A 55,451-nucleotide genomic window follows, 5' to 3' on the forward strand; every position below is an offset into this window, starting at 1 on the left:
TTCTGGCGGTGGTCGCCCATCACCCAGATGTAGCCCTCGGGCACCTCGACCTTGAACTGGCCGCCCTGGTCGTCGTTGCTGCACGGCGTGTTGCCGGGGTAGACGTAGGGCTCGTCGAGCGCCTTGCCGTTGACCTTCAGCGGGCCGGTGTTCCGGCATTCGACGGTGTCGCCGCCGACGCCGATGACCCGCTTGATCAGGTCCTTCTCCTCCGCGGACGGCATCAGGCCGATCCAGCTCAGGAAGGTCTGGAAGGCGTTCGGGTCGGCCACGGGCTCGCCCGCGAGCCAGTTGTCCGGGTCGTGGAAGACGACGACCTCGCCGCGCTCCGGCTCGGAGCCGAACCACGGGGTCAGTTTGTCGACCAGGACCCGGTCGCCCTTCTGGAGGGCGTTCTGCATCGAGTCGGAGGGGATCGAGAACGCCTGCACCAGAAACGTCTTGATCAGCAGCGCGAGCACCAGGGCGATGCCGACCAGGATCGGCAGCTCCTTCCAGAAGGAGCGCTGCGTCCTCCCCTCGGACGCGCCGCCGTCAGGGCCGTCGGGCCCGTCCGGCGTGTGGTCCTCGGGGCCGCTCTGTTCGTCCGTCACCGTGCCGTCCTCGACTGACTGGGGGGCTGCTTCCACGGAACGTCCGCGGGGCTCCTCGCCGTCGTGTCCGGACCGTGCGCCTACCGCCACATCCCCCACGCCAACTCCTTACTCCGTGCCGCTGCCTGCCCCAGACGCGGCGCAGGCCCACCACTCCCATAACGAGCGGGAGTTCCGCAGGGGTCGGGAGCCGGATCGTTCCGTTCGGATCGTCGGGGGCAACCCTATGCGACGGCTGCGGCGCGGCGGTCGTCCCGGATGCCGAGTCGGACAGGGAAGCGAAGGTTTTCGGTTCTTCCAGGGTGGTCCAGTGGTCGAACGGCCAGGCGATCACGACGGCCCGGCCCACCACCTCGTCCACGGAGACGGTGCCGCCGTAGTCGGACTTCTGGTGGTAGCGGGAGTCCGCGGAGTTGGCCCGGTGGTCGCCCATCACCCACAGCCGGCCCCGGGGGACGGTGACGTCGAACTCCGTCGCGGACGGCTCGTTGCCCGGGTACAGGTAGTCCTCGACCAGGGGGACGCCGTTGACGGTGACCCGCCCCTGCTCGTCGCAGCACCGCACCCGGTCGCCGCCGACGCCGACCACCCGCTTGATCAGGTCCTGCTCGTTGTCGGAGGGCAGCAGGCCGATGAAGGTCAGGCCCTCCTTGACCTGCTTGACGACGACCGGGTCGTCCTTCTTCTGGGCGGGCTGTTCGTCCTTGAGCCAGCCGCCGGGGTCCTTGAAGACGACGACGTCGCCGCGCTCCGGCTCGGAGCCGAACCACGGGGTCAGCTTGTCGACCAGGACCCGGTCGCCGATCCGGATCGTCTGCTCCATGGAGCCCGAGGGGATCACGAAGGCCTGGACGAGGAACGTCTTCAGCACGAGCGCGATGAGCACGGCCACGCCGACCAGGAGCGGTATCTCCTTGATCGCCGAACGGCGCCGGCGCCGCTTGACCTTGCGCTGGAGCTTGCGACGCTCCGCGCGCGTGCGCCCTCCGGGCGGGCCGGAGGCGCGGCGGGTGCCGGTGGGCAGCAGATTCTCCGCGGGACCGCTGGGCGCGCCGCGCGGCTTGCCGCGGTTACCCATGGCCGCCGTCCGCCGCGGGCACGCGCGCGTAGGCGCCGGGACGGTCGAGCCGGCCGACGCGGCCGAAGGGCCAGGCGATCCAGTCCGCGCGGCCGATGACACCGGTGACCGGAATCATGCCGCCGCCGGGCGAGCCCAGGTGGTCGCGGGAGTCGCTGGAGGCGCTGCGGTGGTCGCCGAGGACGAACAGCGACCCGTCGGGCACCACGACGTCGAAGGGCACGGCGGACGCGCTGTCACCGGGGTACAGGAACGCCGACTCGTCGACGGACCGGCCGTTCACCCGAAGCCTCCCCTCCGTGTCGCAGCACACCACGCGGTCTCCCCCCACACCCACGACGCGTTTGACGTAGTCGGCGTTCCCGAAGTAGCCGGTGCCGTCGAACACGACGACGTCCCCGCGCCGCGGCTCGGCCCCGAAACGGTACGCCAGCTTATTTACGAGAACCCGGTCGCCGATCCTCAATCCGCGCTCCATCGACCCGCTGGGGATCTCGAACGGCTGCACGACGAACATGTTGAGCAGCAGCAGGAACAGCAGGCCGGTCAGCGCGGTCAGGGTGAGTCGCCCGGCCGGCAGCAGGTCGGCGAGCCGGGCCGCCAACGCGAAACGCGACCGGTCCTCCCGGCCCGCTGTGTCCGAGGTCTCCTCGGTGTCGTCGGGCCGGAAGGAGCGGTCGCGCTCCGTCGGCTGTGCTTCGGTGTCCATCGGGGCCAGATGTTATCCGGCCCCCCTGTGGACCCCGGGAGGCGCTCAGTTGTCGCGCTTCTCCTTGATCTTCGCGGCCTTGCCGCGCAGCTCGCGCAGGTAGTACAGCTTCGCGCGACGGACGTCACCGCGAGTGACGAGCTCGATCTTCTCCACGATCGGGGTGTGCACCGGGAAGGTGCGCTCGACGCCGACGGAGAAGGAGACCTTGCGGACCGTGAAGGTCTCGCGCACGCCGGAACCCTGGCGGCGGATCACGACGCCCTTGAACTGCTGCACACGGGAGCGGTTGCCCTCGATGACGCGGACGTGGACGTTGACCGTGTCGCCCGGGCGGAAGGCGGGGACGTCGCTGCGCAGCGACGCGGCGTCGACGGTGTCGAGCAGGTGGGACATTTCGTCTGCTTTCTTCGCTGATGCCACAGGTCATCAACGGCATCTAGGTGTTCGGATCGGTGGTGTGCGGGTCGGGGCGGGCGTCGTGTCCCCCTGTGGCAGGGGCGCACGCCGGACGGGCGCACAACAGCGGCCTATTCTTCCACGCCGCCGGTCCTGCGCCAAAATCGGCCGTACGGCTCCCCCTGCGGGTCCGGCTCCCAGCCCAGGATGGACAGCATCTCGCGGTCCTTCTTGTCGAACGCCTTCGGGTCGCAGCGCTCGATCAGGTCGGGCCGGTTGGCGGTGGTGCGCCGCAGCGCCTCGTCGCGCCGCCAGCGGGCGATCTTCCCGTGGTGGCCGCTGAGGAGGACGTCGGGGATGTCCCGGCCGCGCCACAGGGGCGGCTTGGTGTAGACGGGGCCTTCCAGGAGGTTGGCCATGGCGCCGGGCGCGAAGGAGTCGTCGCGGTGGGACTCGGCGTTGCCGAGGACGCCGGGCAGCAGCCGGGCGACGGCCTCCGTGACGACCAGGACGGCCGCCTCGCCGCCGGCCAGCACGTAGTCGCCGATGGAGACCTCGTACACCGGTATCCGGGTGGCGTACTCGTCGACGACCCGCCGGTCGATGCCCTCGTAGCGGGCCGGCGTGAAGATCAGCCAGGGCCTCTCGGCCAGTTCGACGGCGAGTTCCTGGGTGAAGGGCCGGCCGCTGGGGGTGGGCACGATCAGGGCGGGCGCGCGGGAGCCGGTCTCGTAGCCGTCGGCGAGGACGGTGTCGAGGGCGTCGCCCCAGGGCTCGGTCTTCATCACCATGCCGGGGCCGCCGCCGTAGGGCGTGTCGTCCACCGTGTTGTGCCGGTCGTACGTCCACTCCCGCAGGTCGTGCACGTGCACGTCGAGCTGCCCACGCGCGCGCGCCTTGCCGACGAGGGAGACGTTCAGCGGTTCGAGGTACTCGGGGAAGATCGTGACGACGTCGAGTCTCATGCCTCGTCGTCCCTCGACGAGGCGATCTCCGCGCGGTCGTCGATCAGTCCCGGCGGCGGATCGACGACCGCCCGCTGCTCCTCCAGGTCGATCTCGGTGACGATCTCCTGGACGAACGGGATCAGCGCCTCGGTGCCGTCGGGACGCTCGACCACGAACAGGTCCTGCGAGGCCAGGTGGGAGATCTCGGTGATGCGGCCCACCTCGACGCCGTCGACGGTCACCACGTCGAGGTCGATCAGCTGGTGGTCGTAGTACTCGTCCTCGCCCTCGGGCAGTTCCTCGGGATCGACCTCGGCGATCAGGAGGGTGTTGCGCAGCGCCTCGGCGGCGGTGCGGTCGCGCACGCCTTCGAAGCGCAGCAGGAGCCGGCCGCTGTGCACGCGGCCCGTCTCGATGGTGAGCGGCCCGACCGAGGCGGGGTCGGTGGCCAGGACGGCGCCGGGGGCGAGCCGCAACTCCGGCTCGTCGGTGCGTACCTCGACGGTGACCTCGCCCTTGATGCCGTGGGCGCGGCCGATGCGAGCGACTACCAGCTGCACTTGTTCAGATCTCCTGTCATACGACCGCGGGCCGGGGACGGCCCAGTGGCCCTCCCCGGCCCGAGCCGGTGCTGCGTTTGCGTCAGCGGACGTCGTCCACGTCGACGAGGTCGACCCGGATGCCGCGGCCGCCGATGGCGCCCACGACGGTGCGCAGAGCGCGTGCGGTGCGGCCGTTGCGGCCGATCACCTTGCCGAGGTCGTCCGGGTGGACCCGGACCTCGAGCACACGTCCGCGGCGCAGGTTGCGCGAGGCGACCTGCACATCGTCGGGGTTGTCGACGATGCCCTTCACGAGGTGCTCGAGAGCCTCCTCGAGCATGCTCAGGCCTCGGCCGACTCGGACTCGGCCGGAGCCTCGTCCTTCTTCTCCGCCTTCTTCTTCTGGGTGATGGCCTCACCCTTGCCCTCGTCGTCACCGCCGAGAGCCTCGAACGACGGGCGCGTGGCCTTCGGCTCGGCGACGAGCAGCGGCGCCGGGGCGGGCTCGCCCTTGAACTTCTGCCAGTCGCCGGTCTTCTTCAGGATGGCGAGCACGGGCTCGGTCGGCTGGGCGCCGACAGAGAGCCAGTACGCCACGCGCTCGCTGTCGACCTCCATCACCGACGGGTTGTACGTCGGGTGGTACTTGCCGATCTCCTCGATGGCCCGGCCGTCACGGCGGGTACGGGAGTCGGCGACGACGATGCGGTAGTGAGGCGAACGGATCTTGCCCAGACGCTTCAGCTTGATCTTGACTGCCACGGGAGTGGGTTCTCCTGGAATTGACGTGGTTGGGCGCGCGGAGATGCCGCGTGGGGTTGCGGTACCCGAGTGCCCGATGGACGCGTCAGCCGGAGGAGAGAGGGGTCCTGTGCGGCTGTCGAGTACAGCTGGCCATTCTGCCACACCCGAAGGGCCGCTTCCGACCCGGGGGTACGGGCGTGCGGGCAGGGCTCAGCCGCACCCGGCGCCGCGGCGGGAAACCGCGGGGGTGCCGAGGGCCCGGCTGCCACGAGCAGCCGGGACCTCACCTGACGGCCGCGCCCACGACCTCCGGGATGCGGAACGGCTTCCCGCAGCCGCCGCAGACGATCGGCGCCTGGGCCAGTACCGACGGGACGACGCGGACGTTGCGCCCGCAGTCGCAGACCGCCTTGACCCGGACGCCCCCGCCGGACGAGCCGTGCCGGGCCGCCGGTCCCCGGAAGGTACGGGAGGTGTCCGCGGACGTGGCGGCCATGTGGGCCTTCAGCGCGCGCTGCAGACGCTCGATGGTCGGACGGTAGCGCCGCTTCGCCTCGGGGTTGAGCGTGACCAGCGAGAAGCCGCTGCTCGGGTGCGGCTCCTCGGGGTGGTCCAGGCCCAGCTCCTCGGCGATCGCGAGGAATCTGCGGTTGTGGTATCGGCCCGCGCGCGAGGTGTCGCGGATCCCGCGGGCGGCGGCGATGCCGTGGACTGCCTCGTGCAACAGCCGTTCGAAGGAGAGTTCGTGACCGCAGGCGGACGACGACTCCCCGATCAGGGACTCCGGCGCGGCAAGGTCCGGCAACTCGGGGTGGTGCCGCTGGATGTCGGCCCACGCCTGCGCCAGCTCTGCGGCGAGAACAGGTGGTGTCTGTGTCGTGCTCACGTAATCACAACGAGCGGAGGTGCCCCTGTGTTCCTATTCCGGGGCATCCCAAATAATTTGCACGTACCCGTCAGTTGCCGCTGATGCGTCCTGACGAGGGCGGGTGCGCTGATCTGCGGAGAAGCGGCACAGCTCCTACCAAGCTGGTACGTAGTCCGACGTACGACCCGGCGCGTATGCCCCGCGCACGCGCCGGGGGCCGTCATGCCCGCGCCGGCGCAAGAGTCGTTTCGGTCGCTCGCGCTGTCCCCCAGTATGCGCGCATCCCCACGGCGACGTTACCGGGTCCGTCCCCACCTCCCGGCACCGGCCCCGCGCACGTTGCCGGAATGTGAATTCTCGCCACTCCCGCGAACACCTCGCAAACAGTCTCCTTGGACCACTGGACGCCGTCGCGGGCGGGGAGTTACCTGACATACGGGGGGAAGAGCGAGCGCATGTCACGGGGGGCCAGGGGGGACAGCTGCAGACTCTCGGCGGATTGGGGCGCTTTCGATGACACCTACGCTCGTGCGGCAGCACCTGCCCCACACGGGACCCGTGTCCCGGGTGGACCCGACTGCACGCGCGCGTGACTGGTCCGAGATCCAGGAGCGGATGCTCGTACCGCTCTACGAGGCCGTCTACGAGCGACTGGAAGTGGGCGCCGGCACGACCGTGCTGGGCCTCGACTGCGGATCCGGACTGGCGCTGCTGCTGGCGGCCGCCCGCGGCGCCGACGTCACCGGCGTCGAGGCCGGCTCCCCCGAACGGCTGGCCATCGCCCGGGAGCGGCTGACTCCCGGAGCGGAAACGAACGGCACACGCGCGCATGCCGTCACCCGACTGGTCGACGGCACGCCCGCCGACCTCGACGACCCCGCGCCGGACGGCGAGTACGGCCTGGTGACGGCCTTCGAACCGATCGGCTGCCGCGAGGGCGACGCGGAGGAGCTGGGCGAGCGGCTCCGCGCCGCGGCACCGCTCGCCGGACGCGGGGCGCCCGTCGTCCTGGCCGGGTGGGGGCCGCCGGAGCGGTGCGCCACCTCGGGCGTGCTGCGGGCGGCCGGCCGGCTCGCGGACCCGCTCCCGGGCGGCGACCGCGCGCGACCGGCCCGGCGCGACGAGCTGGAGCAGGTCGCCGAGCAGGCCGGCCTGGTGCCGGACGGCTCCGGCCGCGTCGCCTGCCCCTTCGGCTACGCCGACCTCGACAGCGCGGTACGCGGACTGCTGTCCACCGGCCTGTTCGACCCGGCGATCACCGCGACCGACGAGGAACAGGTCGACAAGGAACTGCGCGAGGCGCTGCACCCGTACCGCCGCCCGGACCGCACGGTGTGGATGCCCAACGTCTTCCGCTATCTGATCGCCCGCAGGCCGTAGCGGTGGCCGAGGGCGCATGTACGTCGCCGGGGGCGCCCCCGGCGACGTACGGCACGGGCGCCGTCAGCCCATGAACTTCTTGAACTCGTCCGGCAGCTCGAAGTCCTGCGGAACCTGCTGGCCGGGCACGCCGAACGCACCGCCCTGAGCGGCGGCGGCGCGCCGGGCGGCCTCCTCCTGCTCCTGCTGCTTGCGCTTCATCGGGTTGCCGGAGCGCTGCTTGCCCTTGGCCTTCTTCGGCTGCTTCTTGGACCGGCCGGGGCCGCCGCCCATGCCCGGGATCCCCGGCATGCCGGGCATGCCGCCGCCCTGGGCCATGCGGGACATCATCTTGCGGGCCTCGAAGAACCGCTCGACCAGGTTCTTGACCGCGCTGACCTCGACGCCGGAGCCCTTGGCGATACGGGCGCGGCGCGAGCCGTTGATGATCATCGGGTCCTGGCGCTCGGCCGGCGTCATCGACTTGATGATCGCGGCCGTGCGGTCGACGTCCCGCTCGTCCAGGTTCTGGATCTGGTCCTTGATCTGGCCCATGCCGGGCAGCATGCCGAGCAGCTTCGAGATGGAGCCCATCTTGCGGACCTGCTCCATCTGGGCCAGGAAGTCGTCCAGGGTGAAGTCCTGGCCCTTCTTGGACGCCAGCTTGGAGGCCATCTTCTCGGCCTCTTCCTGGCTGAACGTCTTCTCCGCCTGCTCGATCAGGGTGAGCAGGTCACCCATGTCGAGGATGCGGGAGGCCATCCGGTCCGGGTGGAAGGCGTCGAAGTCGTCCAGCTTCTCGCCGTTGGAGGCGAACATGATCGGCTTGCCGGTGATCTGCCGGATCGACAGCGCCGCACCGCCACGGGCGTCGCCGTCGAGCTTGGAGAGCACCACGCCGTCGAAGCCGACGCCGTCGCGGAAGGCCTCGGCGGTGTTGACCGCGTCCTGGCCGATCATGGCGTCGACGACGAAGAGGATCTCGTCGGGCCGGGTCGCGTCGCGGATGTCCGCCGCCTGCTGCATCATCTCCTGGTCGATGCCGAGGCGGCCGGCGGTGTCGACGACGACGACGTCGTGGACCTTGGACTTCGCGTACTCGATGGAGTCCCTGGCGACCTCGACCGGGTCGCCGACGCCGTTGCCCGGCTCGGGCGCGTAGACGGCGACGCCGGCGCGCTCGGCGACGACGCTGAGCTGGTTGACGGCGTTGGGGCGCTGGAGGTCGCAGGCGACCAGCAGCGGGGAGTGGCCCTGGTCCTTGAGCCACTTGCCGAGCTTGCCCGCGAGGGTGGTCTTGCCGGCGCCCTGGAGACCGGCGAGCATGATCACGGTCGGGGGCTGCTTGGCGAAGCGCAGGCGGCGGGTCTCGCCGCCCAGGATCGTCACCAGTTCGTCGTTGACGATCTTGAGGACCTGCTGGGCCGGATTCAGCGCCTTGGAGACCTCGGCTCCGAGGGCGCGCTCCTTGACGTTCTTGATGAACGACCGGACGACCGGCAGGGCGACGTCCGCTTCCAGCAGAGCGATGCGGATCTCACGCGCCGTGGCGTCGATGTCCGCTTCGCTCAGCCGGCCTTTTCCGCGGAGGTTTTTGAAAGTCGCGCTGAGGCGGTCGGAGAGAGTATCGAACACGGCGGCGTCGGTCCTCGAGATCGGGGGCGGTGAGCATCTTCCAGGGTATCCGGCCGTGCGGCGCATTCGTCCCCGCCTGCCGCACCCGGCCGGCGGGGACGTGGGTGTGGGGTCTCACCCCCGCAGCATCTCCTCCAGCTTCCGGGCCACCGACACCGCGTCCTCACCCGGGAGCGGAACACCCTCGGCGGTCGTCGCATAAAAGGCGTCGACCGCGTTGGACCCGAGCGTGCTGACGTGCATGCTGCGCACCCGCACCTGCGCGTCCTCCAGCGCCCGCCCGATGCGGAACAGCAGCCCCGGCGCGTCCTGCGCGCGGACCTCGATCACCGTGGCGAGGCGGGACGCGGCCGGGGCCACGGTCACCCTCGGCGGGGGCGCGACCACGCCGCGGCGGCGCGGGTAGGCGGCGTCGCGCTCGGCGAGACGGCCCGCGATGTCCAGGGAGCCGTCGAGCGCCCGCACCAGGTCGGCGCGGAGACGGGCGGCCTGGGGCAGGGAGCCGTACTCGGCGGCGACCCGCCAGTCCAGCAGCAGCACGGAGCCCTCGACGCCGTCGGGGAGGTCCATGGCCCGCAGCTCGGCGGTGCGGACCGTCAGCCGGTGCATGGCGAGCACCCCGGCGACGGCGGGCAGGACGCCCGGCTGGTCGGGGACGGCGATCTGGAGTTCCACGCCCAGCGGCTCCGGGTCCCCGGAGGGCTCCTGCTCGGCCGGGACCTCGGTCTGCGCCCGCAGCGACAGCACCGGTCCGCCGGTGCGGAAGGCCTCGATGGCGAGACGTTCCTGTTCGGCGGTGGGCGCGGCGGCCTCGGGTTCGTCGGGCATGTCGCCCGCGAGCACGGCGGAGACCCGTTTGACCAGGTCGGCGACGAGGGAGCCGCGCCAGGAGGACCAGGCGGCGGGGCCGGTGGCGAGGGCGTCGGCCTCGGTGAGGGCGTGCAGCAGTTCGAGCGTGCTCTGGGTGCCGACGGCCTCGGCGACGGCGCGCACGGTGGCCGGGTCCTCCAGGTCGCGCCTGGTGGCGGTCTCGATGAGCAGCAGGTGGCGGCGTACGAGGGTGGCGAGGACGGCGGCGTCGGCGCGGTCGAAGCCGATGCGGACGGCGACGTCGCGGGCGATGATCTCGCCGGCCACCGAGTGGTCGCCGGGCCAGCCCTTGCCGATGTCGTGCAGCAGCGCGGCGACCAGCAGCAGGTCGGGGCGGCTGACGCGGCGGGTGAACTCGGAGGCGCGTACGGCGGTCTCGATGAGGTGCCGGTCGACGGTCCAGATGTGCACGGCGTTGCGCTGCGGCCGGCAGCGCACCCGCTCCCAGTCGGGCAGCAGGCCGGTGATCAGGCCCTCCGCCTCCAGGGCCTCCCAGACCTCGACGGTGGGGCGGCCGGAGCCGAGCAGGGTCACGAGCTGTTCGCGGGCCTCGGCGGGCCAGGGCGTGGGCAGAGGGCGCGCGGTGGCGGCCAGACGGCGCACGGCGTGCAGGGAGAGCGGCAGTCCGGCCTGTGCGGCGGCGGCCGCGGCACGCAGGGGGAGCACGGGGTCGCGCTCTGGGCGGGCGGCGCGGGCGAGTACCACCTCGCCGTCCTGCTCCACGACGCCCTCGGCGAGCGGCGACCGTTCGGGGACCGGTTTCCCGCCGAGCATGGCGCGCAGCCGGGGCCGTACGGCGCGCGCCCGCAGCACGCGCCCCACTTCTCGCCAGGTGACGTCGCTGGCGTAGGAGATGACGCGGGCGGCCTCGTAGACCTGGCGGAGCAGGGTGTCGGCGTCGAGGAGGCCGAGTTCGGCGGCGACCTGGTCCTGTTCCTGGAGGGACAGCCGGTCGGTGGCTCGGCCGGTGGCGAGGTGCAGGGCGTCGCGGACGTCGAGCAGCCGGCGCCGGGCGTCGGCGAGGCCCTCGCGGGGGGCGTCGGCGAGCCAGGAGGCGGCGACGGCGCGCAGGGCGGTGGCGTCGCGCAGGCCGCCGCGGGCCTCCTTGAGGTCGGGTTCGAGGAGGTACTGCAGCTCTCCCTGGCGGGCGGCGCGCTCGGCGCACAGCTCCTGCAGTTCGGGGAGGCGTTTGGGTGCCTGGTTGCGCCAGTCGGCGAGGACCGTGGTGCGCAGGGCGGCGGTGAGGCCGAGGTCGCCCGCGAGGTGCCGGGCGTCGAGCAGGCCGAGCTGGACCTTGAGGTCCTCGCCGGCGGTCTTGCGGGCCTCGGCGGGGGTGCGCACGGAGTGGTCCAGGGCCAGGCCGAGGTCCCACACCGGATACCAGATGCGGTCGGCCAGGGCGGCGATCGCGCCGGGTTCGGCGCCGTCGTGCAGCAGGAGCAGGTCGAGGTCGCTGCGGGGCGACAGTTCGCCGCGTCCGTAGCCGCCGACGGCGACCAGGGAGACTCCGCGCAGTCCCGCGGCGCCGGCGTCGAAGAGGCCGGCGAGCCATTGGTCGGTCAGCTCGGCGAGGGCGGCACGGCGCGGCGGCCCGGACCGCGCCCCCTCGGAGAGGAGGCGCAGCCGGGCCGCCGCGTAGCCGCTGGGTCCCGAGTCCTCTGCATCCGCACGTACGTCCGTACTCGTCACCCAGCGACTCCTGTTCTTCGTGATCAGAGCGCGTCGGGACCGCGCTCGCCGGTGCGGACCCGGACGGCCGTGTCGACCGGGAGGGACCAGACCTTCCCGTCGCCGATCTTGCCGGTCCGGGCGGCCTTGACGATGACGTCGATCAGCTGCTCGGCGTCGTCGTCCTCGGCCAGGACCTCGATACGGATCTTGGGGACCAGGTCGACCGTGTACTCGGCGCCGCGGTAGACCTCGGTGTGGCCCCGCTGCCGACCGTAGCCGCTGGCCTCGGTGACCGTGAGTCCGTGGACTCCGAAGGCCTGGAGGGCCTCCTTGATCTCGTCGAGCCGGTGGGGCTTGACGACGGCGGTGATGAGCTTCATGCGTCCACCTTCTTGTTCTCGGCGTCGGCGACCGGGGCGGGGGCGGGGGTCCGGGCGGCGCCGCCGCCGGCGCCGCTGAAGTCGTATGCGGTCTCGGCGTGCTCGGCCTGGTCGATGCCGGCGACCTCGTCGTCCTCGGGGACCCGCATGCCGATGGTCTTGTCGAGGAGGAAGGCGAGGATCGCGGAGACGACCAGCGAGTAGGCGAGGACGCCGAAGACGCCGGCGCACTGCTTCCAGAACTGGTCGAGGCCGCCGCCGTAGAAGAGGCCCTCGACGTCGGACTGGCCCTTGCCGGTGGCGAAGAAGCCGACGAGCAGGGAGCCGAGGATGCCGCCGACGAGGTGGACGCCGACGACGTCGAGGGAGTCGTCGTAGCCGAACCTGTACTTGAGGCCGACCGCCATGGCGCACAGCACACCGGCGATGACGCCGATGGCGATCGCGCCGAGCGGGGAGACCGCGCCGCCGGCCGGAGTGATGGCGACCAGGCCGGCGACCGCGCCGGAGGCGGCGCCCAGCGTGGTGAACGCGCCGTGGCGGATCTTCTCGTAGGCGAGCCAGCCGAGGACTGCGGCGGCGGTGGCGACCTGCGTGTTGACGAACATCAGCGCGCCGACGCCGTCGTCGTTGCCGAGCCACGAGCCGGCGTTGAAGCCGAACCAGCCGAACCACAGCAGACCGGCGCCGAGCATGACCAGCGGGAGGCTGTGCGGGCGCATCGGGTCCTTCTTGAAGCCGACGCGCTTGCCGATGACGAGGATGACGCCGAGCGCCGCGGCGCCCGCGTTGATGTGGACGGCCGTGCCGCCGGCGAAATCGATCACGCCGAGCTCGAAGGCCCAGCCGCCGGCGCCCCACACCCAGTGCGCGACCGGGAAGTAGACCACGGTGGCCCACAGGGCGACGAACAGCGCCCAGGCGGAGAACTTGACGCGGTCCGCGAGGGCGCCGCTGATCAGGGCGGGCGTGAGGACCGCGAACATCAACTGGAAGACCAGGAACACGAACACGGGGATCGTGTAGCCGTCCCACAGCTCGGTCAGGCCGATGTCGCTGAGGCCGACCCAGTCGGAGTTCCAGCCGATGACGGAGCCGGAGTCGGTGCCGAACGCCATGGAGAAGCCGTAGAGCACCCACAGGACGGTGACGATCCCCAGGCTGATGAAGCTCATCATCAGCATGTTGAGGGTGCTCTTGACGCGGACCATGCCTCCGTAGAAGAAGGCCAGGCCCGGGGTCATGAGCATCACCAGGGCGGAACAGATGAGCATGAAGCCTGTGTTGGCGGACGACAGTGTCGGTGCGTCCGCCGCAAGCGTGATGGCTGGTGCCATCGGCGTCTCCTCGTCGTTGGATACGGCCCCGTGCGGGCGAAGCCTTGAGCGGTCATGAGGGGTGGGCCGGTTATGCGCCATGAGATTGGCGCAGCGCGGTTTCGGTGGAGGCCCCTCGTTGTTTCGCGGTGGTGACGAAGGCGTGTGGCGTGTTACGCGTCGATGAACTGCCTGCTGCCGGGCCGCACGATCGTTATCGTGGCGCAACCTTCGGGTCGAGGCTCTCCGCGCACGGCGCGGCGGGCGCCGTCCGGAGCATGGGAAACCGGCCGCGGGCGGCCTTCCGATGACCTGGCATGGGGGGAGCCGAGTCGGGCAGTTCGGGAGGGCCGGCCGCGGCCGGGTCAGGGGGCCTGGAGGGCGTGCCGGGCGGTGCTCAGACCGCTTCGGCGGCCTCCGGCATCTCGGCCGCCAGCTTCTCGGCGAGGTCGACGACCTCTGCGAGATCACCGAAGTCGCGGGCGGCGGTGTCGACGGTCTTTCGGATACGAGTGTTGACCCGCTCGGAGCGGACCTCCTTGGCGACGCGCATGGCCTGTTCCGCGTAGACGGTGCTCTGCTCGGGCTGGCGCTGGAGCAGATGGACGGTGGCCATGCCGATCAGGTTGAGCGCGTACGACCGCTTGTGGTCGTTGTCCTCGGCGAACAGCTCCACGGCCCTCCGCATCAGCGGTTCGGCCATGGAGGCGTAGGTGGGGCTGCGGCCGGCGACGTAGGCGAGGTCCCGGAAGGAGTGGGAGTTCTCGGCGTAGAGCTCCGCCTCGGAGAAGAAGCGGATCCAGTCGGGGTCGGGCTCGTCCCAGTCGTCGGCGTCGGCGAAGGTGTCCTCGGCCATGCGCACCGCGCGCTTGCACTTGCCGGGCTGGCCCATGTTGGCGTAGGCGCGGGCCTCCATCGCATACAGCATGGCCTGGGTGCGGGGGCTCGCGCAGTCCCGGCTGCCGTACTGCGCGAGGTGGATCAGCTCCAGGGCGTCGTCGGGCCGGCCGAGGTGGATCATCTGGCGGCTCATGCTGGAGAGGACGAACGAGCCGAGCGGCCGGTCGCCGGCCTCCTTGGCGGCGTGCAGGGCGAGCACGAAGTACTTCTGGGCGGTGGGCTGGAGGCCCACGTCGTAGCTCATCCACCCGGCCAGTTGCGCCAGTTCGGCGGCGACCTTGAACAGCTTGCGGTTGGTGTCGGCGGGCTGGGGCTCCTGGAGGAGGTCGGTCACCTCGTGCAGCTGGCCGACGACGGCCTTGCGGCGCAGGCCGCCGCCGCACTGGGCGTCCCATTTCCGGAACATCACGGTGGTGGTCTCCAGCAGCTCCAGCTCGGGCCGGGAGAGCCGGCCTCGCGCGCGGCTGGAGGGCACGGCGGAGGGCTCCGGCTGCGGGGAGTGCGGAGCGGGGACGAGCCAGCGCTGCATGGGTTCGATCAGCGCGGGCCCCGCGGACAGGGCGAGCGAGGTGCCGAGGAAGCCGCGGCGCGCCAGCATCAGGTCGCTGCGGGAGAACTCGCCGAGCAGGGCCACCGTCTGCGGGCCCGTCCAGGGGAGGTCGACGCCGGTGGTGGAGGGCGCCTGGCGGGCGGTGCGCAGGCCGAGGTCCTCGATGGAGACGACGCAGCCGAAGCGCTCGGAGAACAGCTCGGAGAGGATCCTCGGGATCGGCTCGCGCGGGTTCTCGCCGTCCAGCCAGCGGCGTACGCGCGAGGTGTCGGTGGAGATGTGGTTGGCGCCCAACTGGCGTGCCCTGCGGTTCACCTGGCGCGCCAGCTCGCCCTTGGACCAGCCGCTGCGCACGAACCACGAGCCCAACAGCTCGTTCGGGCGCTTCTCAGCGTTCGTCCCGCCTCCGCCGCTGCCGCCCACTGGAAACGCCCCCATCCGTAAGCCTGTCGCCGTCGCACCGCTCGCCGCCGCCGCACCGCTGTCGCCGGTGCAGCCGCGTCAAGTGCGCCAAGCCCTATCAGAATGCCCGTGATCCGGGCCATCCGTACGGCAGTTGCCTCTCTTCGAACGGGAATCCGCATTGCCTCCGGCATACCCGTTACGGCACTTGCCCCGAGCTTTGTGCACTCACCGTAACCTCACGATCACCCGTCCAGCCATGGTGAATGCGTAAACGCCACCATTCGCCACCCCTTCGAATGAACTCAGGGTGGCCTTCTCGCGATTCACTTGACACGGAACGGACGGGAGTGGGCGGCCGGGTGCACGCCGGGGCGCGCTCGGCCGGGCGCACCACCAGGAGTGCTTCGGGGCGCTGCCCGTGAAACCGAGCCCGAACGGGAAGGCGGAAACAGAGAGTCACGCTCCGCTTCCGTCTCGTAACCACCGCTGTGTCGGACCCGTTGGAGGGGGTATGGGCTTCACGATCGGCAGCAGTCGGGGGATCCGCGACATCCGGTCCGGTTCGCGGCGCCGCGGCCGCTCGACGGAGTGCACCGCCGTGGCCGAGTACACCGGGCTGTGGGGCTGGGACGTCGCGCCCGGCGCCAGGGCCGCCGCGGGCGTCTGCTCCTGCGGCCTCGCCGGCTGCCGGGCGCCGGGCGCGCATCCGCTGGACTTCGCGCCGGAGGTGCCGGCCGGGGCGACGCTCGACGAGGTCACCGAGGCCTGGGGCGAGGTGCCGGGCGCGGCGGTGCTGCTGCCGGTGGGGCGGGCGTTCGACGTGATCGAGGTGGCCGAGTCGGCGGGGCGGCGGGCGCTGGTCCGGCTGGAGCGGATGGGCCTCCCGCTCGGGCCGGTGACCGCGACGCCGGACGGTCGCGTCCACTTCTTCGTCGCGCCGGGCTCCGCCGCCGAACTGCCCGATTTGCTCTACCGCATGGGCTGGGACGACCCGACGCCGGACCTGCGCGGCCTCGGCCCCGGCGCGTACATCACGGCCCCGCCCTCCGACCGGGCCGGCCTCGGCCCCGTCCGCTGGCTGCGCCCGCCCGACCTGGAGTCGGCCCGCAAGCCCCCGGCGGCCCGCCTGCTCCTGGGCACGCTGGCGTACGTGGCCCACCGCTCACGGGGCTGACCGGGTCGGGCGGGCGCGGGCGACCGCGCGGTCTCCCGTACGACGACCCGCGCGCCCGCCCGCGCGGCACGACGGCACGACGGCACGCCGGCCTCGCCTCACGGCGGCAGACCCCTCCTCGCCGCACGACGGCACGCCGGCCTCGCCTCACGGCGGCAGGCCCCTCCTCGCCGCACGACGACGCGCCGCCGACCACGTCGTACGACGCCTCCCCGCCGCCCCAGCCCTGCGGTCACTCCCGCCACACCCGCAGTAAGGACACCTCGCCCGAACGGCGAAGCGCCGCCCCGTCGTCCTTCCGCTTCGGGGGCGGGCGCTTCGCAGCGCGTGGGGTCCGGTGCGGGGTCACTCCCCGATGAGCGCGTCCACGAACGCCTCCGGCTCGAACGGCGCGAGGTCGTCCGCGCCCTCGCCGAGGCCGATCAGCTTCACCGGAACGCCCAGCTCGCGCTGCACGGCGACGACGATGCCGCCCTTCGCGGTGCCGTCCAGCTTGGTCAGAACGATGCCGGTGATGTCGACGACCTCCGCGAACACCCGGGCCTGGACGAGACCGTTCTGCCCGGTGGTCGCGTCGAGGACGAGCAGCACCTCGTCCAGCGGGGCGTGCTTCTCGACGACGCGCTTGACCTTGCCCAGCTCGTCCATGAGGCCGGTCTTGGTGTGCAGGCGCCCGGCGGTGTCGATGAGGACGACGTCGGCCCCGATCTCCTTGCCCTCCTTGACCGCGTCGAAGGCCACCGAGGCCGGGTCGCCGCCCTCGGGGCCGCGCACGGTGTGGGCGCCGACGCGCTCGCCCCAGGTCTGGAGCTGGTCGGCGGCGGCGGCGCGGAAGGTGTCGGCGGCGCCGAGGACCACGCTGTTGCCGTCGGCGACCAGGACGCGGGCGAGCTTGCCGGTGGTGGTGGTCTTGCCGGTGCCGTTGACGCCGACGACCATCACGATGCCCGGCTTGCGGCCCTCGGGCTCGGTCTTCACGACGCGGTCGAGGTCGGTGCCGACCAGCGTGAGCAGCTCCTCGCGCAGCAGGCCGCGCAGTTCCTGGGGCGTGCGGGTGCCGAGCACCTTCACGCGCTCGCGCAGCCGCTCCACCAGTTCCTGGGTGGGCTGCACGCCGACGTCGGCGGTGAGGAGGGTGTCCTCGATCTCCTCCCAGGTGTCCTCGTCGAGGTGCTCGCGCGACAGCAGCGTGAGCAGGCCCTTGCCGAGTGCGTTCTGGGAGCGGGACAGCCGGGCGCGCAGGCGCACCAGGCGCCCCGCGGTGGGCTCCGGCACCTCGATGACGGGGGCCGGGATTTCTTCGACGGGCGGTTCCTCGACGGCGATCGTCGAGCCGCTGCCCGGGAGGTCCACCTCCTCTATGGTCCGGCGCGGTTCTTCGCGCGGCTTCTCGGCCTCGTCGCCGACGTGCGGCTCGGCCGGAGGGGCGGTGATGTCGGGCGTGGTGGGCGGCGGCGGGGGCAGCGGCTTCCTGCGCCTGCTCCCGACGACGAGCCCGCCGATCGCGCCGAGCACGACCACGGCGATGACTACAGCAAGGATGAGGATGTCCATAACGCGTCCAGTATCGGCCATGCCGCTGTCCCGAACCCCTTTCACGGGGCCGGGCGCTGCCCGCCCGCTCACGCGTACTGCCCCGGCTCAGCCGACGAGCCGGGGCAGTGTGCGTGGAGAACGAGGAGAGGGGCAGCGGGGACTTGGCCCTTCTCCCCGAGCCGTGGGGAGGAGGCGGAGGTCAGCCCATCTCCTCCAGGCGCTTGCCCTTGGTCTCCTTCACGTACCGCAGCACGAACGGGATGGAGAGCGCGGCGAAGGCCGTGTAGATCACGTACGTCACGGACAGGTTCCAGTCGGCCAGCGACGGGAAGCTCGCGGTGATGGCCCAGTTGGCGACCCACTGGGCGGCGGCGGCCACGCCGAGCGCGGCGGCGCGGATCTTGTTCGGGAACATCTCGCCGAGCATGACCCAGACGACCACGCCCCACGACAGGGCGAAGAAGAGGACGAACACGTGCGCGGCGATCAGGGCAACCCAGCCCTGCGTCTCGGGCAGCCGGCCGTCGACCAGGTCGAAGGAGAACGCCCATGCCTCCAGCGCGAGGCCGATCACCATGCCGACCGAACCGATGATGGCGAGCGGGCGGCGGCCGATGCGGTCCACGAAGAGCATGGCGATCACGGTGCCGACGATGTTGATGATCGACGTCGTGAAGGAGTAGAAGAACGAGTCCGCCGGGTCCACGCCGACCGACTGCCACAGCGTGGAGGAGTAGTAGAACGCGACGTTGATGCCGACGAACTGCTGGAAGACGGACAGGCCGATGCCGATCCAGACGATCGGCTTGAAGAAGAAGGAGCCGCCGAGCAGGTCCTTGAAGCGGGACTTGTGCTCGCTCTTCATACCGGTCTCGATCTCGGCGACGCGCGCGTCGAGGTCGATGTCCTGGCCCTCCACCTCGGCGAGGATCTCGCGGGCGCGCTCGTGCTTGCCGACGGAGATCAGAAAGCGCGGGGACTCGGGGATGGCGAAGGAGAGCAGGCCGTAGAGGACGGCCGGGACGACCATGACGCCGAGCATGACCTGCCAGGCCTCCAGGCCCATCAGCTCACCGCGCTGGTCGCCGTCGGCGGCGTTGAGCAGGCCCCAGTTGACCAGCTGCGACACGGCGATGCCGACGACGATCGCGGCCTGCTGGAAGGAGCCGAGGCGGCCGCGGTACGCGGGCGGGGCGACCTCGGCGATGTAGGCGGGGCCGATGACGGAGGCCATGCCGATGGCGAAGCCGCCGACGACGCGCCAGAAAGCGAGGTCGTAGAGCGAGAAGGGGAGCGCCGAGCCGACGGCGCTGACGGTGAAGAGGGCGGCGGCGATCTGCATGCACCGGATGCGGCCGATGCGGTCGGCTATCCGGCCCGCGGTGGCGGCGCCGACGGCGCAGCCGATCAGGGCGATGGCGATGACCTGCGCCAGCGCCGCGGAGCCGATGTCGTAGCGGTCCCGGATGGCCTCGACGGCGCCGTTGATCACGGAGCTGTCGTAGCCGAAGAGGAATCCGCCCATCGCGGCGGCGGCCGCGATGAAGATGACGTGCCCGAGATGATCGGGATGAGCCGTACCGGCTCCGGACTTGGGTGCCTGCGCTGTGCTGGTCACGTGTAACTCCTCGGGCCACCGGCTGCGCTGCCGGTGTGGGGATCAGCCCTTCGAGGTCCACCTGAAGGTACCTGAAGGTAAAAGTAACGTGGCAGAGACTATGCCTTCAACTTTCGAAGTCAATAGGGGGGTCGGTGTGAAGTCCTCGGTGTGAATGTGGTCAGTGTGTTCAAGTTTTGAATGGATGACGTCGGCCCAGGTCAAGACGGGTGTAATGGGCACGCACTTAGCGCAGGCGCTGGCTGATGACCTTCGACACACCGTCGCCCTGCATGGACACGCCGTACAGCGCGTCCGCGACCTCCATCGTCCGCTTCTGGTGCGTGATGACGATGAGCTGAGAGGTCTCCTGGAGCTCCTGCATGATCCGGATCAGCCGCTGGAGGTTGGTGTCGTCCAGCGCCGCCTCGACCTCGTCCATGACGTAGAACGGGCTGGGCCGCGCCTTGAAGATCGACACCAGCAGCGCGACGGCCGTCAGCGACCGCTCCCCGCCCGACAGCAGCGACAGCCGCTTGACCTTCTTGCCCGGCGGGCGCGCCTCGACGTCCACGCCGGTGGTCAGCATGTTGTCGGGGTCGGTCAGCACCAGCCGCCCCTCGCCGCCCGGGAACAGCCTGCCGAAGACGCCCTCGAACTCGCGCGCGGTGTCCCGGTAGGCCTCGGTGAAGACCTGCTCGACCCGCTCGTCGACCTCCCTGACGACCTGGAGCAGGTCGGCGCGGGTCTTCTTCAGGTCCTCCAGCTGCTCGCTGAGGAACTGGTGCCGCTCCTCCAGCGCCGCGAACTCCTCCAGCGCCAGCGGGTTCACCTTGCCGAGCTGCTGGTAGGCCCGCTCGGCCGCCTTCAGCCGCTTCTCCTGCTCCGCGCGGACGAACGGCCGGGGCCGGTTGCGCGGGTGGTCGGGGTCCTCCGGCAGTTCCTCGCCCTCGGCGGGGGGCGAGGGGGGCACCGGCTGGTGCGGTCCGTACTCGGCCACGAGCCCCGCCGGTTCCACACCGAGTTCCTCCAGCGCCTTCGTCTCCAGCTGCTCGATCCGCAGCCTCTTCTCGGCGCCGAGTACCTCCCCCCGGTGGACCGAATCCGTCAGCTTGTCCAGCTCGGCCTTCAGATCACGGCCCTGGGTGCGCGCGGCGCCCAGTTCCTGCTCGCGGCGGGCCCGGGCGGCCTCGGCGGCGGTGCGCTCCGCGTCGGCGCGGGCCAGGGAGACCTCGACGTGCGCGAGCAACTGGCGCGCGCCGGAGGCGACGGCCTGGGCGACGGCCGCCTCGTGCCGCAGCCGCGCACGCCGCTGCTCGGCACGCGCGCGTGCCTCGCGTTCGGCGCGCGCGGCCCGGTCCAGCGCGTCGGCCCGCCCGGCGAGCCCTTTGACCCGCTCCTCGTGCGTACGCACCTGGAGCCGCGCCTCCATCTCGGTCTGCCGCGCGTTGGCCCCGTCGGCGGCGAGCCGGTCCCGCACGGAGGTGTCCGGCTCCTCCTCGAACGGCATCTCCTCGGCGACGGCCAGCCGCTCCGCCAGTTCCTCGGCGTCCGCGAGCGCCTTGTCGAGCGCCTCCTGCGCCCGCGCGGCGGCGGCGACGCTGCGCTCGGCCTCGCCGGCGGCGGCCCTGGCCTGCCCGGCGAGCCGGCCGAGCTGCTGGGCGACGGCCGACTTCTCCCGGTCGGCGGCCCGGCGCCGCTCCCCCAGCTCCTCGACCAGCGCGGCGGCCTCGGTGCGCCGCTCGGCCGCGGCCCGCTGCGCCTCGGCCAGCTCCTCGCACCGCACGGCCAGCTCGGCCAGCTCGGCCGCGGCCTCGTCGACGGAGGCCTGCACCTCCAGCAGGCTCGGCGCCCCGGCGGAACCGCCCTGTGCGAAGTGCGCCCCGAGCAGATCGCCCTCGGCGGTCACCGCGGTCAGCGCGGGCCGCGCGTACACCAGCTCCTCGGCGTCCTCCAGGGTGGGCACGACGACGATCCCGCGCAGCAGCCGCCGTACGGCGGGCATCAGCTCCTCGGGACCGCTCACCAGGTCGGCCGCGTACGGCGGCCCGTCCGTCCCCGTGCTCTCGCGCGGTAGGTCGTCGGGCGCGCCCGACAGCAGCAGCGCCGCCCGTCCGGCGTCCTGCTTGCGCAGCAGCCGGATGGCGTCGGCCGCCGCGGTCGGCGTGGTGACCGCGAGGGCGTCGGCGGCGGCGCCGAACGCGGCGGCGAGCGCAACCTCGTGGCCGGGTGTCACGGTGAGCAGTTCCGCGGCCGGGCCGAGCAGTCCGGTGAGCCGGTCGCGGGCGGCGAGCAGGGCGCCGGTGCCGTCCTTGCGGCGCAGTCCGAGGGCGAGGGTGTCGTGCCGGGCCCTGGTGGCGGCCCGCTGCCGTTCGGCCGCGCCGGCCGCCTCGCGGGTCGCGGCGAGGTCGCTCTCCGCCTCGGCGAGCCGGCGTTTCGCCTCCTCGTGCCGCTCGGCGAGTTCGGTGTCGCCGGCGTCGAGGCCGTCGACCTCGGCCTTGAGCGCCTCGTACTCCTCCTGCGCGCGTACGGCCCGTTCCTGGGCCTCGTCGCGGGCGGCGGCCAGCCGGTCGATCTCGGCCTGGGCGGAGGCGGCGCGCGAGCGGGCGGCGTTGACCTGGCCGTTCAGCCGGGCCAGGCCCTCGCGGCGGTCGGCGATGGCGCGGGCCGCGTCCTTCAGCCGGCGCTCCTCCAGCGCCAGCTCGCGTTCCAGTTCGGCGCGGTGCGCGACCGTGTCGTCCAGGGCGCGCTGGGCGGCTTCGAGGGCGGCCTCCAGTTCGGCCTCCTGCTCGCGGATGCGCTGGGCCTCGCGCTCCATGTCCTCGGGGTCGCGGCCACGGCGTTCCTCGAGTGGGGCGGAGGTGGCGCTCTTCACCCGCGCGTCGGCCAGGGAGACGGTGCCGCGCACCCGCTCGGCCAGCTGGGACAGCTCGTACCAGGTCTGCTGGGCGCGCTGGAGGCGCGGGGTGAGCTGCCGGACCTCGTCCTCCAGGAGGGCCTCGCGCTGGAGCGCCCGGCGCAGCTCCTGCTCGGTGGCCTCCTTGCGTTCCTTGAGCGCGGCCTCGTCGGCGACCTCCGCCTGGAGCGCCTCCCGCAGCCGGACCAGGTCGTCGGCGAGCAGGCGCAGCCGGGCGTCGCGCAGGTCGGCCTGGATGACGGCGGCGCGGCGGGCGACCGCGGCCTGGCGGCCGAGCGGCTTGAGCTGGCGGCGCAGTTCGTCGGTGAGGTCCTGCACACGTGCGAGGTTGGCCTGCATCGCGTCCAGCTTGCGCAGCGCCTTCTCCTTGCGCTTGCGGTGCTTGAGGACGCCGGCCGCCTCCTCGATGAAGGCGCGGCGGCCCATGGGGTCGGCGTGCAGGACGGAGTCGAGCTGGCCCTGGCCGACGATGACGTGCATCTCGCGGCCGATGCCGGAGTCGGAGAGCAGTTCCTGGATGTCGAGCAGACGGCAGGTGTCCCCGTTGATCTGGTACTCGCTGCCGCCGTTGCGGAACATGATCCGCGTGATGGTGACCTCGGCGTACTCGATGGGCAGCGCCCCGTCGGAGTTGTCGATGGTCAGCGACACCTCGGCGCGGCCGAGCGGCGGCCGGCCGGTGGTGCCGGCGAAGATGACGTCCTCCATCTTGCCGCCGCGCAGCGACTTGGCGCCCTGCTCGCCCATGACCCAGCTGAGCGCGTCCACGACGTTGGACTTGCCCGAGCCGTTGGGCCCGACGACACACGTGATGCCCGGCTCGAACCGGAGTGTGGTCGCCGAGGCGAACGACTTGAACCCGCGGAGGGTCAGGGCCTTGAGGTGCACGCCGCCGGACTCTACCTTCCGGGGTTGTCCCACTCCATGAACCCGCGGTTTCGCCGCTGCACGCGCAGGGCACACCAGACGTTAAGACGCTGAAAGGATGCGCGGAGAAGGAACGGCTCCGGGGGCGGACGCCGGAAGGGCGCGGAGAAGGGCGCGAAGCGCGCGGGGAAAGAAAGAAGGGACGCCGAAGCGTCCCTTGCAACTTCTGACACCTGAGCGGTTGGTACGGTCCGCCCGACCACTGTGTCGTTGTGCGATGCAGTGATCAGGTGAGCGCAGGCTCCGCCTGGTGTGCGTCGACGCTCTCCATGATCCTGTCGTGGTGAGAAGCGGCAGCCGCCAGCGCGTCGTTCTCGGCCTGGATCCGTACGAGTTCGGATTCCAGGTCCTGGACGCGCTGCTGGAGCCGTCGCATCTCGGCGAGGAGTCGAGGGTCGGAGCCGCCGACGTAACCGAGAAGCGCCTTTGCCATGATGGATGGTCCTCCACAATGAGTGACCGACCGATGCGGTGTGGGTCGTGAGGGATTCGCACCCGCGGTGCTTGGCACTGTGGAGTTGTGCTGCCGTTCATCCATGCCAAACAGCCAAGGTGCGCGGGGCTTTCAGCGTCTCACCAAAAAGTTTGACGGTCAACACGATCACGCCCCGTATTGGGGGCAACCCGGGCGAACACGGCGTGAAGCGGTGGTGTCGCGGCATATGCGGGGCCCGGGGGGCGTGGCGGCCATCCTGGCGCGCGGAGCCCTCGTCGGCAAGACCCCGGCCGCAATCACCTGCTTCTTTCCGTCCGGGGCAGCCACCGCGGGCATGTCCGTCGCCCGCCGTTCCGGCCGGGCGCCGGGCCGGGTCAGCGGATGGCGAAGCCGTCGTAACCGCCGCGCGGTGTGTCCCAGATCTCTGTCACGCCGTCCACGCGCCCGGGCGTGTCGTCACTCCGGAGCCAGTCGAGGAGTCCTTCGCAGCCGGCGCGAGGGCCTTCGGCGACCACCTGGACGCGACCGTCCTCCAAATTGAGAGCAAAGCCACTCAGCCCGCCGATCTCCAGCGCCTTGGCCCGCGTGAACCAGCGGAAACCCACACCCTGGACGCGTCCGCGCACCCAGGCGACCAGTCGCACATCGTCGCTCATGGAGGCAACCTAACGGGCCAATGTCTCTTGGGACACTTCCTCCCCGTGCGCCATGCGGTACCGTCCAGCCCCAATGAAACTCATCTGAAACTCACTCGATCGTGTGGGTTTTGTTGATCAACCGCGACAACGCGAGAGTCGCCGCGAGGACGAGGAAGGCCAGGACATGGGACGCCACCGACGCTCCGCCGCCGGCCGCGCCGCCACGGGCCGCGCGACGGAGGCCACTGCGGCGCACGGCTCCGCCGCCGGAAGTCAGGACCCGCGGCACTCGTACCCGGGCGACCGGCCCGAGCCCGGCATCGCGCCCTATCCGAACCCGGAGGCCTACGCCGAGGCCGTGACGCGCAGCGACGCGTACCTCTTTGCGACGGACGCCACCGGTCCCACGGGTCCGGCGACGGGCTCGCCGGAAGACGGCGGGTACCCGGCCGAGGGCGGCGCCTCGCGCGGACGCGCCCACCGCCGCAGGAAGAAGGCCGCCACGCCGGTACGGACCGGGCTGCTCGGCGTCTCCGCCGCGGTCGCGCTCGGCACGGTCGCGGTCGCCACCGGCGTCCTGCCCGGCGGCGAGAGCTACACGCTCGGCGGGAGCGGCGCCGACAAGGTGCAGACCAGCGACACCCCCGGCAACACCGGGACGCAGCAGGGCGGCGCCTCCGCCAGCATCGAGACCGGCGCCGTGGCCGGCGGCACGACGACGAGCCCCGGCACCGGGCGCTCCGCGTCGCCCTCGGCGTCCCCGTCGAAGACGTCGAAGACGTCGGCCGAGCCCAGCACCGAGGCCCCCTCCAAGAAGCCGAGGACCGAGCCGTCGGCGAAGAAGCCGAAGCCGGCGCAGCCGACCCGCACCGCGCAGCAGACTCCGCCGAAGGCCACGCCGAAGCCCGAGGCTCCGGTGACGGTGTCCGCCGAGGCCGCCGCCGAGGCCGAGGTGCTCCGCCTGGTCAACGAGGAGCGGGCGCGGGCGGGCTGCAGCCCGGTCGCCGCGAACAGCGCGCTCGCCGGCCTCGCCGGGGACTTCAGCCGCGCCATGGCCGAGCAGGGCTTCTTCGACCACACCGACCCGAGCGGCGCGACCCCGTGGGACCGTGCCGAGCAGGCCGGCATCACCAACCTGGGCGGCGAGAACATAGCCCGCGGCCAGGCCGACGCGGCCTCCGTCATGGAGGCCTGGATGAACAGCCCCGGCCACCGCGCCAACATCCTGAACTGCGACTTCAAGACCCTGGGCGTCGGCGTGCACCACGGCTCGGGCGGGCCGTGGTGGACGCAGAACTTCGGCTACTAGCGCTACGCGGCGCGCACCGGGCCGGCACGCTCACCAGCGGTTAGCGTGCTCTGCCGGTCAGCGCTGTGCGGGCGTACGCTTGCGGTATGACGACCACGCACGAGTGCACGGAGGACGAGCGCCTCCCGTACGACGTGTTCTCCCGGGCCTGTCCGTCGCGCGGGACGCTGGAGCACATCACGGGACGCTGGGGCGGGCTGACGCTCGGCGCCCTGTACGAAGGCTCGCTGCGCTTCAACGAGCTGCGCCGCCGGGTGGACGGCGTGAGCGAGAAGATGCTGTCCCAGACCCTGCACGCGCTGGAGCGCGACGGCCTGGTGCACCGCGAGGCCCAGCCCACCAACCCGCCCCGCGTCGACTACGAGCTGACGCCGCTCGGCCGCGAGGTGGCCCGGCGGCTGACCTCGCTCATCCAGTTCGTGGAGGGACGGATGGACGAGGTGCTCGCCGCCCGCCAGGCCTACGACGCCCGGCGCGGCTGAACGGCGCCCGGGCCGCTTGCCACCACCGTCACGCGCGGGGGCCGCTGGCACTTCGGGCAGAAGTAGCTGGAGCGGTTCATCCACGGGCGGCGGCGCATCGGGGTGCCGCAGCGCCGGCAGGGCAGCCCTTCGCGGCCGTACGCGTCGAGGGAGCGGTCGAAGTAGCCTGACTCGCCGTTGACGTTGACGTACAGGCTGTCGAAGCTGGTGCCGCCCACGGCGAGCGCCGCGTTCATGACGTCCCGGACGTGGCCGAGGAGCTGGAGCGTGCGCGGGCGGGTGAGGCCGGCGGTCGGGCGGTCGTAGTGGAGGCGGGCCCGCCACAGGGCCTCGTCCGCGTAGATGTTGCCGACGCCGCTGATCAGGGACTGGTCGAGCAGGGCGCGTTTGATGGTGGTGCGCTTGCGGCGCAGCGCCCGGTGGAAGGCGTCCTCGTCGAACAGCGGGTCCAGCGGGTCGCGGGCGATGTGCGCGATGACGTCCGGCAGCCCGTCGGTTCCGGTGTCGTGCAGCGAGAGGCCCCCGAAGGTGCGCTGGTCCACGAAGCGCAGCTCGGTCCCCAGGTCGTCTCCGAAGCGGACGCGGACGCGCAGGTGCTTCTCGTCGGGCGCGGTGTGCGGCTGGACCAGCAGCTGGCCGCTCATCCCGAGGTGCGCCAGGACGGCCTGCCCGGAGTCCTCCAGCGGCAGCCACAGATACTTGCCGCGCCGGCTCGGCGTGCCGAAGCGGTGACCGTCGAGACGCCGGGCGAAGTCGTCGGCGCCGGCGAGATGGCGGCGGACGGCGCGCGGGTGCAGCACCTCGACGCCGGCGACGGTCCGGTGGGCGACCCACCGGTCCAGACCGCGGCGTACGACCTCGACCTCGGGCAACTCGGGCATGGACTCCCCCGTGGAATGAGCCGAGCGCCCGTCCCCGGGCGGGGCGGGCGCTCTGGCCGTTGCTGTGCTCTGCCGGCGCCGACACCGGCGCCGGCGGAGCCGGACGACCGGCGGGCCGACGGGCCGATCAGTCGTCGGCCCCGGCCTCGACGGTCACCCCCGCCTCGACGGTCGCACCGGCCTCGACGGCCGCTCCCGTCTCGACGGCGGTGGCGGCCTGTGAGGCGGCGGCCGCCTGGGCGGCCTGCGCCGCCGCGGCGGACTTGGCGCGCTCGTCCGCGGCGGCCCGGATGGCCCGCCAGGCGGACTCGGCGGCCTGCTGCTCCGCCTCCTTCTTGCTGCGGCCGGTGCCGGTGCCGTACGAGACGCCTCCGACGCGGGCGGCAGCAGTGAAGGTCTTCTCGTGATCGGGGCCGGTCTCCGTGACCAGGTACTCGGGAACGCCGAGCCCTTCGGTCGCGGTCAGCTCCTGGAGGCTGGTCTTCCAGTCCAGGCCGGCGCCGAGGTTGGAGGACTTCTCGATCAGCGGGTCGAACAGACGGTGCACCAGCTCCGCCGCCGATTCCAGGCCCTGGTCGAGATAGACCGCGCCGATCACCGCTTCGAGGGTGTCGGCGAGGATGGACGCCTTGTCCCGGCCGCCCGTGCCCTCTTCACCGCGGCCGAGCCGGATGAAGGAACCCAGGTCGAGCGTGCGTCCCACGTCCGCCAGCGCACGCGAGTTGACCACCGCGGCCCGCAGCTTGGCCAGCTGGCCTTCGGGCAGGTCGGGGTGGGTGCGGTACAGCGTGTCGGTGACGACGAGGCCGAGCACGGAGTCCCCGAGGAACTCCAGCCGCTCGTTCGTCGGCAGACCGCCGTTCTCGTACGCGTAGGAACGGTGGGTGAGCGCTCGCACCAGAAGGGCGGACTCGACCTGGTAGCCGAGCCGCCCTTCCAGAAGCGTGTGGGACGAGGCCTGCTGGTCCGCAGAGTTTTTCTTCGGCGTGGACACAGTGCCTCTCACCAGCCGCTCAGACCTCGAGGACCTGGCGCTTGTTGTAGGTGCCGCACGACGGGCACGCGATGTGCTGCAGCTTGGGCTCGTGGCAGCGCTCGCACGCAACCAGGGTGGGGACCGCAGCCTTCCACTGCGACCGGCGGTGGCGCGTGTTGCTGCGCGACATCTTCCGCTTCGGAACAGCCACGGCTACTTCTCCTGCTTCTCGTCGACGCCCGCTTCGGCGCCGCTCATCTCGTCCTTATCGCCGGATTCGAGCGAACCGGCGATTCCCTGCAGTGCCGCCCAACGGATGTCGACGGCGTCGTGGTGGTGGTCCGGGTCGTCCGCCAGCCGCACTCCGCACTCGGAGCACAGACCCGGGCAGTCTTCCTGGCACACCGGCTGCATCGGCAGTGCGAGCACCACCGCATCGCGCAGCACGGGTTCGAGGTCGAACAGGCCGTCCTCGATGAAGAGCCTGTCCTCGTCTTCCTCGGCGTCGTCGGCCGGTTCCGCCTTGGGGCGGCCCCGGTCGTCGGCGTCAGGGTACGAGAACATCTCCTGGAAGTCCGCTTCGAGCTCCTGCTCGAGCGGCTCCAGACACCTTACGCACTCCCCCTCGGCCCGTGCACGGGCGGTGCCCGTGACGAGCACCCCCTCCATGACCGACTCGAGCCGGAGGTCCAGCTCGACCGGGGCGCCTTCCGGCACTCCGATGACGTCCTTAAGACCGAGGTCCCTGGGGGCGTCGACCGTGCGGGTCAGGCGCTGCAGCGCACCAGGACGCCGTCCCAGCTCGTGCGTGTCGAACACGAGAGGGTTGCGGTGGTCGAGGCGGGCGTTCAGAGCCATTCCTGCTTTCGATCCTTGAGCTGGGGACGCCGCCCTTCGGTGTTCCCGGGCAGCGCTGATCGCGGAGGTACACACGACCGAAGTGACAGGATACTGGACCTTTCGCTGTCGGCCCAATCGGGCCGCCTCGGGCCCCCGGTCCGGTCGCGGCCCGGCCACGGTGACCGTCCCGTGGCCCGGTTGCGGCCGTCCCGGAGCCCGGTCCGGGTCCGGCGTCAGCCGTTGCCGCGACCCTGTTCGTACGCCCTGAGCTGCTCGGCGCTGATCATGCCGGTGTCGAAGAGACTGGTCTCGTCGAGCTGCTGCGGCGCCTGCGCGGGGGCCGGGGCCGGGTCGTAGGCGGGCTGCTGCGGGTAGCCGGCGTAGGGGTCGGCCTGCTGGTAGCCGTACGGGTCCTGCGCGGCGTACTGCTGCTGGTAGCCGTAGGGGTCCTGCTGGGCCTGCGTGTGCGCCTGTGCGTGGGTCTGCGGCTGGGTCTGGCCGGGGTAGGCGTCGGCGTAGGCGTCCTGGGGCGCGTACGGCTGCTGGGCCGGGACCGGCGCGGGCTGCGGCTGCCGGTCCGGGGCGGGTTCGGCGGTCAGCGCGGCGAGGTCGGCCAGGTAGTCGGCGTCGCTGGTGTGCTGCCGGGTGGTGGTGTCGTCGGCGAGGGCGCCGAGGTCGTCGCTGGCGATCCGGCCGTGCAGCTTCTGCCGGCCGCGGCCGACGGCGTCCAGGGTCTTGGCGAGTACCGCCTCGAAGGCGCCGAGCTTGGCGTCGACGTACGCGTCGGCCGTGCGGCGCAGGGTCTCCGGGTCGTGGCTGCGCTCGGGGGCGTCCTCGTCCGCGTAGCCCTGCTCGTCCAGGCCCGGACCGGTGCCGAGCAGCTTCTCCCGGCCGCGGCCGACCGAGCCCAGGGTCTTGGTGAGGACCACCTCGAAGTTGGCGAGCTTGGAGTCGACGTAGTCGTCGGCCTCCGCGCGGATCTCCTCGGCCTCCTGGCGGGCCTCGGCGAGGATGCGGTCGGCCTCCTCCTGCGAGCGGCGGGCGATCTCGGTGCCGGAGATCAGCGAGCCGCGCTCGGCGTGCGCGCTCTCGATGATCCGCTCGGCCTCCTGGCGGGCCTGCTCGACCAGTTGTTCCCGGCCGCCGATCAGCTCCTGGGCCTGGGCGAGCGAGTCGGGCAGCGCGGCGCGCAGCTCCTCCAGCCGGGCGAGCAGATCGGCGCGGTTGATCACGCACGAGGCCGACATGGGCATGGCCCGGGCACTGGAGACCGCCGCGACGATCTCGTCGAGCTTCTTCTGCACGTCCACCGGTTGGCTCGCCACTCTCTACAGCTGTGTTGGAGACGGACGGGACGACTGTAAGGCCATGAGGCGCCGTCAGTCCTGCCTGAGCCGTTCGGCCAGCGCGCTCAGGACCACCGGGGGCACCAGGTGGGAGACGTCGCCGCCCCAGGTCGCGACCTCCTTGACCAGGGAGGAGGACAGGAAGCTGTAGGTGGGGTTGGTCGGCACGAAGAGGGTCTCCACGCCGGACAGGCCGTTGTTCATCTGGGCCATCTGCAGTTCGTAGTCGAAGTCGCTGACCGCGCGCAGGCCCTTGACGATGGCCGGGATGTCCCGCTCCTTGCAGAAGTCGACGAGGAGGCCGTGGAAGGCCTCGACGCGGACGTTCTCGTACTCGGCGGTGACCTGGCGGATCAGGTCGATCCGCTCGTCGATCTCGAACAGGCCCTTCTTGGCCTTGTTGATCATCACCGCGACGTACACCTCGTCGTAGAGACGGGAGGCGCGGGAAATGATGTCGAGGTGTCCGTTGGTGATCGGGTCGAACGACCCGGGACAGACGGCACGGCGCACTTGAGGTCCCTCGCTCTCCGGTCCGGTCATGGTGCGTCTTCGCACGTAGAGGCGGCGAGACCGTACCAAAACGTTCCCTCGCCGTAACGACGGGCCCGGAGCGCCTCGAAGCCGTCCGGCCAGTGGAAGACGCCGCCTCTGGTGCTGCGCTCCACGGTGACGAGGGCTTCGGCGGCGAGCCACCCCTCCGAGCGGAGTGTGAGCAGGATCTCCCGAAGATCGTCGTCCGACACGGCGTACGGCGGGTCGAGGAAGACCAGGTCGTACGGCTGGGCCGGGGGCGCCGTGCGGATGATCTGCTCGGCCTTGCCCGCCCGCACCTCGGCGCCGGGCAGGCACAGGTTCCGGACGTTCTCCCGGATCGTGCGGACCGCCTTGGCGTCGGCCTCGACCAGGAGGGCGTGCCCGGCCCCGCGGGAGAGTGCCTCCAGGCCCACGGCGCCGGAGCCGGCGTACAGGTCGAGGACGCGTTCGCCGGACAGGGGGCCGCCGAGGAGGGACTGCCAGGTGGAGAAGAGGCCCTCGCGCGCGCGGTCGGAGGTGGGGCGGGTGCCGGTCCCTGGCGGGACGGCCAGGCGGCGTCCGCCGGCTGCGCCGGCGATCACGCGGGTCATCTTCGGTCCTTGTCCGATGCGGGCGGGGTTGGCGGGGTGGTGCTCGACGGGGCGGTGTTCGGGGGGGTCGTGGAACCAGTCTGGCAGGCGTGGGGGTGGGGCGCCGTTCTCGTGAGCGGTCATCCCTTCTCCAGGTACCGCTCCCGCTCGTCGTCCAGCAGCGCGTCCAGCGCCGTGCGCAGGGCCGGGTGGGACGTGAGGTCGGGGTCCGCCGTCACGAGGGCCGTCGCCTCCTGTCTCGCCTCGGCGATGATCTCCTCGTCCTCGATCACGGCCAGGACCCTGAGACTGGTGCGGGCCCCCGACTGGGCCTGGCCGAGGACGTCGCCCTCGCGGCGCTGCTGGAGGTCGATGCGGGACAGCTCGAAGCCGTCGAGGGTGGCGGCGACCGCGTTCAGGCGCTGGCGGGCGGGGCTCGCCTCGGGCATCTCGGTGACCAGCAGGCACAGGCCGGGAGCGGAACCCCGGCCCACGCGGCCGCGGAGCTGGTGGAGCTGGGAGACGCCGAAGCGGTCGGCGTCCATGATCACCATCGCGGTGGCGTTGGGGACGTTCACGCCGACCTCGACGACCGTCGTGGCGACCAGGACGTCCGTCTCGCCGGCGGCGAAGCGGCGCATCACGGCGTCCTTGTCGTCCGGGGCCATCCTGCCGTGCAGGACCTCCACCTTCAGGCCCTTGAGCGGGCCGGCCGCGAGCTGGTCGGCCACGTCGAGGACGGCGAGCGGCGGGCGCTTGTCGGCGCCCTCGGCCTCGGCGGCCTCCCGCTTCTTCGGGTCCTCCTCCTCGTCGCCGATGCGGGGACAGACGACGTACGCCTGGTGGCCGCCTGCGACCTCCTCGCGCACGCGTTCCCAGGCACGGGCCAGGAAGTGCGGTTTGTCGGCGGCGGGGACGACATGGCTGGCGATCGGGGAACGGCCTGCCGGGAGCTGGTCGAGGACCGAGGTCTCCAGGTCGCCGAAGACGGTCATGGCGACCGTGCGCGGGATGGGGGTGGCCGTCATGACGAGGAGGTGCGGGGGCTGTTTGCCCTTGCCGCGCAGGGCGTCGCGCTGTTCGACGCCGAAGCGGTGCTGCTCGTCCACGACGACCAGGCCGAGGTCGTGGAACTGGACCTTGTCCTCGATGAGCGCGTGGGTGCCGATGACGATCCCCGCCTCGCCGGTGACGAGGTCGAGCAGCGCCTGCCGGCGGGCGGCGGCGCCCATGGAGCCGGTCAGCAGCACGACCTTGGTGGCGTGCTCGGAGCCGCCGAGCATCCCTCCCTCGGCCAGCTCGCCCATCATCTCGGTGACCGACCGGTGGTGCTGCTGCGCCAGCACCTCGGTCGGCGCGAGCATCGCGGCCTGCCCGCCCGCGTCGACCACGGCGAGCATGGCGCGCAGGGCGACCAAGGTCTTTCCACTGCCCACCTCGCCCTGGAGCAGGCGGTGCATGGGGTGGTCGGTGGCCAGGTCGTCGAAGATCTCCTGGGAGACCTTCCGCTGGCCCTCGGTGAGGGTGAAGGGGAGGCGGTCGTCGAAGGCCGCGAGGAGGCCGTCGGGGCGGGGTCTGCGGGGGACCGCCGGGAGCAGCGCGTCGGTGTGGCGGCGGCGGGCGAGGGCGACCTGGAGGACGAAGGCCTCGTCCCACTTGAGGCGGTCGCGGGCGTCGGCGACGTCCGCCTTGGTGTGCGGGCGGTGGATCTTGAGCAGGGCCTCGGGGAGGGAGACCAGGCCCCGGCCCTCGCGGAGGGACCCGGGCAGCGGGTCGGCTGCCTCCTGGGCGCTGGGCAGGACGGTCTGGATCGCCTTGCCGATCTTCCAGGACTCCAGTTTGGCGGTGGCCGGGTAGATCGGGATGAGGGCGCCCGCCCAGGACTCGGCGGTCTCCCCGGCGGCCTCGCCCGGGTCGCCGGGGTCGCCGGGGTCACCGCGCAGCAGTTCGTAGGCGGGGTGGGCCAGTTGCAGCCGGCGGTTGAAGACGGAGACCTTGCCGGCGAACAGCGCGCGGGTGCCGGGCAGGAGTTCCTTGTGGGGTTTGTGGACGCCGTTGCCGAAGAAGACGAGTTGGAGCCGGCCGCTGCCGTCGGTGATCGTCACCTCCAGGCGCTGGCCCTTGCCGCGCGGCGCCCTGCTGGAGGCGAAGGTGTGCAGGCGGGCGTCGGCGACCTGGGCGACCACGGTGACGTGCTCGTCCATGGGCAGGTCCGCGAGGTGGGTGAGCCGGCCCCGCTCCTCGTATCTGCGCGGGTAGTGGTGCAGGAGGTCGCCGACGGTGTGCAGGCCGAGGTGCTCGGCCATCACCTTCGCGGTGGCGGGGCCGAGCACCTTCTTCAGTGGTTCGTCCAGTGCGGGCACGGTTCCATTGCACACCACGACACTGACAACGCCGCGGCGCTCTGGGTTCCAATGCCGTATAAGTCCGAGGAATCCCCTGGTCAGGCGGTTCGGTAGGGCTCTAGGATGACGCGCTCCGGCCATCCCTTCGCGGTCACGGCCTCACCGGACCGCCCGACCCCGCGCCGCCGGCCGTCTCTCCCGGCAGCGCTGTGACGATGGACTCCCAGACCTCGCAGTCATCCCAGGCATCCCCTTCACCTCACACCTTCCAGGTCGACCTGCGTGGTCTGGTGGACCTGCTCTCCCATCACCTCTACTCCAGCCCCAAGGTCTACCTGCGCGAACTGCTGCAGAACGCCGTGGACGCGATCACCGCCCGGCGCGCGCTGGATCCCGGCGCGCCCGCGCGGGTGCGGCTGTTCGCCGAGGCGGGCGCGCTGCGGGTGGAGGACTCCGGCGTGGGGCTCACCGAGTCCGACGTGCACGACCTGCTGGCCACGATCGGCCGCAGCTCCAAGCGGGCGGAGGCGCTGCACGAGGCGCGTTCCGGGTTCCTCGGGCAGTTCGGGATCGGACTGCTGGCGTGCTTCGTGGTCGCCGAGCGGATCCGCGTGGTCAGCCGCAGCGCCCGTACGCCGGACGCCCGGCCGGTGGAGTGGACGGCGGCGGACGACGGTTCGTACACCGTGCGCACGCTGCCGGACGACGCCCGGCCCGAGCCGGGCACGACCGTGCACCTGGTGCCGCGGCCCGGCGCCGGGGAGTGGCTGGCCGAGGAGCGGGTGCTGGAGCTGGCGCGGGAGTTCGGCTCGCTGCTGCCCTACGACGTCCGGGTGGGCGGGGAGGCCGTCACCGACCTTCCGGCGCCCTGGGACCGGCCGTACCCCTCCCCCGCGAACCGGCGGGCGGCGCTGGCCCGGCACTGCCACGACCTGTTCGGCTTCACCCCGCTGGACTCGATCGACCTGAACGTGCCGCTCGCCGGGATCCGGGGGGTGGCGTACGTGCTGCCCTCGGCGGTGAGTCCCGCGCAGCGGGCCCGGCACCGCGTCCACCTCAAGGGCATGCTGCTGACCGAGCGGGCCGAGCAGCTGCTGCCGGACTGGGCGTTCTTCGTGCGCTGCGTACTGGACACGGACAGCCTGCGGCCGACGGCGTCGCGGGAGGCGCTGTACGAGGACGAGACGCTGGCGGCTGTGCGGGACGCGCTCGGGGAGCGGATCAGGTCCTGGCTGACCGGGCTGGCCGCGGGCGATCCGCAGCGGCTGTCGGCCTTCCTGGCGGTGCACCACCTGGGCGTGAAGTCGCTGGCGCGGCACGACGCGGAGATGCTGCGCATCATGCTGCCGTGGCTGCCGTTCGAGACGACGGACGGGCGGGTGTCGCTGGCCGAGTTCGCGCTGCGGCACCCGGTGGTGCACTTCACGCGGACGGTGGAGGAGTTCCGCCAGGTCGCCCCGATCGCGTCGGCGCAGGGCATCGGCGTGGTGAACGGGGGCTACACCTACGACGGCGAGCTGGTCGAGGCACTGCCGTCGGTGCGGCCGGGGACGGTGGTCTCCGAGCTGGACGCCGACACGGTGACCGCGCACCTGGAGGCCGTGGACCCGGCCGAGGAACTGGCGCTGTCGGGATTCCTGGCGGCCGCGCGGGCGGCGCTGGACCCGCTGGGCTGTGACGTGGTGCTGCGCGCGTTCCATCCGCTGTCGGTTCCCGCGCTGCATCTGAGCGACCGGGAGGCGCGGCACGAACAGGCGCGCGCGGAGGCCGAGGAGCGGGCCGACGACCTGTGGGCGGGCATCCTGGGCTCGCTGCGGGGCGGGGCGCCCCGCGCGCGGCTGGTGCTGAACCATCTCAACCCGCTGGTGCGGCGGATCGGTTCGCTGCGCGAACCGGAACTGGTCGGCACGGCGACGGAGTCGTTGTACGGGCAGGCCCTGCTGATGGCGCAGCGCCCGCTGCGGCCGGCCGACTCTGCGCTGCTGAACCGTGCCTTCATCGGCCTCCTGGAATGGGCCACCCACAGTGACACGGACTCCCCGGGGGAGGGGCACCGATGAGTGAGATCTCGGACTTCGAGGAACTGCGCCGGGCGATGGCGGAGAACGCCGAGCAGCCGGAGGGGCCGGCCCGCAACGCGCGCGCGGAGGTCCTGCTCGCGCAGGCGGAGCGGCTGAACATACCGCTGGCCGTGATCGAGGCGCTCGGGCATCAGCTGAAGGTCTACAACTACAGCTCCGAGAAGGACAAGATGTTCGTCCCGTTCGCGCGGCTGCTGCGGATGTGGGACGAGCGGCCCGAGGACTTCGACGCGTACGAGGCGCATTCGCTGCACTGGGTGTTCAAGTGGATGTCGAGCGGGATGCTCGGCCAGCCGCACATCCCGCTCGCCGCCATCGAGAAGTGGCTGGGCGAGATGGAGCACCGCTACCGGCTGGCCGGGTACTCGCAGCGGGCCGTGCGCAGCGCCGAGTTCAGCGTGGCCGCGCACGTCGGCGACCTGCCGCGCGCGGAGCGGGCGTACGCGGCGTGGCTGGCGGCGGACCGGGACGCGATGGCCGACTGTCACGCCTGCGAGCTGAACGGGCAGGGCTGGTGGCAGGCGGTGAGCGGGCGGGACGCCGAGGCGCTGGAGCTGTGGGGGCCGGTGCTGGAGGGGGAGTTCACCTGCGCGCACGAGCCGCACTCGGTGCTCTCGTCGTCGCTGAAGTCCCTGCTGCGGCTGGGCCGCGTGGACGAGGCGCGGGCCCATCACCTGCGCGGGCTGAGACTCGTGCGGCCGATGGAGAGCATGCGGGGCGCGTACGCGGACCACGTGGAGTTCTGCGCGCTCACCGGGAACGAGGCGCGCGGTCTGGAGCTGCTGGCGGAGCGGCCGGCGTACTTCACCGACGACGGGCATCCGCAAACCCGGCTGGACTTCCTGAGCGTGGTGGCGCTGCTGATGGACCGGCTCACCGCGCGAGGGCTGGGCGGCCGGCAGGTGCCGGGGCCGACGGGGCGGAGCTGGACGGCGCGGGAGCTGGGCGCGTACGCGCGCACGGAGGCGCTGGCGCTGGCGGCGCGGTTCGACGCGCGTAACGGAACGTCGTACGTCAGTGAACGCGCCCGCGCGCGGATGGACCAGGAGGCGCTCGTGGAGCGACTCCCGCTCGGTGTGCGCTCCGCACGCCCCGGGTCCACGGCGCACGCCTCGCCGGCGGCCGTGTCGGCGCCCGCCCCCGACGCGGCTCCCGCACCGGACGGCGGTTCCGGACTCTCCGCCCTGCTCGCCGAGGCCCGGCGGCTGTCGGAGACCCTGCGGCCGAACGCCGTGGAGGCCTGGGCGGCGGTCGCGCGGGCCGCCGAGGGCGTCGCGCTCGACGCCCGGGACCGGGCGGAGATCGCCGATCACGAGGCCATGAGCCTGGGTCCGGCGGGCGCGGAGCTGTTCGACCGCGCGGCGCGGCTGTACGCCGAGGCGGGCGACCCCGGTGAGGCGCTGGCGGCACGCGCGCGTGCGGCGTACGTCCGCGCGCTCGGCGGCGACGTGGACGCGGCCGTGGCGGCCGTCGCCGAGGCCTACGACGAGGTCCTCGCGCTGTTCGCCGAGAGCGGCACCGGGGTCCGGCAGACCGCGTCCGTGCTGATCGGGCGGGCGCGCGTCCTGATGCGGCGGGTGATCGAGCCGGACGACTCCTCCGGCGGCCCGGCGGGCGGCGGGGCCCCGCGGGACACCGTCCTGGCGGAGGCCGAGGCCGCCGCGCGCGAGGTGCTGGCGCTGGTGGACGGGCACACCGGCGACGACGTACGGCTGGCCTCGCGGGCGGCGGAGGCGCGGGCGATGCTCGCCGAACTGGCCGTGCACCACGGCGACCTGCGGTCGGCCGCCGGGCTGTTCGCGCAGGCCGCGGCGGCGTACGTCGACGCGGGGCTGCCGTGGTTCGCGGTGGAGTACGAGGCGCGGCTGGCCGGGCTCGCCCATCACCTGGGCGACACGGAGGAGGCCGAGCGGGCACTGCGGGCGGCGCTGGAGCACGGCGGGGCCCAGCTGGAGCCCGTCGGACGCGCCCAGCTGCACCTCCAGCTCGCGGAGCTGCTCGGCGGCCGGGAGCTGCCCGCCGAGGCCGCGGAGCACGCCCTGGAGGCGTCGCACTGGGCCGACGAGGCCGGCGAGAGCCCGACCGTCGGCGCCTGGGCGCGCCATCTGCTGGGCGGGTTCCTGCTGCGTCAGGGGCGGTGGGCCGAGGCGGCGGAGGTGCTGGAGTCGGCGCTGCTCGACCTCACCGCGGAGACGCACGGCGACGGGGCGATCGTGCAGACGCAGTGGTGGCTCGGCGACTGTCTGAGCGAACTCGGCGAGCACCGCGCGGCGGCCGAACGGCGCCTGGAGGCGGCGGAGACCGCCCGGCACTGGCCCGAGCAGCAGGACCACGCCACGCTGGCCCATCTCGCCGCCGAGTCGCTGGGGCGGGCGGGGCTGCGCGACGAGGCGGATCGGGCGTACGCGCGCGCGGGCGAGCTGTGGCGCTCCGTGGGCAACGTCCACGGGCTGGTCCGCTCGCTGCGCGCCCGCGCGTGGCTCGCCCTGAGCACGCAGGACACGGAGGACGGGGAGAGTGCCGAGGACGGCCGGGAGGTGGGGCGGGAGCTGATGGAGGCGGCGGTGGCGGCGTGCGAGTCGGCGCTGCGCACGGCGGCCGACGAGGAGTCCAGGTTCCGGCTCACCGAGGAACTGGGCCACACGCACCGCCAGTTCGGCGACCTGCTCGCCCGCTCGTCGGCCGAGGACGCGGAGGACGGCTCCATCCAGGCCGCCTTCGAGGAGGCGCTGGCCGAGATGGAGGAGGCCGTCGCCCTGTTCGCGTCCCTCGGGTACGAGGCCCTGCACAGCCGCACCGGCGCCGAACTCGCCGCCGGGTGGCTGGAGGCCGACCTGGGCCGCACCGCCCGCGCCGAGTCCCGCGCCCGCGCGGTGCTGGCGGCCTACGCGAACGCCTCCCCCGACGACGAGACGACCCGTGCCCGGCAGGCGGAGGCGGAACAGATGCTGCGGGTGGTGCGGGAGCAGGAGGACGAGTAGCCGCGCGGCCGGCCCGGTTCGGCGGCCCCGCTACTCCACGCCGATGAGCAGCAGCGAACCCTGTCTGCCGCCCCGGTACACCACGGTGTCGACGGCCAGGTAGGCCTCCCGCACGCGGGCCTCCAAGCGGCCCGCGACCGCTTCGGGGGCCTCGTCGCCGAGGACGACGGTCACCAGTTCGCCGCCAGCGGCCAGCATCCGGTCCAGGACCGTCGTGGCGACGGCGGCGACGTCGGTCCCGATGAGGGCGACGTCGCCGTCGATCAGGCCGAGGACGTCGCCGGCCTGGCAGATGCCGGCCGTGGTCCAGGACTGGCGTTCGGCGACGGCGACCTCGCCGTACCGGGTGGCTCCGGCCGCCGACGTCATCGCGACGACGTCCTCGTCGAAGCGGCGTTCCGGCGCGTGCACCGCGAGCGCGGCGATGCCCTGCACCGCCGAGCGCGTCGGGATCAGCGCCACCCGGATGCCCTCGGAGCGGGCCTGCTCGGCCGCCGCGGCGGCGGTGTGGCGCAGCTCGGCGTCGTTGGGCAGCAGCACGACCTCGCGCGCGTGGGCCCGTCGTACCGCCTCCAGCAGCTCCCCGCTGGCCGGCGGCTCCCCGGGGCGCGCGAGCACGGTCGTCGCGCCCGCCTCCGCGTACAGCCCCGCCAGGCCCTCGCCCGGCACGACGGCCACCACGGCACGCTGGGCGCGCTCCCCGGACGGCCAGGGCCCGCGCGCGGCGTGCGCGTCCCCGGCGCCGAAGTGGGTGATCCGGATCCGGTACGGCCGCCCGGCCTCCACGCCCGCCTCCACGGCCGCCCCGGCGTCGTCCACATGGACGTGGACGTTCCACAGCCCGTCCCCGCCGACGACGACCAGCGAGTCCCCGAGCGCGTCGAGCCGCTCCCGCAGCCGGGCCACGGCCGAGTCCTCGGCCTCGAGGAGGTAGATCACCTCGAAGGCGGGCCCGCCCTCCGCGGCGTCCGGGCACTCCCGCCCACCGCCCTCGGCCCTCCCGGCCGCCCCCGGCGACGCCGCCGCCACCGTCGATCCCCCCGGCCACCGTCCCGTGAGCGTCTCCACCAGCGCCGCCAGCACCGCCACCAGCCCCCGCCCGCCGGCGTCGACCACCCCCGCCCGCTCCAGGACCGCCAGCTGTCCCGGCGTCGCGGCGAGGGCCTCGCGCGCCCCCTCGTACGCGGCCCGCGCGACCGCCCCGCAGTCCCCCTCCGTGCCCCCCGCCGCCAGCGCGGCCTCGGCCGCCGCCGAGGCGACGGACAGGACCGTGCCCTCCACGGGACGCGCCACCGCCTGCCGCGCGGAGTCGGCCGCCCGGCGCAGGGCGAGCCCGAGGCCGGGTCCGTCGACGCGGCCGGCCTCGTCCCCGTCCTCGCCGGCGAGGACCTCGGCCATGCCGCGCAGCAGTTGCGCGAGGATCGTGCCGGAGTTGCCGCGCGCCCCGATGAGCGCCCCGTGCGCCATGGCCCGTACCGCCTGGGCCAGCGACGGTCCCGTCCCGCCGGTCCGGTGGCCGGCGAACACGGCCTCGACGGCCGACGCCGCGGACTCGACGGTCAGATACAGGTTGGTGCCGGTGTCCCCGTCCGCCACGGGGTACACGTTGATCGCGTCGATCTCCTCCCGGGCGGTGCCCAGCGCCCGGAGCGCGAGACCGCACCAGGTGCGCACCGCCTCCGCGTCGAGGAATGTCTGCGGCACCCGCGCCACCTGCGCCTCCTAGCTGCTGGCAATGGGACGCAGCGTAGTCCCGGAGCCGGTGACCGCCGGACGAGGGCGGGGACGGGGGCCCGGGCGGTCATGGTAGTTTCGTTGTACGGACGCAGTCGTTGTATGCTGCTCCGGTTGCCCGATCCCGATCGGGCCATTCCCCTGGCAGCGCCACTCAGATTTCGACCGCTCGCAGAGCATGAGAATCTCGATTCCGGCATGCCGGGATCAACCGTAAGTGCATCTGAAGTCTTTGGAGTGACCCGTGGCTGCCAACTGCGACGTCTGCGGCAAGGGGCCGGGCTTCGGCAACAACATCTCGCACTCGCACCGCCGTACGCCCCGCCGCTGGAACCCGAACATCCAGCGTGTGCGTACCGTGGTGGGCGGGACGCCGAAGCGCGTGAACGCTTGCACCTCGTGCATCAAGGCCGGCAAGGTCTCGCGCTGACGCTCAGCAACAGCGCGCGGCCACTGTCGGTTCGCTGCACTGAGCCGGTCCATCTCGCATGGACCGGCTTTTTGCATGCCCGCGGCGGCCGGGCCCCGGCGTCCGGGCCTGCGTACATGTCACCCGGCAGCCGTCCGCCGTCACTCCCGGCTGCCGTGCCGTCGGCACTCGTCGTCCCGGCAGCCCCGGCAGCCCGGCGGAACCCGTCAGGCGAAGAGGCACCCGTCGTGCCCCGCGGAACCCGTCAGACCCAGAGGCACCCTTCATGCCTCGCGGGGCCCGTCAGCCCCTGAACCGCCACCCGTGATCCACCGGTCCGATCCCGCCCCCCAGCGCGAACCCGGCCGCGATCGCCCCGGTGACGTACTCCTTGGCCGCCCGCACCGCCTCCGGCACCGACGCCCCGCGCGCCAGCCCGCAGGCGATCGCCGAGGCGAGCGTGCAGCCGGTGCCGTGGGTGTGCCGGTTGTCGAGCCGCGGGGAGCGCAGCCAGTGCTCCTCGGTCCCGTCGGTGAGCAGGTCCACGGCGTCGCCCGCCAGATGCCCGCCCTTGATCACGACCCAGGCGGGCCCGTACGCCAGCACGGCCGCCGCCGCCTCGCGCAGCCCGTCCTCGCCGTCCACCCGCACTCCGGTCAGCTGGGCGACCTCGTCGAGGTTCGGCGTCGCCACGGTCGCCGTCGGCAGCAGCTTCGTGCGGACGGAGTCCAGCGCGGACGCCGCCAGCAGCGGATCGCCGTGCTTGGAGACCCCCACCGGGTCGACCACGGCCGGCGCCCCGGTCCCCGCGATCAACTCGGCCACCGCCTCCACCAGTTCCGCGGAGGCGAGCATCCCGGTCTTCACCGCCTGCACGCCGATGTCGTCCACGACGCTGCGGTACTGCGCCCGCACCGCCTCCACCGGCAGTTCCCAGGCGCCCTGCACGCCCAGCGAGTTCTGCGCGGTCACCGCCGTGAGCACGCTCATGCCGTGCACGCCCAGGGCGAGCATGGTCTTCAGGTCGGCCTGGATCCCGGCCCCGCCCCCGGAGTCGGAGCCGGCCACGGTCAGCACCCGGGGCGGCGCGCTCATGACTCGATGCCCCCGAAGTGGTCCCAGCCGCCCTTGTTCGTCCACGGCGCCCCGTCCACCGTGACCTGCGGCAGCGCCGACGGGTTGAGCACCTCGCCGATCACCTTCCAGCGGGCCGGCAGCTTCACGTCCGGAGGGAAGGTCGCCACGATCGCGTGGTCCTCTCCCCCGGTCAGCACCCACTGCAGCGGGTCCACGCCGACCGCCTGCCCGATGTCGTTCATCTGTGACGGGATGTCGATGGCCCCGGAGCGCACGTCGATCCGGACCTTGCTGGCCTCCGCGATGTGCCCCAGGTCGGCGATCAGCCCGTCGCTGACGTCGCACATCGCCGTCGCGCCGAGCGCCGCGGCGGCCGGGCCCGCGTGGTACGGCGGCTCCGGGCGCCGGTGCGCCTCCACGAAGGCGCGCGGCGAGCGGAAGCCACGGGAGAGCACCGCGTAACCGGCGGCGGACCAGCCGAGCCAGCCGGTCACCGCGACCAGGTCACCGGGCTGCGCGCCGGCCCGCGTCACCGGTTCCTGGTTGCGCAGATCGCCGAGCGCGGTGATCGACACCATGATCGTGTCCCCCCGTACGACGTCCCCGCCGACCACCGAGGCGCCCGCGACCTGGCATTCGTCGCGCAGCCCGTCCATCAGCTCGGTCGGCCACGTCACCGGCAGTTCGGCCGGCACCACCAGGCCGAGCAGCAGCGCGGTCGGCACGGCGCCCATCGCGGCGATGTCCGCGAGGTTCTGCGCGGCGGCCTTGCGGCCGACGTCGTAGGCCGTGGACCAGTCGCGCCGGAAGTGCCGGCCCTCGAGAAGTATGTCGGTGCTGGCCACGACCCTGCGGTCGGGCGCGGCGACCACCGCGGCGTCGTCGCCGGGACCGACCCGGACCGCCGGGGTGGTGGTGAGACGGGAGGTGAGCTCCCTGATGAGCCCGAACTCCCCCAGCTCACCAACAGTGCCCTTCATTGCCCTTACGCCCCTTCTGTCCCTGTGGCTGCCCGGTCGCGGGTCCTCAGTGTGCTCGATACGGTCGCGGTGAGCGCCGGCTTCGGCGGCGTCCGCGCCCCGGCACGCACGGCCCGGCCCCCGCGGGTCTCCCCGCGGCGAGCGGCGACGCGATACCGTGGCGTTCCTTTTCCCCACATGATCCTCGTGGCCGCCCTGGAGGTTCCGTGGTACAGGCGTACATCCTGATCCAGACGGAGGTCGGCAAGGCGTCGACCGTCGCCGAGACGATCGGCAAGATCCCTGGGGTCGTCCAGGCCGAGGACGTGACGGGACCGTACGACGTCATCGTGCGCGCCCAGGCCGACACGGTCGACGACCTCGGTCGCATGGTGGTCGCCAAGGTCCAGCAGGTTGACGGCATCACCCGCACCCTGACCTGCCCGGTCGTCCATCTGTAGCCCCCGTCTACCCTTGGCCGGTGGACATCTCCCGTCACCGGCCCTTCGGCCCGCCCGCGCCGGTCACGTCGATCGCCGTCATGATCGCCGTGATCGCCGTGGCGGGCTGCTCCTCAAGCGACGACAGCGCGACCGCCGCGGTTCCCAGCCCGGACACGGCGGTCGCCGCGTTGTGCCGGAACCTGGACAGGGCGCTGCCGGCCGAGGTCGACGGCGCCGGGCGCTCCGATCCCGAGCCGGCCTCCCCGCTGACCGCGGGCTGGGGGAACCCGGCGATCATACTGCGCTGCGGCGTCGTACGGCCGCCGAAGATGGCCGATCCGAAAGTGGCCGAGGGCCGCGACCCCGACGCGGTGGCCGGGGGCGTGAACGGCGTGGACTGGCTGCAGGAGAAGCAGGACGGGGGCCACCGCTTCACCACCGCGAACCGGTCGGCGTACGTGGAGGTGACGGTGCCCGAGCAGCGGGACAGCGCCTCCGTGCTGGTCGATCTGGCGCCGGCCGTGAAGAAGGCGATCCCCGAGGGGATCGCCGACTGAGCACCGGGGGCGGCGGCCCGTCAGCGCAGGCCGGTGGGGCGGCGCAGCGCCGCCTGGATCAGACGGTCCACCAGCTCCGCGTAATCGACGCCGCTCGCCTGCCACATCTGCGGGTACATCGAGATCGGCGTGAAGCCGGGCATGGTGTTGATCTCGTTGATCACGAACTCCCCGTCCTCGGTGAGGAAGAAGTCCGCGCGCACCAGGCCCTCGCAGGAGGCGGCGTCGAAGGCGGCCACCGCGAGCGCGCGCACCTCGGCGGTCTCCTCGTCCGTCAGCGGTGCGGGGACGATGCCGGGCGTGGAGTCGATGTACTTGGCCTCGAAGTCGTAGTAGGCGTGCGCGTCCGGCGGCGGGATCTCCGCGGGGACCGAGGCCCTCGGCCCGTCCTCGAACTCCAGCACGCCGCACTCGATCTCGCGGCCGCGCAGCGCCGCCTCGACGAGGATCTTCGGGTCGTGGCGCTGGGCCTCGGCGATGGCCTCGTCCAGTCCGGAGAGGTCGTCGACCTTGGTGATGCCGATCGAGGAGCCCGCGCGCGCGGGCTTCACGAACAGCGGCCAGCCGTGCTCGCCCGCGAAGTCGACGATCTTCTTGCGGGCGGCGGACTCGTCCAGCTGCCACTCGCGGGGGCGGATCACCACGTACGGGCCGACCCTGAGCCCGAAGGAGGCGAACACCCGCTTCATGTACTCCTTGTCCTGGCCGACCGCCGAGGAGAGCACCCCCGAGCCGACGTACGGCACTCCGGACAGCTCCAGCAGGCCCTGGAGGGTGCCGTCCTCGCCGTAGGGGCCGTGCAGCACCGGGAAGACGACGTCGACCTCGCCGAGGGCCTTGGGCACCGAGCCGGGCTCGCTGTAGACGACCTCGCGGCTGGCGGGGTCGACGGGCAGCACCACGCCGCCCTCGGTCGACTCGGCGAGCTGGTCGACGCTGGGCGTGCGGCGGTCGGTGATCGCCATGCGCTCCGGCGCGTCTGCCGTGAGGAACCACCGGCCCTCCGCGGAGATGCCGATCGGCAGGACGTCGTACTTCGTCCGGTCGATGGCCTTGAGGACGGCTCCGGCGGTGACCACGGAGATCCCGTGTTCGGAGCTGCGCCCGCCGAACACGACGGCCACACGCGGCTTGCGCGTGTGCTGCTCGGGGCTCTGGGGGAGGTTCTCGGTGCTCATATCGCGATGAGCGTACCCGGTGGTACTGACCGGAGACAGCGTCCGCCCCGGCGTGTGCTCAGCGTCGTTCGGGCTTCGCGCTGCGCGACATCAGCTCCTTGAGGGCGACCACCGGCGGCTTGCCCTCGTGGACGATGCCGACCACCGTCTCGGTGATCGGCATGTCGACGCCGTGCCGACGGGCCAGATCCAGCACGGACTGGCAGGACTTGACGCCCTCGGCGGTCTGCCTGGTGACCGCGATGGTCTGCTCCAGGGTCATGCCCCTGCCGAGGTTGGTGCCGAAGGTGTGGTTGCGCGACAGCGGCGAGGAGCAGGTGGCCACCAGGTCGCCGAGGCCGGCGAGGCCCGAGAAGGTCAGCGCGTCGGCGCCCATGGCGAGGCCGAGCCGGGTCGTCTCGGCGAGGCCGCGGGTGATCAGCGAGCCCTTGGCGTTGTCGCCGAGGCCCATGCCGTCCGCGATGCCGACGGCGAGGCCGATGACGTTCTTCACCGCGCCGCCGAGTTCGCAGCCGACGACGTCGGTGTTGGTGTACGGGCGGAAGTACGGCGTGTGGCAGGCGGCCTGGAGCCGCGTGGCGACGGCCTCGTCGGCGCAGGCGACGACGGAGGCGGCCGGCATCCGGGCGGCGATCTCGCGGGCGAGGTTGGGTCCGGTGACCACGGCGACCCGCTCGGGGCCGACCCCGGCCACGTCCCCCACGACCTCGCTCATCCGCATGGCGGAGCCGAGTTCGACGCCCTTCATCAGTGAGACGAGCACCGTGCCGGGGGCCAGCAGGGGCGTCCAGGCGGCGAGGTTTGCGCGCAGGGTCTGCGAGGGGACCGACAGGACCGTGAAGTCGGCGCCCGCGGCGGCCTCCGCGGGGTCGGAGGTGGCGCGCACGTTCCCGGGGAGCCGGAAACCCGGGAGGTAGTCGGGGTTGCTGCGGGTGGAGTTGATCGCCTCGACGACCTCCGCGCGGCGCGCCCACAGGGTGACCTCGCACCCCGCGTCGGCGAGCACCATGGCGAAGGCCGTGCCCCATGAACCGGCCCCGAAGACCGCCGCCTTGACCGGCTTGCTCACTTGCTCCGCCCCTCTTCCCGGCCGGTCGCGCCGGCCGCCCTTCCGTGTGCCTGCGCCTCGGTCTGCCCCTGCGTCTCCGCGCGGCTGCGGGCGCCGGCCCGGCCGCGCGTCTGCGCCTCCGTGCGGCGGCGCTGCTCGACGCGCTCCCGCTTCGGGTCGTACGGCGTCTCGGGTGCCCGCTCGCCGCGGATCTCCTCCAGCTGGCGGGTGATCGCGGCCATGATGACCTCGGTCGCCTCCTTGAGGAGTTCGGCGGTCATCTCCTTGCCGTAGAACCGGGAGAGGTCGACCGGCGGGCCGGCCAGGACGTGCGAGGTCTTGCGGGGGAACAGGCGCGGCTTCTTGCTGTACGGCGGCAGCAGTTCGTTGCAGCCCCACTGGGCGACCGGGACGACCGGGCACCGGGTCTGCAGGGCGACGCGGGCGGCGCCGGTCTTGCCGGTCATGGGCCAGCCGTCCGGGTCGCGGGTGAGGGTCCCCTCGGGGTAGAAGGCGACGCACTCACCGCGCTCCACGGCGGCGATCGCGGCGCGGAAGGCGCTCAGCGCGTCGGTGCTCTCACGGTAGACGGGGATCTGCCCGGTGCCGCGCATCGCGGCCCCGACGAACCCCTTCCCGAAGAGCCCGCTCTTGGCAAGGAATCTCGGCACCCGCCCGGTGTTGTACTGGAAATGGGCGTAGGCGAAAGGGTCGGCGTGCGAATTGTGGTTCACCACCGTGATGAATCCGCCCTCGGCCGGGATGTTCTCCATTCCACGCCAGTCCCGCTTGAGCAGAACCACCAGCGGCGGTTTGCAGATCACCGCGGCGAAGCGGTACCAAAAGCCGATTCTGCGGCGGGGCACGCGGACACCTTCCTTCTAGGGCCTGGGGGCCGGACAAGTGTCGCCCCAGGCCGCCGGTCTGTCGAGAACACCGTACGCCCCGGCACTCCGGCCGCCCGAAGGTCCGGGTGACAATGGCCGCGACAAGAGAGGGACGGACGCGCGTGCTGTGGACCTTGGTGATACCTCTGAAGCCTTTGGCGCGGGCCAAGAGCAGGCTCTCGGACACCGCCGCCGACGCGCTGCGTCCGGGCCTCGCGCTCGCGTTCGCGCAGGACACGGTGGCGGCGGCGCTGGCAGCGGCTGCGGTGCGGGATGTGGCGGTCGTCACGGACGACGCGCTGGCGGGCCGGGAGCTGTCCGCGCTGGGCGCCCGGATCGTGCCGGACGAGCCCGGCACGGGGCTGAACGCCGCGCTGGCGCACGCGGCGGCGGTGGTGCGCGCCGCCCGTCCCGAATGCCCGGTGGCGGCACTGAACGCCGATCTCCCGGCGCTGCGCCCACGGGAATTGCACCGGGTTCTGGAAGCCGCCGCGGAATTTCCGCGCGCTTTTCTCCCGGACGCCGCCGCAATCGGCACGACCCTGTTGACGGCCGGGCCGGGGACGGAATTGAGCCCGGCATTCGGCACGGATTCCCGGGCCCGGCACCGGGAGTCCGGCGCGCGGGAACTCGCACTCGCGGACGTGGATTCCGTACGGCAGGACGTGGACACCGGCGAGGATCTGCGCGCGGCGCTCGCGCTGGGGGTGGGGCCGTACACGGCGGCGGTGGGCGCGCGTTTGCCGATTCCCGGGCAGTAGCCGCGCACGGGGGCGGGCGCCGGCCCCCGTTGCGCCCGCGCGGCTTTCGGGCGGCGGCAGTAGGCTGCCGTCATGCAGGCGACCGCATACACGTACGACCAGGACACGCGCAGCGGGCAGGTGCTGCTCGACGACGGCACTCCGGTGCCCTTCGACAGCGCCGCGTTCGACGCGGGCGGGCTGCGGCTGCTGCGGCCCGGTCAGCGGGTGCGCGTGGAGTTGACGGACGAGGGCGGGGCGCGGCGGATCACGCTGGTGACGCTGCAGACGTTCTGATCGACGGCCGGACACGCCGCGGGCCGGGCTCCCGAGGGAGTCCGGCCCGGCGCGTGAGTGCCCTGTGCTGCGCCTACTTCTTGCGGGCGGCGGCCTTCTTGGCGGTGGTGGTGCGCGCGGTCGACTTCTTGGCGGGGGCCTTCTTGGCCGTCGCCTTCTTCGCCGGGGCGCTCTTGGCCGCCGTCTTCTTGGCGGTGGTCTTCTTCGCGGCGGTGGTCTTGGCGGTGGCCGCGGTCTTGGCGGGCGCCTTCTTCGCCGCGGTCTTCTTCGTGGCGGCCGCGGTGGTCTTCTTGGCCGTCGTCTTCTTCGCCGTGGTGGTCTTCTTCGCCGCGGCCGCCCTGGTGGTGGTGGCCTTCTTGGCGGCGGCCTTCTTCACGGTCGCGCCGGCGCCACCGCTCAGGCTGCCCTTGGGGGCCTTCTTGACGGCGACCTCTCCTCCTCGCGGCAGCTTCTTCGAGCCGCTGACCAGGTCCTTGAAGCCCTGGCCCGCGCGGAACCGCGGCACCGAGGTCTTCTTCACCCGAACCCGCTCGCCCGTCTGGGGGTTGCGGGCGTAGCGGGCCGGACGGTCGACCTTCTCGAACGAACCGAAGCCGGTGACCGAGACCCGCTCACCCGCGACGACCGCGCGGACGATGGCGTCCAGTACGTGGTCGACGGCATCGGCGGCCTGCTGGCGGCCGCCCATCTTGTCGGCAATCGCTTCTACGAGCTGCGCCTTGTTCACGTCTTCCCCTTCGGAGACATCGCCAGAACGAAAGTGTTCAAGCTTTTTCGCACGTTAGGCAGATATATACCGCAAATCAAACACGAAACGGGCTAATCACCCTTGTGCCGCAACGGACTCGGCGTTTCCGGACCTTGATCAGCCGTCGTCTTCGGGGATTCGCCCCTCGTCGAGGTCGGCCGTGAACCGCTCCAGACGCCTGGTCGCTTCGGCGAGATCGTGCTTGGCCGCGGCCGTGATGACCAGCAGCTTCCGGGTCAGCGCCATCCGTACGCCCTCCGGGACTTGCAGTGCGCGCACCCTTGCGTGCGCTTCCTTGAGTTGGCTCGCGACCGCCGCATAGAGCTGGAGTTGGCCGTCGTGTTCCATGCACAGATTGTGCCATCTGGGGCGAGTTGTCGCCCGCCCGGGGGGCAACTCGCGCCTCCGACGGCCGCCCGGACCACCGCCTGAGCCGCGCTGTCAAGGCTCTTTTACCCCAACAACAACCGCCCTAACGTGGGACGTTGCGCGAACCATGGGTGCCGCGGCGCACCACCCGAACGGAAAAAAGGCTGTACCCCCGATCGGGCCGATCGGGGGTACAGCCGGGGTGTTGGGTGGCCGAAACTCGTCGTTGGCGGGTGATCCGCGGATCAGACCGTCAGGGTGCGCGGCTTGTAGGCGGGGCGCCCCGCCTCGTAGGCGGCGATGGCGTCCTCGTTCTGGAGCGTGATCGAGATGTCGTCGAGGCCGTTGAGCAGCCGCCAGCGGGAGTTCTCGTCCAGCTCGAAGGAGGCGGTGATGCCCTCGGCTCGCACCTCGCGGGCGACCAGGTCGACGGTGACCTCGGCCTCGGGGTCGCGCTCGGTCAGCTCCCACAGCGCGTCCACGATCTTCTGCTCCAGCACGACCGTGAGCAGGCCGTTCTTCAGCGAGTTGCCGCGGAAGATGTCGGCGAAGCGGGAGGAGATCACGGTTTTGAAGCCGTAGTTCTGCAGCGCCCACACCGCGTGCTCGCGGGAGGAGCCGGTGCCGAAGTCGGGGCCGGCGACCAGCACGGTCGCACCCTGCCGCTCGGGCCGGTTGAGGACGAAGGACGGGTCCTTGCGCCAGGCCTCGAACAGCCCGTCCTCGAACCCGTCGCGGGTCACCTTCTTGAGCCAGTGGGCGGGGATGATCTGGTCGGTGTCGACGTTGCTGCGGCGCAGCGGGACGGCCCGGCCGGTGTGCGTGGTGAATGCTTCCATGACTGATCAGACTCCAGCGGGCGTGCGGGTTGCGGCGTCGGACAGATCGGCCGGGGAGGCCAGGTGGCCCAGGACCGCGGTGGCCGCGGCGACCTGCGGCGACACCAGATGGGTGCGGCCGCCCTTGCCCTGCCTGCCCTCGAAGTTGCGGTTGGAGGTGGAGGCGGAACGCTCGCCGGGGGCCAGCTGGTCCGGGTTCATGCCCAGGCACATCGAGCAGCCCGCGTGCCGCCACTCGGCGCCGGCCTCCTTGAAGACCACGTCCAGGCCCTCGGAGACCGCCTGCAGACCGACCCGCGCGGAGCCGGGGACGACCAGCATCCGTACGCCGTCGGCGACTTTGCGGCCCTTGAGGATCTCGGCGGCGTTGCGCAGGTCCTCGATGCGGCCGTTGGTGCAGGAGCCTACGAAGACGGTGTCCACCTTGATGGAGCGCAGCGGCTGCCCGGCCTCCAACCCCATGTACTCCAGGGCCTTTTCGGCGGCGAGGCGCTCCGAGGCGTCTTCGTACGAAGCCGGGTCGGGGACGGCGGCCGAAAGCGGCGCGCCCTGGCCCGGGTTGGTGCCCCAGGTGACGAACGGCGACAGCTCGGCGGCCTCGATGACCACCTCGGCGTCGAACTCGGCGTCGTCGTCGGTGCGCAGCGTCTTCCAGTAGGCGACGGCGGCGTCCCAGTCGGCGCCCTCGGGGGCGTGCGGGCGGCCCTTGAGGTACTCGAAGGTCGTCTCGTCGGGGGCGATCATGCCCGCGCGGGCGCCGGCCTCGATCGACATGTTGCAGATGGTCATCCGGGCCTCCATCGAGAGCTTCTCGATGGCCTCGCCGCGGTACTCCAGGACGTAGCCCTGGCCGCCGCCGGTGCCGATCCGGGCGATGATCGCCAGGATCAGGTCCTTGGCGGTCACCCCGTCGGGCAGTGCGCCGTTGACCGTGATCGCCATGGTCTTCGGGCGGGCCATCGGCAGCGTCTGGGTGGCCAGCACATGCTCGACCTGCGAGGTGCCGATGCCGAACGCCAGCGCGCCGAAGGCGCCGTGCGTGGAGGTGTGCGAGTCGCCGCAGACGACCGCCATGCCGGGCTGGGTCAGGCCCAGCTGCGGGCCGACGACGTGCACGACGCCCTGCTCGACGTCGCCGAGCGGGTGCAGCCGGACGCCGAACTCCGCGCAGTTGCGGCGCAGCGTCTCCAGCTGGACCCGGGAGACCGGGTCGGCGATCGGCTTGTCGATGTCGAGGGTCGGGGTGTTGTGGTCCTCGGTCGCGATGGTGAGGTCGAGCCTGCGCACCGCACGGCCGCTCTTGCGCAGCCCGTCGAAGGCCTGCGGGCTGGTCACCTCGTGCAGCAGGTGCAGATCGATGTAGAGGAGGTCGGGCTCGCCCTCGGCGCGCCGGACGACATGGTCGTCCCAGACCTTCTCCGCGAGTGTCCTACCCATCGCTTTCCCTCCGGTCGGCAGACGTGCGCCGACCCAACTAGATCTTCGAGGAAGCGGCGCCCGTGCCCCTGGTCCGTCCGGGCATCCGCCGCCGGGCCCGTCCGAGCCTCGGGCCGCCGTGACATCCAGAGTGGCGTGTTCCACGGAAAATTGAACTTGCGTTTCACAGAGTGAGACGCAAGTATCGTTGCATGGACAACAGTAGCGGCGTCGGCGTTCTGGACAAGGCGGCCCTCGTCCTGAGCGCTCTGGAGTCCGGTCCGGCCACCCTCGCGGGTCTGGTCGCGGCCACCGGACTGGCACGACCCACGGCCCACCGCCTGGCCGTGGCCTTGGAACACCACCGTATGGTGGCGCGCGACATGCAGGGCCGGTTCATCCTCGGCCCGCGCCTGTCGGAGCTGGCCGCGGCGGCCGGCGAGGACCGGCTGCTCGCCACGGCCGGCCCGGTGCTCACCCACCTCCGCGACATCACGGGCGAGAGCGCGCAGCTCTACCGCCGCCAGGGTGACATGCGCATCTGCGTCGCCGCGGCGGAGCGCCTGTCCGGACTGCGGGACACCGTGCCGGTCGGTTCGACGCTCACGATGAAGGCCGGTTCCTCCGCGCAGATCCTCATGGCCTGGGAGGAGCCGGAGCGCCTGCACCGGGGACTACAGGGCGCCCGCTTCACGGCCACGGCCCTGTCGGGCGTACGGCGCCGGGGCTGGGCCCAGTCCATCGGCGAGCGCGAGCCGGGCGTGGCGTCGGTCTCGGCGCCGGTGCGGGGTCCGTCCAACCGCGTGGTGGCCGCCGTCTCGGTCTCCGGCCCCATCGAGCGGCTGACCCGCCACCCGGGGCGGATGCACGCCCAAGCGGTCATCGACGCCGCCGCCCGCCTCTCCGAGGCCCTGCGCCGCTCCAACTGAGCCCGGCGCCCGCACACGCGACAGGGCCTGCCTCAACGCCGCGGCAGGTCCCGGAGCGCGTCTCTCCCCTTTTCCCCCACGACGCGACGTCTACGACGCCCCTTCTCACGCCGACCGGAGCCGCTCGGCCGCGCGCTCGCCCCGTCGGCCGACCGGCACGACCCCGGTCGCGGCGCCCAGCCCGAAGGCGGGCATGTTCACGTAGACCGCCTCGTGGTGGCCGGCCGGCACGGCGTAGGTCTCGTGCCAGAAGCCGACCTTGTCCTTCCCCTCGCGCACCCGGCGGTTGAACGCCGCCCACGCGGGCCGGTGCTCCCCGTCCCCGGCCGAGGCGTAGGCGAGCAGCTTGTCCGTGGACTCCCAGTACTGCACGACGTAGAGCACCCGCGGCCCCAGCAGCGTCTGGAAGCCGAGCAGGCCGCGCCCTCTCTCCTGGGACAGCTCCCGCAGCATGCGCGGCATGGCCCGCATCACGGGCCACCAACTGCGCAGCGCGAACAGGCTGTTGAAGCGCATCCCGATCAGGAACACCACGACGTCCCGGTCCGTGTCCGCGGTCATCCGTCCGGCGATCGGCTTGTCACCCATGTCCGACCTCCACTGCTCCTCTTGTCACGGCACATTGGATAGTGCCGCTATCCATGATTGGATAGTGACACTCTCCAAGCGGGGGCGCAAGTGGGTTCATCGAAGGGGTCGAGCGGCGGATGAGGCTGTCGGAGCTGAGCAGGCGCGGCGGGGTGGCCACGGCCACGGTGAAGTTCTACCTGCGCGAGGGTCTGCTCCCGCCGGGCCGCCGGGTCACCGCCACGCAGGCCGAGTACGACGAAGGCCATCTGCGCCGACTGCGGCTGGTGCGGGCGCTGATCCAGGTCGGCGGGGTCTCGGTGGCCTCCGCGCGCGAAGTGCTGGAGGCGCTGGACGACGACTGCCTGGATCACAACGAGCGCCTGGGCACGGCCGTGTGGGCGCTGCCGCACGGCCCGGCGGCGGACGAGGCGGACCCGGCGACGGCGACGGCCCGGCGCCGCGCGGACGCGCTGCTGGAGCGGCTGGGCTGGGCGTACGGCCCCGAGCCCGGAAAGCCGGACGCGCCGGCGTACGGGATGCTGGTGACCGCCGTGGCCGCGCTGGAGCGACTCGGCTATCCCTGCGAGGTCGACGATCTGGAGCCGTACGCGCGTGCGCTGGCGCGGCTCGCGGTCAACGATCTCGATCTGGTGGAGCGCTACGGCGGCGCACCGGACGAGCAGGTGGAGGCGGCGGTGGCGCTGACGGTGCTCTACGAGCCGGTGCTGCTGGCCCTGCGCCGGCTGGCGGAGGCGGAGGAGTCGCGGCGCCGGTTCGGCGGGAGATGAGACGCGGGGCGGGCCGAGGAGACCCGGACCACCAGGGCCCGCGGGGCTCCGTTCGGCCGTGGGCACACGGGGCCGGACACGCCGATGGGCCCCCACCGTAGTGGGGGCCCATCGGTCGTCTTGTACCCCCGACCGGATTCGAACCGGCGCTACCGCCTTGAGAGGGCGGCGTGCTAGGCCGCTACACAACGGGGGCGAGGATCTTGCGTTTCCGCAGATCCGAGCTGGTCTACCTGGACTCGAACCAAGACTAACTGAACCAGAATCAGTCGTGCTGCCAATTACACCATAGACCAATGTGGTTTAGACCAGTCAGTACCCCCGACCGGATTCGAACCGGCGCTACCGCCTTGAGAGGGCGGCGTGCTAGGCCGCTACACAACGGGGGCCCTAGCGATCCCGCGAGCGGGACCAGTACCCCCGACCGGATTCGAACCGGCGCTACTGCCTTGAGAGGGCAGCGTGCTAGGCCGCTACACAACGGGGGCTTGCGGATGTGATCCGCGAGTGCAGATGAGCTCTGCGAGCTGGCCTACCTGGACTCGAACCAAGACTAACTGAACCAGAATCAGTCGTGCTGCCAATTACACCATAGGCCACTGGAACGCAAGCCCCGGAGGGGTCTTTGTTCTCGTTTGCGCTTCCGGTTCCCGGCCTTTCGGCCCGCTCTCCGGCGGCGCAGGAAGAACATTACCCGAAGGTGGACGGGGCTCCAAAACGGGTTTCCGAAGCGAGGACGGCCGGGAGTTCCGCGAGGGAGGCGATGCGGCAGGGCCCGCCCGTGGTGTCGTCGCAGGTGTACGCACCGTCACGGTCGATCCACACCGACCACAGCCCCGCCTCGGCCGCGCCCCGGCCGTCGATCTCCGGGTGGTCGCCGACGTACGCGACCTGCCGCGGGGGCAGCCCGAGCGCCTCGCAGGCCGCCAGGAACGCCCCGGCGGCGGGCTTGGAGACGCCCAGCTCGGCGGCGCACAGGATGGTCTCGAAGCGGTGGTGGACGCCGAGCATCCGCAGCTTGCGGTCCTGGACGTGCAGGCTGGAGTTGGAGAGCACGGCGTGCCGGTAGCCGGCGGCGAGCGCGTCCAGGGCCGGCAGCACGTCCGGGAAGAGCGCCCAGGCGGACTCGTAGTGCGCGAGATAGCGCGCGAACCAGGCCTCGGCCTCCGCGTCGGTCAGCTCCTGCCCCAGGAAGACCCGCACCCGGTCGCGCCGCTGCTCCTCGAAGCCCGCCTCACCGGCGGCGAACCGGGCCCACTGGCGGTCGGTGACCGCCCGCCAGTGGGCGAGGGCCCGCTCGACGCTCTCGTAGCCGTCGAGCAGGCCCTCGGCCGCCAGGTGCGCGGCCATGCCCGCGCGGTCCGCGGTCGTGTAGTCGAACAACGTGTCGTCGACGTCCCAGACCACCGCCCGTATGTCCATGCCCCGACGGTAACGCGGGCGGGGCGGGCGCGTCCGCGGGATGCGGGGGCCGGGTCGTGCGGGCGCGCGGCGTGCCGGGGCCGCACCGCGGGGCGACCGTCGGCGGCGGCCGGGAGCGCGTCGGCGATGCGAGCGGGACGGTACGGCCTACCGCCCGCCTGCGGCGAAGCGGGCGCGGCAGGGCGAGCGGGCGGCCGTCGGACCGGCCGCCCCGCGGTCCCGTGCCGCGACCCCGTTACGCCCCCAGCTTCGCCAGGGCCGCGTCGATGCGGGAGAGGGTCTTCTCCTTGCCCAGGATCTCCAGGGACTCGAAGAGGGGCAGGCCGACCGTGCGGCCGGTGACGGCGACGCGGACCGGGGCCTGGGCCTTGCCGAGCTTGAGTCCGTGGGCCTCGCCGGCGGCCAGCACGGCCTCCTTCAGCGACTCCGGGGACGTCCAGTCGGCCGCCTCCAGCTTCTCGCGGGCCGTGCGCAGCAGGGCGTCGGAGCCCTCCTTCATCGCC

The 55,451-nt window shown here is 72.4% G+C and carries 53 protein-coding genes and 5 tRNA genes (2 of these 58 running past the window's edge); 13 read left to right on the forward strand and 45 right to left on the reverse strand.

Annotation, left to right across the window (positions count from 1 at the left end; all coding sequences use genetic code 11):
- The 9 genes from lepB (ABZY13_RS13525) to ABZY13_RS13565 all read right to left on the reverse strand — a co-directional run.
- Positions 1-593, reverse strand: partial view of a signal peptidase I gene (gene lepB, locus ABZY13_RS13525; protein WP_356630047.1) — the 5' portion only. Its footprint begins 271 nt before the window's first position; 593 of the gene's 864 nt are visible here — the first part of the coding sequence; the start codon lies at positions 591-593; its stop codon lies off the left edge, out of view.
- Positions 535-1,671, reverse strand: coding sequence for a signal peptidase I (gene lepB, locus ABZY13_RS13530; RefSeq protein WP_356630049.1), 1,137 nt, complete (start codon positions 1,669-1,671; stop codon positions 535-537). Before lepB (ABZY13_RS13530) ends, lepB (ABZY13_RS13525) begins: the two co-directional genes overlap by 59 nt.
- Entirely contained in the window at positions 1,664-2,380 is a 717-nt protein-coding gene (lepB, locus tag ABZY13_RS13535; protein ID WP_356630051.1) for a signal peptidase I, read from the reverse strand. Before lepB (ABZY13_RS13535) ends, lepB (ABZY13_RS13530) begins: the two co-directional genes overlap by 8 nt.
- Positions 2,381-2,425: 45 nt before the next feature.
- Positions 2,426-2,776 (reverse strand): 50S ribosomal protein L19, encoded by a 351-nt coding sequence (rplS, locus tag ABZY13_RS13540; RefSeq protein ID WP_143636014.1) that lies wholly within the window; start codon positions 2,774-2,776, stop codon positions 2,426-2,428.
- A 134-nt stretch (positions 2,777-2,910) separates the two neighbouring features.
- A complete protein-coding gene (gene trmD, locus ABZY13_RS13545) occupies positions 2,911-3,744 on the reverse strand; it encodes a tRNA (guanosine(37)-N1)-methyltransferase TrmD (RefSeq protein WP_356630054.1) in 834 nt (277 codons plus the stop codon).
- A complete protein-coding gene (gene rimM, locus ABZY13_RS13550) occupies positions 3,741-4,286 on the reverse strand; it encodes a ribosome maturation factor RimM (protein ID WP_356630056.1) in 546 nt (181 codons plus the stop codon). Before rimM ends, trmD begins: the two co-directional genes overlap by 4 nt.
- Before the next feature lie 82 nt (positions 4,287-4,368).
- Positions 4,369-4,608: an RNA-binding protein gene (locus tag ABZY13_RS13555; RefSeq protein ID WP_190063066.1), complete on the reverse strand. Its 240-nt coding sequence runs from the start codon at positions 4,606-4,608 to the stop codon at positions 4,369-4,371.
- A gap of 2 nt (positions 4,609-4,610) precedes the next feature.
- On the reverse strand, positions 4,611-5,030 hold the full coding sequence (gene rpsP, locus ABZY13_RS13560) for a 30S ribosomal protein S16 (protein ID WP_356630058.1): 420 nt from the start codon (positions 5,028-5,030) through the stop codon (positions 4,611-4,613).
- 265 nt (positions 5,031-5,295) lie between these two features.
- Positions 5,296-5,898: a hypothetical protein gene (locus tag ABZY13_RS13565; RefSeq protein ID WP_356630060.1), complete on the reverse strand. Its 603-nt coding sequence runs from the start codon at positions 5,896-5,898 to the stop codon at positions 5,296-5,298.
- Between the two features lie 495 nt (positions 5,899-6,393).
- Between ABZY13_RS13565 and ABZY13_RS13570 the strand changes: the two genes are divergently transcribed.
- Complete coding sequence (locus ABZY13_RS13570) at positions 6,394-7,260, forward strand: class I SAM-dependent methyltransferase (RefSeq protein WP_356630062.1); 867 nt, start codon at positions 6,394-6,396, stop codon at positions 7,258-7,260.
- Between the two features lie 63 nt (positions 7,261-7,323).
- Here ABZY13_RS13570 and ffh read toward each other — a convergent pair whose 3' ends face one another.
- From ffh to ABZY13_RS13595, 5 genes are all read right to left on the reverse strand, one after another.
- Positions 7,324-8,874 (reverse strand): signal recognition particle protein, encoded by a 1,551-nt coding sequence (gene ffh / locus ABZY13_RS13575; protein ID WP_356630065.1) that lies wholly within the window; start codon positions 8,872-8,874, stop codon positions 7,324-7,326.
- A gap of 114 nt (positions 8,875-8,988) precedes the next feature.
- Positions 8,989-11,433, reverse strand: coding sequence for a [protein-PII] uridylyltransferase (locus ABZY13_RS13580; RefSeq protein ID WP_356630068.1), 2,445 nt, complete (start codon positions 11,431-11,433; stop codon positions 8,989-8,991).
- Positions 11,434-11,456: 23 nt separating this feature from the next.
- Positions 11,457-11,795 carry a P-II family nitrogen regulator gene (locus ABZY13_RS13585; protein ID WP_055725071.1) on the reverse strand — a complete coding sequence of 113 codons (339 nt, stop codon included), beginning with the start codon at positions 11,793-11,795 and terminating at the stop codon, positions 11,457-11,459.
- On the reverse strand, positions 11,792-13,132 hold the full coding sequence (locus ABZY13_RS13590) for an ammonium transporter (protein WP_356630071.1): 1,341 nt from the start codon (positions 13,130-13,132) through the stop codon (positions 11,792-11,794). Before ABZY13_RS13590 ends, ABZY13_RS13585 begins: the two co-directional genes overlap by 4 nt.
- 376 nt (positions 13,133-13,508) lie before the next feature.
- Entirely contained in the window at positions 13,509-14,984 is a 1,476-nt protein-coding gene (locus ABZY13_RS13595) for a hypothetical protein (RefSeq protein WP_356630156.1), read from the reverse strand.
- A gap of 493 nt (positions 14,985-15,477) precedes the next feature.
- Here ABZY13_RS13595 and ABZY13_RS13600 point away from each other — a divergent pair, with 493 nt between their 5' ends.
- Positions 15,478-16,140: a bifunctional DNA primase/polymerase gene (locus ABZY13_RS13600; protein ID WP_356630073.1), complete on the forward strand. Its 663-nt coding sequence runs from the start codon at positions 15,478-15,480 to the stop codon at positions 16,138-16,140.
- 345 nt (positions 16,141-16,485) lie between these two features.
- Here the strand turns inward: ABZY13_RS13600 and ftsY are convergent, their stop codons facing one another.
- From ftsY to ABZY13_RS13625, 5 genes are all read right to left on the reverse strand, one after another.
- Positions 16,486-17,694, reverse strand: a complete 1,209-nt coding sequence (gene ftsY, locus ABZY13_RS13605) for a signal recognition particle-docking protein FtsY (protein WP_356630075.1) — start codon at positions 17,692-17,694, stop codon at positions 16,486-16,488.
- 181 nt (positions 17,695-17,875) lie between these two features.
- Positions 17,876-19,294 (reverse strand): sugar porter family MFS transporter, encoded by a 1,419-nt coding sequence (locus tag ABZY13_RS13610; RefSeq protein WP_356630077.1) that lies wholly within the window; start codon positions 19,292-19,294, stop codon positions 17,876-17,878.
- Positions 19,295-19,520: 226 nt separating this feature from the next.
- Complete coding sequence (gene smc, locus ABZY13_RS13615) at positions 19,521-23,078, reverse strand: chromosome segregation protein SMC (protein ID WP_356630079.1); 3,558 nt, start codon at positions 23,076-23,078, stop codon at positions 19,521-19,523.
- 265 nt (positions 23,079-23,343) lie between these two features.
- Positions 23,344-23,550: a hypothetical protein gene (locus ABZY13_RS13620; protein ID WP_129801581.1), complete on the reverse strand. Its 207-nt coding sequence runs from the start codon at positions 23,548-23,550 to the stop codon at positions 23,344-23,346.
- A 377-nt stretch (positions 23,551-23,927) separates the two neighbouring features.
- The gene (locus tag ABZY13_RS13625; protein WP_356630082.1) at positions 23,928-24,209 is read right to left on the reverse strand and encodes an acylphosphatase; all 282 of its coding nucleotides are present in this window, start codon (positions 24,207-24,209) and stop codon (positions 23,928-23,930) included.
- Between the two features lie 166 nt (positions 24,210-24,375).
- Between ABZY13_RS13625 and ABZY13_RS13630 the strand changes: the two genes are divergently transcribed.
- Together ABZY13_RS13630 and ABZY13_RS13635 are read left to right on the forward strand one after the other, a co-directional pair.
- Entirely contained in the window at positions 24,376-25,500 is a 1,125-nt protein-coding gene (locus ABZY13_RS13630) for a CAP domain-containing protein (RefSeq protein WP_356630083.1), read from the forward strand.
- 86 nt (positions 25,501-25,586) lie between these two features.
- Complete coding sequence (locus tag ABZY13_RS13635; RefSeq protein WP_356630085.1) at positions 25,587-25,982, forward strand: helix-turn-helix domain-containing protein; 396 nt, start codon at positions 25,587-25,589, stop codon at positions 25,980-25,982.
- Here ABZY13_RS13635 and mutM read toward each other — a convergent pair.
- From mutM to recG, 8 genes are all read right to left on the reverse strand, one after another.
- A complete protein-coding gene (gene mutM / locus ABZY13_RS13640) occupies positions 25,961-26,863 on the reverse strand; it encodes a bifunctional DNA-formamidopyrimidine glycosylase/DNA-(apurinic or apyrimidinic site) lyase (protein ID WP_356630087.1) in 903 nt (300 codons plus the stop codon). The two genes, ABZY13_RS13635 and mutM, sit on opposite strands and share 22 nt — an antisense overlap.
- A gap of 127 nt (positions 26,864-26,990) precedes the next feature.
- A complete protein-coding gene (gene rnc / locus ABZY13_RS13645; RefSeq protein ID WP_356630089.1) occupies positions 26,991-27,857 on the reverse strand; it encodes a ribonuclease III in 867 nt (288 codons plus the stop codon).
- Positions 27,858-27,876: 19 nt separating this feature from the next.
- On the reverse strand, positions 27,877-28,050 hold the full coding sequence (gene rpmF / locus ABZY13_RS13650; RefSeq protein WP_007493396.1) for a 50S ribosomal protein L32: 174 nt from the start codon (positions 28,048-28,050) through the stop codon (positions 27,877-27,879).
- 2 nt (positions 28,051-28,052) lie between these two features.
- The gene (locus ABZY13_RS13655; protein WP_356630091.1) at positions 28,053-28,697 is read right to left on the reverse strand and encodes a YceD family protein; all 645 of its coding nucleotides are present in this window, start codon (positions 28,695-28,697) and stop codon (positions 28,053-28,055) included.
- 215 nt (positions 28,698-28,912) lie between these two features.
- Positions 28,913-29,989 (reverse strand): cell division initiation protein, encoded by a 1,077-nt coding sequence (locus tag ABZY13_RS13660; protein ID WP_356630158.1) that lies wholly within the window; start codon positions 29,987-29,989, stop codon positions 28,913-28,915.
- A gap of 69 nt (positions 29,990-30,058) precedes the next feature.
- Positions 30,059-30,538 (reverse strand): pantetheine-phosphate adenylyltransferase, encoded by a 480-nt coding sequence (gene coaD / locus ABZY13_RS13665; RefSeq protein WP_356630160.1) that lies wholly within the window; start codon positions 30,536-30,538, stop codon positions 30,059-30,061.
- Positions 30,539-30,564: 26 nt separating this feature from the next.
- Complete coding sequence (gene rsmD, locus ABZY13_RS13670) at positions 30,565-31,152, reverse strand: 16S rRNA (guanine(966)-N(2))-methyltransferase RsmD (protein WP_356630093.1); 588 nt, start codon at positions 31,150-31,152, stop codon at positions 30,565-30,567.
- A 119-nt stretch (positions 31,153-31,271) separates the two neighbouring features.
- Positions 31,272-33,494 carry an ATP-dependent DNA helicase RecG gene (recG, locus tag ABZY13_RS13675; protein ID WP_356630095.1) on the reverse strand — a complete coding sequence of 741 codons (2,223 nt, stop codon included), beginning with the start codon at positions 33,492-33,494 and terminating at the stop codon, positions 31,272-31,274.
- Positions 33,495-33,691: 197 nt separating this feature from the next.
- Here recG and ABZY13_RS13680 point away from each other — a divergent pair, with 197 nt between their 5' ends.
- A complete protein-coding gene (locus ABZY13_RS13680) occupies positions 33,692-35,536 on the forward strand; it encodes an HSP90 family protein (RefSeq protein WP_356630097.1) in 1,845 nt (614 codons plus the stop codon).
- Positions 35,533-38,538 carry a tetratricopeptide repeat protein gene (locus ABZY13_RS13685; RefSeq protein ID WP_356630099.1) on the forward strand — a complete coding sequence of 1,002 codons (3,006 nt, stop codon included), beginning with the start codon at positions 35,533-35,535 and terminating at the stop codon, positions 38,536-38,538. The genes ABZY13_RS13680 and ABZY13_RS13685 overlap by 4 nt, the downstream gene beginning before the upstream one ends.
- Positions 38,539-38,568: 30 nt before the next feature.
- On the opposite strand, the gene ABZY13_RS13690 is transcribed toward ABZY13_RS13685, so the two are convergent.
- Entirely contained in the window at positions 38,569-40,251 is a 1,683-nt protein-coding gene (locus ABZY13_RS13690; RefSeq protein ID WP_356630101.1) for a DAK2 domain-containing protein, read from the reverse strand.
- A 265-nt stretch (positions 40,252-40,516) separates the two neighbouring features.
- On the opposite strand from ABZY13_RS13690, the gene rpmB reads away from it, so the two are divergent.
- The gene (rpmB, locus tag ABZY13_RS13695) at positions 40,517-40,702 is read left to right on the forward strand and encodes a 50S ribosomal protein L28 (protein ID WP_004924906.1); all 186 of its coding nucleotides are present in this window, start codon (positions 40,517-40,519) and stop codon (positions 40,700-40,702) included.
- Positions 40,703-40,984: 282 nt separating this feature from the next.
- Here rpmB and thiD read toward each other — a convergent pair whose 3' ends face one another.
- Both thiD and ABZY13_RS13705 read right to left on the reverse strand, forming a co-directional pair.
- Complete coding sequence (thiD, locus tag ABZY13_RS13700) at positions 40,985-41,776, reverse strand: bifunctional hydroxymethylpyrimidine kinase/phosphomethylpyrimidine kinase (protein ID WP_356630104.1); 792 nt, start codon at positions 41,774-41,776, stop codon at positions 40,985-40,987.
- The gene (locus ABZY13_RS13705; protein WP_356630106.1) at positions 41,773-42,738 is read right to left on the reverse strand and encodes a thiamine-phosphate kinase; all 966 of its coding nucleotides are present in this window, start codon (positions 42,736-42,738) and stop codon (positions 41,773-41,775) included. Before ABZY13_RS13705 ends, thiD begins: the two co-directional genes overlap by 4 nt.
- A gap of 206 nt (positions 42,739-42,944) precedes the next feature.
- Here ABZY13_RS13705 and ABZY13_RS13710 point away from each other — a divergent pair, with 206 nt between their 5' ends.
- Positions 42,945-43,178 (forward strand): Lrp/AsnC ligand binding domain-containing protein, encoded by a 234-nt coding sequence (locus ABZY13_RS13710; RefSeq protein ID WP_067238984.1) that lies wholly within the window; start codon positions 42,945-42,947, stop codon positions 43,176-43,178.
- Between the two features lie 71 nt (positions 43,179-43,249).
- Positions 43,250-43,717 (forward strand): DUF3515 domain-containing protein, encoded by a 468-nt coding sequence (locus ABZY13_RS13715; RefSeq protein WP_356630162.1) that lies wholly within the window; start codon positions 43,250-43,252, stop codon positions 43,715-43,717.
- 20 nt (positions 43,718-43,737) lie between these two features.
- On the opposite strand, the gene ABZY13_RS13720 is transcribed toward ABZY13_RS13715, so the two are convergent.
- Genes ABZY13_RS13720 through ABZY13_RS13730 form a run of 3 tightly spaced genes read right to left on the reverse strand, consistent with a single transcriptional unit; the run spans position 43,738 to position 46,809 of the window.
- The gene (locus ABZY13_RS13720; protein ID WP_356630108.1) at positions 43,738-44,895 is read right to left on the reverse strand and encodes a D-alanine--D-alanine ligase family protein; all 1,158 of its coding nucleotides are present in this window, start codon (positions 44,893-44,895) and stop codon (positions 43,738-43,740) included.
- A 58-nt stretch (positions 44,896-44,953) separates the two neighbouring features.
- Positions 44,954-45,964: an NAD(P)H-dependent glycerol-3-phosphate dehydrogenase gene (locus ABZY13_RS13725; RefSeq protein ID WP_356630110.1), complete on the reverse strand. Its 1,011-nt coding sequence runs from the start codon at positions 45,962-45,964 to the stop codon at positions 44,954-44,956.
- Positions 45,961-46,809, reverse strand: a complete 849-nt coding sequence (locus ABZY13_RS13730) for a lysophospholipid acyltransferase family protein (protein WP_356630112.1) — start codon at positions 46,807-46,809, stop codon at positions 45,961-45,963. The genes ABZY13_RS13725 and ABZY13_RS13730 overlap by 4 nt, the downstream gene beginning before the upstream one ends.
- 143 nt (positions 46,810-46,952) lie before the next feature.
- Here ABZY13_RS13730 and cofC point away from each other — a divergent pair, with 143 nt between their 5' ends.
- Positions 46,953-47,591: a 2-phospho-L-lactate guanylyltransferase gene (gene cofC, locus ABZY13_RS13735; protein WP_356630114.1), complete on the forward strand. Its 639-nt coding sequence runs from the start codon at positions 46,953-46,955 to the stop codon at positions 47,589-47,591.
- A gap of 72 nt (positions 47,592-47,663) precedes the next feature.
- Complete coding sequence (locus tag ABZY13_RS13740; protein ID WP_356630116.1) at positions 47,664-47,867, forward strand: hypothetical protein; 204 nt, start codon at positions 47,664-47,666, stop codon at positions 47,865-47,867.
- Between the two features lie 73 nt (positions 47,868-47,940).
- On the opposite strand, the gene ABZY13_RS13745 is transcribed toward ABZY13_RS13740, so the two are convergent.
- From ABZY13_RS13745 to leuC, 4 genes are all read right to left on the reverse strand, one after another.
- On the reverse strand, positions 47,941-48,594 hold the full coding sequence (locus tag ABZY13_RS13745) for an HU family DNA-binding protein (RefSeq protein WP_356630118.1): 654 nt from the start codon (positions 48,592-48,594) through the stop codon (positions 47,941-47,943).
- A 138-nt stretch (positions 48,595-48,732) separates the two neighbouring features.
- A complete protein-coding gene (locus ABZY13_RS13750; RefSeq protein ID WP_356630120.1) occupies positions 48,733-48,963 on the reverse strand; it encodes a hypothetical protein in 231 nt (76 codons plus the stop codon).
- A gap of 266 nt (positions 48,964-49,229) precedes the next feature.
- Positions 49,230-49,823, reverse strand: a complete 594-nt coding sequence (gene leuD / locus ABZY13_RS13755) for a 3-isopropylmalate dehydratase small subunit (RefSeq protein WP_356630122.1) — start codon at positions 49,821-49,823, stop codon at positions 49,230-49,232.
- Between the two features lie 6 nt (positions 49,824-49,829).
- The gene (gene leuC, locus ABZY13_RS13760) at positions 49,830-51,260 is read right to left on the reverse strand and encodes a 3-isopropylmalate dehydratase large subunit (protein WP_356630124.1); all 1,431 of its coding nucleotides are present in this window, start codon (positions 51,258-51,260) and stop codon (positions 49,830-49,832) included.
- Positions 51,261-51,451: 191 nt separating this feature from the next.
- Between leuC and ndgR the strand changes: the two genes are divergently transcribed.
- Positions 51,452-52,168 carry an IclR family transcriptional regulator NdgR gene (ndgR, locus tag ABZY13_RS13765; RefSeq protein ID WP_356630126.1) on the forward strand — a complete coding sequence of 239 codons (717 nt, stop codon included), beginning with the start codon at positions 51,452-51,454 and terminating at the stop codon, positions 52,166-52,168.
- 105 nt (positions 52,169-52,273) lie between these two features.
- On the opposite strand, the gene ABZY13_RS13770 is transcribed toward ndgR, so the two are convergent.
- Positions 52,274-52,756 carry a DUF4188 domain-containing protein gene (locus ABZY13_RS13770; protein ID WP_356630128.1) on the reverse strand — a complete coding sequence of 161 codons (483 nt, stop codon included), beginning with the start codon at positions 52,754-52,756 and terminating at the stop codon, positions 52,274-52,276.
- Positions 52,757-52,875: 119 nt separating this feature from the next.
- On the opposite strand from ABZY13_RS13770, the gene ABZY13_RS13775 reads away from it, so the two are divergent.
- Positions 52,876-53,526: a MerR family transcriptional regulator gene (locus ABZY13_RS13775; RefSeq protein ID WP_356630130.1), complete on the forward strand. Its 651-nt coding sequence runs from the start codon at positions 52,876-52,878 to the stop codon at positions 53,524-53,526.
- Positions 53,527-53,649: 123 nt separating this feature from the next.
- Here the strand turns inward: ABZY13_RS13775 and ABZY13_RS13780 are convergent.
- The 7 genes from ABZY13_RS13780 to gltX all read right to left on the reverse strand — a co-directional run.
- Positions 53,650-53,722, reverse strand: a tRNA-Glu gene (locus ABZY13_RS13780).
- A 28-nt stretch (positions 53,723-53,750) separates the two neighbouring features.
- Positions 53,751-53,822, reverse strand: a tRNA-Gln gene (locus ABZY13_RS13785).
- Between the two features lie 20 nt (positions 53,823-53,842).
- Positions 53,843-53,915: transfer RNA gene (locus tag ABZY13_RS13790), tRNA-Glu, on the reverse strand.
- Between the two features lie 26 nt (positions 53,916-53,941).
- Positions 53,942-54,014 (reverse strand) — tRNA-Glu (locus ABZY13_RS13795).
- A gap of 39 nt (positions 54,015-54,053) precedes the next feature.
- Positions 54,054-54,125: transfer RNA gene (locus tag ABZY13_RS13800), tRNA-Gln, on the reverse strand.
- A gap of 91 nt (positions 54,126-54,216) precedes the next feature.
- A complete protein-coding gene (locus tag ABZY13_RS13805; RefSeq protein WP_356630132.1) occupies positions 54,217-54,948 on the reverse strand; it encodes an HAD family hydrolase in 732 nt (243 codons plus the stop codon).
- A gap of 235 nt (positions 54,949-55,183) precedes the next feature.
- On the reverse strand, positions 55,184-55,451 hold the final stretch of the coding sequence (gltX, locus tag ABZY13_RS13810; RefSeq protein WP_356630134.1) for a glutamate--tRNA ligase. The gene runs 1,217 nt beyond the window's last position; only the last 268 of its 1,485 coding nucleotides appear in the window; the start codon falls outside the window, past its right edge; its stop codon occupies positions 55,184-55,186.

It is taken from the genome of Streptomyces sp. NPDC006610 (assembly GCF_040611575.1).
Taxonomy (GTDB): Bacteria; Actinomycetota; Actinomycetes; order Streptomycetales; family Streptomycetaceae; genus Streptomyces.

Bases quoted from the DNA above. Each gene is read 5' to 3' on its own strand.
- ABZY13_RS13555 (WP_190063066.1), bottom strand. From the start codon at position 4,608: ATGCTCGAGGAGGCTCTCGAGCACCTCGTGAAGGGCATCGTCGACAAC.
- trmD (WP_356630054.1), bottom strand. From the start codon at position 3,744: ATGAGACTCGACGTCGTCACGATCTTCCCCGAGTACCTCGAACCGCTG.
- ABZY13_RS13750 (WP_356630120.1), bottom strand. From the start codon at position 48,963: ATGGAACACGACGGCCAACTCCAGCTCTATGCGGCGGTCGCGAGCCAA.
- ABZY13_RS13600 (WP_356630073.1), top strand. From the start codon at position 15,478: ATGGGCTTCACGATCGGCAGCAGTCGGGGGATCCGCGACATCCGGTCC.
- ABZY13_RS13635 (WP_356630085.1), top strand. From the start codon at position 25,587: ATGACGACCACGCACGAGTGCACGGAGGACGAGCGCCTCCCGTACGAC.
- lepB (WP_356630049.1), bottom strand. From the start codon at position 1,671: ATGGGTAACCGCGGCAAGCCGCGCGGCGCGCCCAGCGGTCCCGCGGAG.
- ABZY13_RS13680 (WP_356630097.1), top strand. From the start codon at position 33,692: ATGGACTCCCAGACCTCGCAGTCATCCCAGGCATCCCCTTCACCTCAC.
- ABZY13_RS13590 (WP_356630071.1), bottom strand. From the start codon at position 13,132: ATGGCACCAGCCATCACGCTTGCGGCGGACGCACCGACACTGTCGTCC.
- ABZY13_RS13655 (WP_356630091.1), bottom strand. From the start codon at position 28,697: ATGGCTCTGAACGCCCGCCTCGACCACCGCAACCCTCTCGTGTTCGAC.
- rsmD (WP_356630093.1), bottom strand. From the start codon at position 31,152: ATGACCCGCGTGATCGCCGGCGCAGCCGGCGGACGCCGCCTGGCCGTC.
- rplS (WP_143636014.1), bottom strand. From the start codon at position 2,776: ATGTCCCACCTGCTCGACACCGTCGACGCCGCGTCGCTGCGCAGCGAC.
- ABZY13_RS13625 (WP_356630082.1), bottom strand. From the start codon at position 24,209: ATGAGCGACGATGTGCGACTGGTCGCCTGGGTGCGCGGACGCGTCCAG.
- ABZY13_RS13770 (WP_356630128.1), bottom strand. From the start codon at position 52,756: ATGGGTGACAAGCCGATCGCCGGACGGATGACCGCGGACACGGACCGG.
- thiD (WP_356630104.1), bottom strand. From the start codon at position 41,776: ATGAGCGCGCCGCCCCGGGTGCTGACCGTGGCCGGCTCCGACTCCGGG.
- ABZY13_RS13685 (WP_356630099.1), top strand. From the start codon at position 35,533: ATGAGTGAGATCTCGGACTTCGAGGAACTGCGCCGGGCGATGGCGGAG.
- ABZY13_RS13585 (WP_055725071.1), bottom strand. From the start codon at position 11,795: ATGAAGCTCATCACCGCCGTCGTCAAGCCCCACCGGCTCGACGAGATC.
- ABZY13_RS13805 (WP_356630132.1), bottom strand. From the start codon at position 54,948: ATGGACATACGGGCGGTGGTCTGGGACGTCGACGACACGTTGTTCGAC.
- ABZY13_RS13720 (WP_356630108.1), bottom strand. From the start codon at position 44,895: ATGAGCACCGAGAACCTCCCCCAGAGCCCCGAGCAGCACACGCGCAAG.
- leuD (WP_356630122.1), bottom strand. From the start codon at position 49,823: ATGGAAGCATTCACCACGCACACCGGCCGGGCCGTCCCGCTGCGCCGC.
- ABZY13_RS13705 (WP_356630106.1), bottom strand. From the start codon at position 42,738: ATGAAGGGCACTGTTGGTGAGCTGGGGGAGTTCGGGCTCATCAGGGAG.
- ABZY13_RS13620 (WP_129801581.1), bottom strand. From the start codon at position 23,550: ATGGCAAAGGCGCTTCTCGGTTACGTCGGCGGCTCCGACCCTCGACTC.
- leuC (WP_356630124.1), bottom strand. From the start codon at position 51,260: ATGGGTAGGACACTCGCGGAGAAGGTCTGGGACGACCATGTCGTCCGG.
- ndgR (WP_356630126.1), top strand. From the start codon at position 51,452: ATGGACAACAGTAGCGGCGTCGGCGTTCTGGACAAGGCGGCCCTCGTC.
- lepB (WP_356630051.1), bottom strand. From the start codon at position 2,380: ATGGACACCGAAGCACAGCCGACGGAGCGCGACCGCTCCTTCCGGCCC.
- ABZY13_RS13570 (WP_356630062.1), top strand. From the start codon at position 6,394: ATGACACCTACGCTCGTGCGGCAGCACCTGCCCCACACGGGACCCGTG.
- ABZY13_RS13740 (WP_356630116.1), top strand. From the start codon at position 47,664: ATGCAGGCGACCGCATACACGTACGACCAGGACACGCGCAGCGGGCAG.
- ftsY (WP_356630075.1), bottom strand. From the start codon at position 17,694: ATGGACATCCTCATCCTTGCTGTAGTCATCGCCGTGGTCGTGCTCGGC.
- ABZY13_RS13630 (WP_356630083.1), top strand. From the start codon at position 24,376: ATGGGACGCCACCGACGCTCCGCCGCCGGCCGCGCCGCCACGGGCCGC.
- mutM (WP_356630087.1), bottom strand. From the start codon at position 26,863: ATGCCCGAGTTGCCCGAGGTCGAGGTCGTACGCCGCGGTCTGGACCGG.
- ABZY13_RS13775 (WP_356630130.1), top strand. From the start codon at position 52,876: ATGAGGCTGTCGGAGCTGAGCAGGCGCGGCGGGGTGGCCACGGCCACG.